Here is a 57671-nt window from a genome sequence, read left to right on the forward strand (position 1 = left end):
GTATCTAAATTGATAAGCCAAGATGAATTGAATCATTCTTCAAACTTGAAGAGTAAATTAAAAAGTTTACCCACGGGTCATCATAACCATATTCGCCTTATCGAAATTGAAAGTATTGATATTCAACCATGTAGCGGTACACATGTACGTAATACCAATGAAATCCAAAGTGTAGTGTGTACAAAAATTAAGAAAGTTAGTAAAACAAATAGACGTATTGAGATAAGTTGGGATAAAAATTTTGCTGAAAAATGAGTTCAAATTTAATCTGATAACATACTAAAAAATGGGTAAGAGTCAGATCGGGTTTGAGATACCGTCTCCCTAAGAATCCTTCAATTTGTTTTAACTAGAGCCTGTAACTACAACCTAAATTTACGCAGCCTTTTCATCCTTGAGAAGGCTTTCACTTAAACTGTATGACTATGATGACCTAACTCTTGCTTTAAATGGGCAATCGCTTCAATGCGCTTTTGAATCAACATCTCACCAATATCAGAACCTTGAACATCTGGTGGTAAGTCGGATGCTTTAATTGTCCGTACAGTTTTCACTGCACTCAACAAATAATTGGCTTGTGGATATTCACGGTTTTCTAGACCTAAGCGACCTTTAGCATCACATTCACAAGCCTGAATAAATGCTTCAACACGCTCTGGACGACGTAGTACATCCAAACGTTGTAAAAGGCGCCACACCGTACCTGCTTTTAAAGTAAAAGCTTGATGACATTTCAAATGCTCTTTGCACACAGCCAAAGCAAGTTGTTTGGTCTGAGTTGGAACTTTTAAACGATCACAGACTTCAGTGACTGGTTGAATTCCACGTTCCTCATGCATGATATGACGAGGCAATTCTTCCTTAGGCGTTAAAGCTTTGCCTAAATCGTGAACTAAAACTGCAAAACGTACATCTAAAGAATAATTGGCTTTACATGCTTGTTTTAAAGACATCAAAGTATGTATACCACAATCAATTTCAGGATGATATTCAGGGCGTTGTGGAACACCAAATAGAGCATCTATTTCAGGGAATAAGACCTTTAGTGCACCACAATCACGTAATACTTCAAAATAAACATCTGCATGATTTTCCATCAAAGCACGAGAAGTTTCTTTCCATACACGTTCAGGTGTCAATGCTTGAAGCTCACCTGATTCAGTCAATTGACGCATTAAAGCAAGAGTTTCACTTGCAATTGTAAAACCATACTGAGCATAACGAGCAGCAAAACGAGCTACACGTAATACGCGTAAAGGATCTTCTGCGAATGCTTCAGAAACATGACGAAGAATTTTATTGTTTAAATCATCTTGTCCATGATAAGGGTCAAAGACTTGTCCAGACTCATCCATTGCCATGGCATTGATGGTTAAATCTCTGCGAATTAAATCTTCATCAAGCGTTACATTTGGATCAGTGAAAAACTCAAAACCATGATAGCCATGTCCTGATTTACGTTCAGTACGGGCAAGTGCATATTCTTCTTTTGTTTTGGGATGCAAAAAAACAGGGAAATCTTTACCAACAGGTTGATAACCTTGGGCGAGAAGTTGTTCAGGGGTAGCACCTACAACAACATAATCTTTTTCGTGATAGGGATGTCCGAGTAAATGATCTCTGACGGCACCGCCTACTAAATAAACTTGCATGAAAAAACCTCTATTCTTAATGCCATCATGCAACAGAATAGAGGTTTTCTCAAGTGTTGAAGTCTAGCGATTTGCTAAACTTTAACAGTATTTATCTCAAATTGGTCCTAAGCCTAACTTTGAGCTTGTTGAATCTCTGCAACTGTTAATGCAGTCATATTGACTAAACGACGGGTTGTTGTCGTAGGGGTCAAAATATGAACTGGTTTAGCTGCACCGAGCAAGATTGGACCAATGGTCACATTATTACCCGATGTAGATTTTAATAAGTTGAATGAAATATTTGCAGCATCAAGGTTTGGCATGATTAACAAGTTTGCAGAACCTTTGAAGCGTGAGTTCGGGAATGCGAAATGACGAATATTTTCATCAAGTGCTGCATCTGCATGCATTTCACCATCAACTTCTAACTCAGGTGCAATCTCTGTTAAGATTTCAAAAACTTTACGCATTTTTTGCGCACTTGGATCATTTTGATCTGAACCAAAGCTTGAATGAGAAAGCAAAGCAACACGTGGTGTCATACCGAAACGACGTACTTCTTCAGCAGCTAAAATCGTCATCTCAGCAAGCTGTTCAGCAGTTGGATTGGTGTTGACATAAGTATCGGCAATAAACAAATTGCGATCTTCGAGCATTAATGCATTCAAAGTAAAGAAATTGTTGCGACCTTCTTTTAAACCAATTACATGTCTTACGAAATCTAAATGGATATCATAGCTTGAGTAAGTACCACACAACATACCATCTGCTAAACCATGACGAACGAGCATTGCTGCAATCAGTGTAGAACGACGACGTGATTCACGTTGTGCATATTCAGGTGTTACACCTTTACGTTGCATGATGTTGTAATAATCATCAGCAAATTTCTCGTAATCAGGATTTTTCTCTTGATCAACGATCGTGATGTTTACACCATGTTCTAAACGCAGACCTAATTTTTTGATGTTCGCTTCGATCACCGAAGTACGACCAACGAGGATTGGCATAGCCAAACCTTCATCTACTGCGATTTGAACTGCGCGTAATACACGTAAATCTTCGCCTTCAGCATATGCAATACGTTTAGGCGCAGTTTTTGCTTGCGCAAAAATTGGTTTCATCATCAATGCAGAGTTATAAACAAACTCAGATAAACGTTGACGATATGCAGAGAAATCTTCAATTGGACGGCTTGCAACACCAGAGTCCATTGCAGCTTGCGCAACCGCAGGTGCAATTTCAAGAATTAAGCGTTGGTCAAGAGGGCGTGGAATTAAATAATCACGACCAAATGATGCTGATTTTTCACCATAAGACGCTGCATCTGCTTCAACATGCGCCATACGTGCAATCGCATGTACACAAGCAATCTTCATTTCTTCATTGATGGTTGTCGCACCAACATCTAAAGCGCCACGGAAGATATAAGGGAAGCACAGTGCATTATTCACTTGGTTTGGATAGTCTGAACGACCCGTCGCCATAATGACATCATTACGAACTTCATGTGCATGTTCAGGTAAAATTTCAGGATCTGGATTCGCCAATGCAAAAATGATTGGATCATTTGCCATAACCTTAACCATTTCTTTGGTCAAGATGCCAGCAGCTGAAAGTCCAAGGAACATATCAGCACCTGCAATCACATCTGCAAGTTGATTGCCTTCGATATCTTGTACATAACGCTTCTTAGATTCATCCAAACCTTCACGGCGAGTGGTTAATAAACCACGTGAGTCTGCAACAATGATGTTTTCTTTTTTAGCGCCAATTGCACAAAGCAAATCTAAGCAAGAAAGGGCAGCCGCACCTGCACCAGAAGCAACGATTTTAATTTCGTCAATTTTTTTGCCATTCAATTGCAAAGCATTTAATAGTGCAGAGCCAACAATGATTGAAGTACCGTGTTGGTCATCATGGAACACAGGAATTTTCATGCGTTCACGAAGTTTCTGTTCAATGTAAAAACATTCAGGTGCTTTAATGTCTTCTAAATTGATACCACCAAAAGTTGGCTCTAATGCTGCAACGATATCAACAATTTTATCTGGATCGTTTTCAGCAATTTCAATATCGAATACATCAACACCAGCGAATTTTTTAAATAAAACGCCTTTTCCTTCCATTACAGGCTTTGAAGCCAATGGACCAATGTTTCCTAAGCCTAAAACAGCAGTACCATTACTGACCACAGCAACCAAGTTTCCGCGCGCAGTATAAAGTGCTGCTTTAGATGGGTCTTTTTCAATTTCCAAACATGGAGCAGCAACACCTGGCGAGTAGGCAAGTGCTAAGTCATGTTGATTGACCAGTTGTTTACTTGGTGTAACGCTAATTTTTCCTGGGGTAGGAAATTCATGGTAATAAAGAGCTTGCTGTTTTAATGATTGATCGTCCATTTGAGTCTCGATTGTTACAATGTTCCAGCGAGGCTGGTCGTTTTGGCTAAATATGAACGAATATACCACTTGTTGAGCACTATCGACAGTTAAAAAGTATATATTTCAATTCAAGTTATAGATTAAATGTCTAAAATCTTTGTTAAATCGTAATCAGTTTATGCTGCTCTAAATATTGTGTACTTTCAGCGGAAGTAAGCGGTTTAGAAAAATAAAAACCTTGTAAAATATAACAGCCATGTCTTTCTAAGAAATCAATTTGTTCTTTTGTTTCAACACCTTCAGCGACTAAAGTAATTCCAATTGCTGTACCCATCGCAATGATTGCATTCACAATCGCTTCATCTTTTTCACGTCCAATTTTAGAAATAAAGGATTTATCAATCTTTAATACATCAATAGGATAGCTGGTGAGATAAGATAAAGATGAATACCCAGTACCAAAATCATCTAAGGAAATCGAAATATGACGATCTTTTAATTGTAGCAATAGTTGGTCGACTTGCTCTGATTTATCCAATAAAGAAGATTCAGTGAGTTCAAGTTCTAACATATCCCCAGAAATATTATATTTTTTGAGTGCATAATCAATGTCTTCAACCAAATGCCCACGGTGGATTTGTTGAGCAACAATGTTGATTGACACTCTGAAGTGATCAAATCCAAGTGCTTGCCACTGATGTATCTGTTTGCAAGTTTCGTTTAAAACAATCAGACCAATGTCAGAAATTAAATTGGTTTCTTCAGCTAAAGGAATAAAGATATCAGGTGCAATATAACCAAGTGTAGGGTGTTGCCAACGCACAAGCGCTTCAAAACCGTAAATTCGATTGGTCTGAATACAGATTTTAGGCTGGTAATTTACCGATAAATGACGCTCTTTAATTGCTTTTCTAAGCTCATTCTCAAGGTTAATACCTTGACTCAGAATAGGAATTTTTGAGTTTGAATAGAATTTAACGGTATCGCCACCCAAGCGTTTTGCTTCATCCAAAGCAAACTCAGCATGTCCATCTAAGCTGTCTAAATGCAAGCCATGCTCAGGAAATAATGCGACACCAATTGAAATGGTAATGGTTTGGTCTTGCCCATTCACTTCAAATGGATGTTTAAAGGCTTGTAAAATACTTTGCGTTTGCTGATGAATTGGAATATTACCACTGCTTAAATTATAGATCACAGCAAAATCATCATTGTTTAAATATGCAGTCAGTGAAGCATTTGCACAACACAGTCTTAATCTTTGTGCGACTTTCTTTAATAACTCATCACCATGTTTCTGACTTAGAGAATCATTGAAGGCTTTAAAACGATCAATATTAATTCGTAATACAGCAAAATGTTTAAATAAATTAGAATAATCAGTCAGGTAATTGTGCAATTGTTGCTTGAAATAAAAACGGTTAGGTAAGTCCGTTAAGATATCGTAATGTTTTAAATAAGATAGTTTGCGTTCTTGTTTTTTCCGGTCTGTTAAGTCAGTAATAATACCAACATAGTTTACAACTTTGTTCTTTTCATCATGGATCACATTGATATGAATCCAAAGAACAAGTTTTTTACCAGAAGTAAATTCGATTTGTAATTCGGAATCAAACTCACCAGTTTCAATGAGTTGCTTCGTCATTTTTGTATAAGTTTTTGAAGCATATGGGTCATTATTGACAGTAATATCAAATAAATGATGGCCAATGACATCTTCTTGCTTATAGCCCAATAATTTTTCAAAAAATTGGTTGACCTCAAGGTAACATAAATTACTATCTAAGACGAAAATACCCTCAGCTACATGCTTAAAAACATTTGCAGCAAGTTTTAGTTTTTCTTGGTCAGACTTTTCTTTCTGAATATTACGGTGAATACCCACCATTCTCAGGGGTTTATTGTTGGTCTTGCGAACAATGACTCGACCAATATCTTGAATCCAACACCATTGGTCATTTTTTTTAATTCTATAAATGGCTTCAAAACGATCCGTTTTACCTTTGATATGGTTTATCAGGATAGATTTATAATGGCTAAGATCATCAGGATGAATAAACTCAGAAATATTATTGGAGTGTTTTAAATTCATCTGTCTAAATTCAACTTCGTTATTTGCTTTCGCAATTTCAAAAGTTCTTTTTTCGATATCCCAAATCCATGAATTAATTCCTGCTGTTTCATGGGCAAAATCTAAATTTGCTTGATGATTTTCTAAACGATCATTAATTTGTTTAAGATCATTTACCCTTTCTTTAACTTTTTGTTCCAGTAATTGATTATTGAGCTGTAACTCATTTTTAATTTCTTCAGTTCGATTAAACTCTTTTTTAAGTTGTGTCTGTAGTTCTTTAGACTCATTTAAATGACGTTTTGATTGCTCAATTAATATCGTGTTGTTGTTGTTTAATATTTTCAAACGATTATGCATTCTACTTGACATTAATGCACTAATAAAAATTGTTGAAAACCATAAGGTTGTGATAATGCTATAAAAGTAAAATGCATCATGGAGAAACAGTAATTGTGCACAAATCGCAGGAAGTGCAGAAGGTAAAAATATGCAAAGAAAATAGCTAAAGCGCTCCACCAAGTAAGTGAGTGCTATGACATAGGTAATGCTGAGTAATAAACCTGATAAAACAATAACCTGAGTGTGATCGAGTTCTGAATTTTCAATTTTTAGAAAGTAATAAATGATGCATATACCAATACCTAGGGTTGTGCCAATCACAAGACAAAAGAATTGAAATAGCGCATCGATTTTATCGTTATTGGTTTCAATCTGATTTTTTTTCAAATATGAAATCGATAAAATCATGGTCGTAATAATACCGATTAAAACAAAAAACCAGTTGTTTAAATAGTTTGAATAATCATTGAAATATAAGTAATAAATAAAAATATCAAAAAAACTTGCAAACAAGACCCATGCAAGAAAAATTTGCATATGATCTGCTATACTTTTGACTTGTAATGCATTCATGCTTTGCGAAAGAAGCTCATCCTGAACATCCATCATTTGCTGCTGCACCTTATTTCATTTGAATAATATCTAACTAAAAGTAATTCAAAAAAGCATAATTGTTTTGTATTTTAATTGAATAAAAAAACGAATACTTTTAATGTAAAATACTGTGTATCAATCACAATTGCAATAATTTTTTAATAAATAGGTCACTATTTTTCAATTGTGTGATTCAAAATTGATAATGCAACAACAGGTGCTGTTTCAGTCCGTAAAACGCGATTACCAATACACCAATTTTTAAAGCCATAACCATTGGCATCGACAATTTCTTGCTCTGATAATCCACCTTCGGGTCCAATTAAAAGGGCAAGATGATGAGTGATTGCTTCAAGTGGATTCATATTTTCTTTATTGGGTGCTAAAACTAAACGTGATGGTGGTAAATCAGTTTTTAACCATTCTTGCAAAGAGAGAGGGGCTCGTATTTTGGGAACAATATTCATGCCACATTGTTCACAGGCTGCAATGACAATACCTTGCCAATGATCAATCTTTTTTTGATCACGATCATATTTTAAACGCATTTCACAACGTTCAGAAGTGAGTAGTTGAATTTCTGATACGCCTAACTCAACGGCTTTTTGAATCGCATAATCCATACGATCCCCCTTGCTCATCACTTGGCCCAATACGGCCGTAAAAGCAGGAGTCCGATTATCTGGATTAAAGTCCGTGATTTTAACAGTTGCAGATTTTTTTGAAATTTCAATGAGTTCTGCAGCATATTCACCACCTTGTCCATTGAACAAAGTGGCTTTTTCACCCACTTGCGCACGTAAAACCTTAACCCAATGATGAAATACTGTTTCAGTGAGTTGGATATTCACATCGACAGTTAAATCAGTTTCGATATAAAAACGGGGCATTCAATTTTACTCAAGTTATGGGTTTGAAATTATGCTAAACCAAGGTCAAGTATAAGTTGACGGTTTGGTTCTGTATGGTTCATCGTGTAGAAGTGCAAACTTGGTGCACCACCAGCAATCAGGCGTTCACATAGTTTGACGACAACTTCATGCCCAAATGCTTTGATGCTGGCGGAATCATCGCCATAAGTAGCAAGTTGCTTACGAATCCAGCGTGGAATTTCTGCACCTGTACCATCAGCAAAACGAATTAAGTTGCTTGCATTGGTAATAGGCATGATTCCCGGAGCAACAGGGATATCAATCCCCTGTTTCTGAATACGATCTACAAAATAGAAATAGGCATCTGGATTAAAAAAGAATTGAGTAATTGCAGCATTTGCACCCGCTTTTACTTTTTCAGCGAAATGTTTAATGTCCGCATCGAAGTTTTCAGCTTGAGGATGCATTTCAGGATATGCAGCGACTTCAATTTTAAAGTGATCACCTGAATGTTCACGAATAAAACGCACAAGATCAGTGGCATAAGGTAACTCACCTAATCCAACTTGTCCTGAAGGTAAGTCACCACGGAGTGCGACAATACGGTCAATCCCTTGTGCTTTATACAAATCAAGTAATTCTGCAATACGAACTTTATCATCCCCAATACATGAAAGGTGCGGGGCTACAGGCGTACCTTTGCCGTTAAAGTCTGCAATTGCTGCAAGTGTGCGTTCACGTGTAGAACCACCTGCACCATACGTCACTGAGAAAAATTCAGGATTGAGCAATTGTAATTCTTGATGAACAATTTTAAGTTTTTCCGCACCAGCATCTGTCTTAGTTGGGAAAAACTCAAACGAAATTGGAACACGTTTGGTCATGATGAAATCCTTTTTATAGTACTATTTTTTGACCTCTCCCTGACCCTCTCCTAGAAGGAGAGGGAGCCTAGGTATCTTCTCCCTCGGGAGAAGGTAAAATGAGGAAGGGTAGATTAAAACTTAGTATTTATAAGTCTCAGATTTAAATGGACCTTCAACAGCTACACCAAGGTAATCCGCTTGTTCTGGAGTCAATTGAGTAAGTACACCACCAAAACCTGCAACCATTGCAGCAGCAACTTCTTCGTCTAATTTCTTCGGAAGTAGTTCTACGCGAATTGATGCTTGTTTTTGTGCTTCTGGTAAATCCGCAAATTTCTCAGCGAATAAATGCATTTGCCCCAAAACTTGGTTTGCAAAAGAACCATCCATAACTCGTGAAGGGTGACCTGTTGCATTACCTAAGTTCACTAAACGACCTTCAGAAAGTAAGATTAAATAATCATTTTCGTTTTCTGTACGGTACACTTGGTGGACTTGAGGTTTAACTTCAACCCACTTGTAACCACGTAAATAATTGGTATCAATTTCAGTATCGAAGTGACCAATATTACATACGACAGAACCCGCTTTTAAGGTATCTAACATCGCAGCGTCACATACGTGGTAGTTACCAGTCGTGGTTACGATCAAGTCAGTATTTTGAAGAAGATTTAAGTTGATGTCTTCTTTGTTACCTGTTTGAACACCATTTTTGTACGGAGAAACAACTTCGTATCCGTCCATGCAGGCTTGCATCGCACAGATAGGGTCGATTTCAGTGACACGAACAATCATGCCTTCTTGGCGAAGAGATTGAGCAGAACCTTTACCCACATCTCCATAACCGATGACAAGTGCACGACGACCAGATAAAAGCATATCTGTACCACGTTTGATCGCATCATTTAATGAATGACGGCAACCATATTTGTTGTCGTTTTTAGATTTAGTCACAGAGTCGTTGACGTTAATCGCAGGAACTTTTAACGTACCATCACGATGCATTTCATAAAGACGTTGAACACCTGTGGTTGTTTCTTCAGTGATACCGTGGATTTTTGCAATAACTTCTGGGTATTTTTCATGGACAAGTGCAGTTAAATCACCGCCATCATCCAAAATCATGTTGGCATCCCAAGGCGTGCCATTGACATTGATTTGTTGTTCAAGACACCACATGTATTCTTCTTCGGTTTCGCCTTTCCATGCAAAAACAGGAATACCTGAAGCAGCAATTGCAGCCGCAGCATGGTCTTGAGTAGAGAAAATGTTACATGAAGTCCAACGAACTTCTGCACCTAATTCAACCAGAGTTTCAATAAGTACAGCAGTTTGAATGGTCATATGAATACAACCAAGGATTTTAGCACCTGCAAGTGGTTTAGCAGCAGCATAGCGTTTACGTAAACCCATCAAAGCTGGCATTTCTGCTTCAGCAAGTTTGATTTCTTTACGACCGTAGTCAGCTAGGGAAATATCAGCAACTTTATAATCTGTAAATGAAGCATTAACCGCGTTCATCACGATCTCCTTTATTAATAAAAAATAATTGATCATTCAGTTCGCGGATGCCGTTGTTGATTAAAACCAGTATGAACAGAAATTTTAACCGAATCGTCGAGCCTAGCGATTTCACATTTATGTGCCTGTGAAAAAGTCGCAGCATCCCTCGACTGAGCAGTATTGTACCGATATTTTGATTTTGTTCCAATCTCGATTGTATAAAAACCTATCAATTAAGGTGAATGACGAGTTGTGTTGTCAACTCAAAAATAGAAAGAATCTGTTAAATTCTAGTTGTGGCAAGGACTTTAATGAAATGAGTGAGGATCATCCCTATTCATGAAGTTATTGGAATGAGTTTTGGAGTATATCGTTTATGAATATTGTACAAATTATTGACCAGCATACTTTTGCTCTAAAACATGCAATAGAACAAGCTTCGTTAACGCAACGTAAAAGTTTAGTGAAAGCAGTGTTTGGTTTTTATCAAAAATTACCTCATTTTTATCAGACGATTGAACAGTATTATCATATTCATATTGATAATAATCAATTGTTTAATGATATAGACCAAGAAAATTTAGCATATTATCAAGGCCAAATTAAACTCGCCAATGCTGAGATTGATGAATATTCAGATGATTATGAAGCGCTGGAAGCAATACAAGTCATTACGCTGGATGCTTTTTTGATGATGGTATCGAATCAGAATAAATCCAAAAATTTACTTGCACTATTGAGCGGTATTATTGAAGTACTCGATTATTATGAAAATTTTTCAGATGATCAGACATATTGGAACCAAGTTTTAGAACAAGAAATTATTTTTCAGAAGCAAATAATGAATGAAATTTCCGAAAATGTTATTGTTGATGAGTCAATTTATGCTCAACGTTATCAATCGATTGAATTTGCTGATTTGGACTAAATTAATGAAAATAATATACTTTATCGCTTCAATTTGTGTTGCATCCTCTGCTATTGCCAACGACTCCACAGGCTATGTCGGTACGGGTGGTATTGAATACTTAAAAAACAAAAATATTGCGATGCAAAGTGAAGACTTATTCATTAGCAAAGAGAAGATTAAAGTCGATTATCACTTTAAAAATCTAAGTCAGCGAGATATTACAGAAACAGTTTTGTTCCCACTGCCAAAAGTGCAGAATTATATTGAGTATGATTATGCAGATGTTAAAGGATTGATTGATAGTTTTAGAGTGACTGTGAATGGTAAAGCACTTAAACCGAAAACTCATGTTCGTGCATTTTTACCGAGTAATGAAAATCAATATATCAATGATGGTGATTTTCAGGCAGATGTCACAACAACATTGTTAGATTGTGGATTAACAGAACAAGAGCTCATGCAACCATGGCAGCAAGAGGATACTCATCCTCAGACCCAACAAAAAATTCGAGCATGTAAAAATCCAAAAATTCAACAATTATTGGCTATTCAGGATGAAGACGTCATTCGTTGGCAATCGCAGGTGATTTATAGTTGGCAGCAGACCTTTAAAGCCAACACCATCACTCAAGTGTCACATCAATACCAACCCTTGGTTGGCGGTTCTGTTTCACTTTATCCTGATGAATATAATCAACAATTTTGTATGAATCAAAATTTCAAGAAAGGTTTAAAAAGAGCACAATCTGAACATGCGCCATTTAGTGCATTGAGTTATATTTTAACCACAGGTGCAAATTGGGCAAAACCGATTCAGAATTTCAAACTCACGATTCAACGTGAACCGAATGAATTGGTTTCTTTTTGTTGGAAAGGTGATGTGAAAAAAATCAGTTCGACCCAATTTCAAATGGTCGAGAAAAACTTTGTTCCTCAACAGAATTTAGATGTGATTTTTGTACATTTACGTGAGAGCTAGTATATAAACATCCAGTTTTATAGATGGCGCTGGCCATTCTTATTTAAAAAATTTAAGAACAAGAGAAAGTCTTAACAAGATTGGGGGAAGATATTTAACTTGCACTAGATCAAATTTGGTTTGGCAGTTCTATATTTTTGAAGAGTTTATTTAGCAACAAGACACCTCGAAAGGTGCCTTGTTGTTGAAAGGAATTATTTTACCACTTGTACTACTGGCATTGGATATTTACCTTCCTGAATGTCCTTAGTTGGACCATACATTCTTAGAATGACATAACAGTCTTTGTTCGGAATTGGTAAGAAATTCGGATTATTCGCATTCGCTTTTTCATCTGAACTTAAGTCAATCGTATACATGCCATCTGCATCTGGTTTAAGTGTACGATCACCACGACTATGACGGTTCATTTCATTATGTGCCATGAGTCGATTGTCAGAACCATAAATTGTAAATGACCAGAATTGGCTCACTTCAGGTGCTTTGAAGTGAATTTTGTATTTCTTACCATTTGAACCATTAATATTTTTACCATCTGAACCTACATCAGTTTTTAAATAAACGGTTTCATCAGGCGGTAAGCCCCACTGACCTAAATAGGTTCCTTCTGCAAATAAATCACGCTGTGCATTTCCAAGTTGCTCGCGTGTACCTAATAATTTACCTGCATTGGACATTTTCGGCGCAAGGTCTTTAATATGTTGCATGCCTAGTTTTTCACCAACTTTGGCAGCAGCAAGTTGCTCTGGAGTAAGCGTATAGTTACATGGAGCAATTCCCATGGCTTTATATTGGCTCACCCATTTCTTATCTGCTTCTGCCATTGTGCCTTCACATAGCATAAAGTTGACACGTTGAACCCAAGAAGTATTTGCTGGATTTGGATAAGTTCTTTCTTTTTGTTTTGGTCCAGCTACACCCAAATATTCAGACAAGGTACGAATGTTCCATTGATCCATATAATTCAGTGCTTTTTTCTCATCTTCTTTGTTGGTCGCCATAATACGACCCATCATTTTCTGCAAATCAGATTCAACATAAATCACTTCATCTACACTATCTGGTACTGTGCCTTTCCATGATTTTAGTGCAAACATAAAACGTCCGCCTTTTGTACCACGGGTTCTAGCACCGAGCATAGCCGTCGTGTAATGTCCCATATCCATGGTATGCAAAATCCAATAACGGCCTGCGTCGAAATCTGGAATACTGACAATTACAGGTTCAGCACCTACATCTAACCAACCCATTAAATGCAGAGTATCGTTATTAATCGTTGGATGAGCCGTATATGTATCATCTGCAATGTGACGAATATTTTGGAAACGATTTAAGGGCGTATTGGTTTCAACCGCTGTTTCATAGAAAAATTTATATGCTTCGTCAATCGAATAACCATAAAGGTAAGCATCTTCGGCTACCTTATCTGGAATGGCTGCATTTGATAAAGTGCTTATTGTTCCAAGCATCATAAGTGGTAAAAGTACTGTTCTTTTCATAGTGTCACCTTGGTTTTATAAAGTATTATTATTGTCCATTTTTTACAAAAAACGTAGTGGCTTTTTTACTGTAAACTCTGTTTTTACAATATCAATATTGCTGTATATCTTTATGAAAATTGTTAAAATTTATTTTTAAGCCAATAGATATTTTAAGTCTCGTAATTTAGTCGAATAGTATTGCATTTCTATTGGCTTTAAAGAGGATTATTTTAGGTCATTCGCCAGCTTTAGCTTTTTCTGCCCAAAAGTCAGCTTTGGCTTCATCGATATCGACACCCAAACCATGTTCATAAATACACACTAAATCTCGCATGGCTTGTACTTCACCGAGTTCGGCAGCTTGGATAACCATCTCTACAGACTTTGCTACATCTTTTTCAACAACATCACCACGACGATAAAAATTAGATAATTCTAAAATTGCGGCAGGATGTCGATGTTTTACAGCTTGCTCTAACCAACGATGTGCATGTTCAAACCAAACTTTTGCTTCATCAGGATCGTCTTCGAGCAAATCTTTTGCATAAGCATGATAACCTTCACCAAGCCAATACATTGCTTCTACATGACCCAATTGTGCCGCTTTGAGCGCCCATTCTTCAGCCAGTTGATTGTCTTGTTCATCTTCACTTTGCATATATATTTCTGCAAGTTCAAATTGTGCATTGGAATTGCCCATGGCAGCACGGTTTAACAATTCTGCAGGGATTGAAAGAGGCTTAGACATAAACATTCCGCTAAACAAAGTGACGATTTAAAAATAAGGAAGAAGTAACTCAAAAATAAGCCAATATACAGGGTGGCTTGCTTGATTATAACTTAATTGAATAGATTTTTTGGGAATGAATCACCTTGTTCGATGTTGCTAAAACGATCTTGTTTTTTTATTGATTTTTATTGAACAGAAAAGATACATAGCCTTTGTCATTTTCTTTATATTTTATAAAGAACATGATTAGGAATTCAGCTATGTTTATTTCTGCATCTGAAGCGAAACGATTGGTTGAACATTCAAACCTCAATATTGAGTTATATAAAGTACGTTTGGCTCAATTGATCGAAGAGAATGCAAAGCAAGGCAATACCGCTGTATGTACCGTTTTACCTAAACATTTACCGTTAGAGGGTATACATGCGCTTTCTGCTGAATTAACGCATTTGGGTTATCAGGTCCGTTTTGAAGTAGATGAATCTTTTTATCGTTTTGATGTGTTTTGGAATTAATTTAAATTTATAAAGCCTGAAAGATCAGACTTTATAAACATATTTATGCATAGCTTTTCAAGGTTTATTCAGCTTTCTGATACTCATTAATGACTTCAAGCGCAGCACGAAAAGCTTCCTGAGTTGCAGGCGCACCACAATACGGTAAGCTGTGAAGTAAGACTTCTTGAATTTCTTCAACAGTCGCGCCATTGTTTAAAGCACCACGGACATGGCCTTTTAGCTCAGTTGGGCTTTTTTGTGCTGTTAAAAATGCAATGGTGATCAATGAGCGATATTTACGTGGTAAAACGCCTTCACGCTGCCATGTAGAGCCCCAAGCATGTTCATTAATCCAATCTTGTAACGGTTGTGTAAATGGAACAGTGTTGTCTTGCGCGCGTTTTACAAAACTTTCGCCCATCACTTCGGTACGAACTTTTAATCCATTTTCATAATCTTGTTGTGACATATTGTTTCTCTAAAATGATCAATATCAATGAGGATGTGCGTACAGTTTATATCTGAATTTCGCAGATTCGTAGGGGAATATAGTCTAAATTGAATTTATGCAAAAAGAAAAATGCCCAATGAATTTCATCGGGCATTTATTTGAAAATCTTTTCAACTATTTTAGGATGAGGAAATATTGTGAATAAAAGCTCAGCAAATTGAGCATTGATTTACAATAAATTCTTAACGACCATTACGTCCACGACCACGTGGAGCTTTGGTATTTGGACGTGTTGTACCATTGGTCTTACGACGTGGTTTTTCACTTTCATCCATTTGCCAGATACGTTTCGTTCCAGACTTCTTTACTGAACCATCTTTATTCTTGCGTACCATGGGTTTACCACCTGTACCCCCCGGTTTTTTCACATAAGAACGTGAACGATAAGGTTCTTCAGCAGGTACATTTTGAAAGTCAGGATACAGCAAAGGTTCAATTTCTTTGCTTTCGCCCGGTTGTAAGCCTAATCTGACAAGATCGATAGCCCCGATTTTAGTGCGAATTAAACGTAAAGTTGGAAAGCCGACAGCAGAAGTCATACGACGTACTTGACGGTTACGTCCTTCACAAATAGAAATTTCTACCCATGATGTTGGAATATTGGCACGAAAACGAACGGGTGGATCACGGTCCCATAACCATTCAGGTTGTTCAACCTTAATCGCCGTCGCAGGTAGGGTCATACCATCTTTTAGCTCGACGCCTTTGCGAAGCTGCTCTAAAGCCTCTTCAGTGATATCGCCATCGAGTTGTACCAAATAAGTCTTAAATTTCTTGTTCGCTGGATTGGTGATGTATTGGTTTAAGCCACCATGATCAGTTAAAAAGACTAAACCTTCAGAGTCCATATCAAGACGACCAGCCAAACGCAAGGTTGGGTCATCAACGAAGTCAGATATCGTCATATGTGCTTCGTCTTTTCGGAATTGGGAGAGAACGTCATAAGGCTTATTAAGAATGACAATTTTCATAAAAAATGACTTCTGTAATTACATAATATAGGAGAACATTGAGCTTTATTTAATTGAGAAATGTTGTTATTCCCCGTATAAATCTCAAAAACACTGGAATTCAATTACACTATTATGCGTTAAGAAGCGTTGAAAGTATTGTCAATTGACAATTTTTTTTGGATTTTCCAATTATAATAAAAGGGAGTGCTTGCACAATGGGTTATCAGAAGATCATCGTACCTGCAGATGGTAGCAAAATTACTGTGAATGCAGATTTGTCATTGAATGTTCCAAATCATCCAATTATTCCTTTCATTGAAGGTGATGGTATTGGTGTAGATATTACACCAGCAATGAAAGCTGTAGTCGATGCTGCGGTTCAAAAAGCATACGGTGGCAAACGTTCGATCGAATGGATGGAAGTCTATTGCGGTGAAAAAGCAGACAAAATTTATGGCAGTTATATGCCTGAGGAAACCTTTGAAGCACTTCGCGAGTTTGTTGTTTCTATTAAAGGCCCATTAACGACACCTGTGGGTGGTGGTATTCGTTCATTGAACGTTGCATTACGCCAAGAACTTGATCTTTATGTATGCGTACGCCCAGTACGTTGGTTTGAAGGTGTACCTTCGCCCGTTCAACACCCTGAACTGACGGATATGGTGATCTTCCGTGAAAACTCAGAAGATATTTATGCAGGGATTGAATGGAAGGCGGATTCTCCAGAAGCTAAAAAAGTCATCAAATTCCTAAAAGAAGAAATGGGCGTAACCAAAATCCGTTTTGAAGATAATTGTGGTATTGGTATCAAACCAGTATCTAAAGAAGGGACTCAACGTTTAGTTCGTAAAGCAATTCAATTTGCAATTGATAATGATAAGCCTAGTGTGACCTTGGTTCATAAAGGCAATATTATGAAATATACCGAAGGTGCGTTCAAAGAGTGGGGCTATGAACTTGCGATTGACCGCTTTGGTGGTGAACTGATTGATGGTGGTCCTTGGGTTAAAATTAAAAACCCTAAAACGGGTAAAGATATTATTATCAAGGATGTGATTGCCGATGCATTTTTACAACAAATTTTGATGCGACCTGCTGACTATTCTGTCATTGCAACACTTAACCTCAATGGTGACTATATTTCTGATGCACTTGCCGCAGAAGTCGGTGGGATTGGTATTGCACCTGGTGCAAATATTGGTGGTGCAATTGCTGTTTATGAAGCGACACATGGTACAGCACCTAAATATGCAGGTCAGGATAAAGTAAACCCAGGTTCAATTATTTTATCTGCTGAAATGATGTTACGTGATATGGGATGGACAGAAGCGGCTGATTTGATCATTGAAGGTATATCGGGTGCGATTGAAGCAAAAACCGTTACTTACGACTTTGAACGTTTGATGCCAGGTGCAACATTGCTTCGTTGTTCTGAGTTTGGTCAAGCCATTATTGCCAATATGGATAAATAATTTTTATATCATTCATATTCTGAAGCCCGTATTGATTGCGGGCTTTTTCATGAGTAATGATTTTTATTCAAATCTAAGTTAAATAATAAGATATTAGGATTTGGTGGTTGGTTTAAAGTGTTTAGTTTATTAGAGATAATGTCTTAAGGTGATTAAGGCTAACAAATAATTATTTTTATAATACAGTTTGGGTTGCGATTTTTATTTTACTTATCGTGCTCTGAATGATCTGGTTCAGTTTATTTATTTTAAGACCTATCTCAATATTAATAGTGGGTAAATCAGTGAGTAAACCACAGATTTAGCGATATAAGTTAAATGACAAAATCGTGTCAGAAATGGCAAAAACAGTCATATTTATCCATTTGTGGTAAGTTTTAAAATGTCTCGATATAAAAACTCTAGCGTCAATGGCTATTTTAATCATTTGTTGATATTTTAGACGCGCTTAAAAGGAGTATAACGATGAAAGCGAGTTTGATGATTTTTGTATTCTTAGGAATTACGATCACTGCGGAAGCGGGTGACGTTCATAAATGTGTCAATAAGGGTACAGTGACTTATCAATCTAGACCATGTGCAGGAAAAGTTATTCCCAATCCTCAGCAGCAATATCAAAAACAGCTTACACAAAGAACAGCAAATCAAGATGTTAAACAAAAAGCGCCTGATGTTTCTAGCCGCTATTCTCAGCAGCAACATTTGCAACGTAAGTCAGGTAATGGAACGTCAAACGAGATTCCAGATACAGTTGAAGGGAAGAAAAAAAGTATGGCGATTGCCCAAGATGCTTATAAAATGACAAAAGATCGTTAAAGTTTCAAAGCGTTATGCCAGGACTTAAGTTAGTGTTCAATAATATTCAGATGTTTCATTTAAAACCCTCATCTAGGAATTAAATATTCAAAAAGGTGGTTGCGGATCTTTATTTTAATTAGCATTACATCTGAATATTATACTTGGCTTGTACTAAACTTTAATTCTTGTACTAAACTTTAATTAAAGTTGTGAATTTGGATCGGCTTGTTTTATTTGTGCATAAATAAAAAATTGTAGTGTTCCTAAACCCAATACAACTGAAGCAAGAATAAATTGTTGATGATACGAAACGCCTAAATGCTGTAATCCACTAAAACATAGTCCACCGATCAATTGAGTTATCGCAAAAGATAATGTGGCGAAACTCCATAGTTTTTTATAGGCAAGACCGTATAGATGCATGATGGTATAAGACGTTAAAAAGACAACAGCAGGATTGAGCAAACCAGTCAAAAAGGAAGAGATGTAGGTGAGGATTGGATTAAACTGGAAAATCGCAATGAAAATAGCACCTACGTAAAGGCTATATAATATTTTCAATGCAGTGAAATGACCGAGTTTCCGTGCCAATATATAGGCACTGATTGCACCTAATGCACTACCTGAACCATATAAAATCCAATTAAAATTAATATGATAAAGATTTAAATGTAATGTATTTTTTAAATAATCAATCCAAAAGAGTGAGTGTGGTACATAAGCAAAAGCACTGGATGCATAGACAATCAGCAAGCTGAAGTACATACCATTAACTGTAGTCAATGCATGGGTATTTGACGGGAGATTGCTGAGATGACTTTGAAATATTTTGAGTAAATACATCAAAATAAGGCTAATCAATAAAGCAAAACCGAATAAAATTAGCCATGCGGATTGGGTTGAGATGCGGTCTAAATAGGGTAGGAATAATGTTGCAAGTAAAACGCCTATGCCGATTCCACTAAAACCAATAAAGTTAATCGTTAAGCGTTCTTCAGGAATGCTGCATTGGGCGACCACGCTGGGTGCAAGAATCATCAATAAACCACCACTGACACCTGAAATTACTCGCCAAAATATATACCAAGACGCTGAAAAGTCTGAAAATGCACAACTTAATAAGCTGATGCTACCTGCAAATGCTGCACTTAATATAAATTTTGACATGCTTGGGTTTTGTGGCAATTTCATTGCCCAAAAAGCACCGATTAAATAACCAAGTAAGTTTGCGCTACCGAGAATACTGGAAAATTGAGTTGACCATTCATAAGCTAGGCGTGTTGTAGGCAGCAGTGCTGTATATGAAAACCTTAAGATACCAATACCCAAACACATGCTAAGACATAGAAATAGGCTAAGTTTGACCTTATTTGAAAACATTCAATTCTCGATACTGATGATTTATGTTTCAGTGCAATGACCTTAATCAGGATTTGAAGAAATCACAAATAATTCTCGTTATTTATTTTGTGAATATTGAACAGTGAATCAACCCAAGATTATTCTAAAATATTCGCATCAACCGCATCGCCAATGGTGTAATAGTGACCGCCTGCAACATGATGTAAGCTTTTCCATTCAGCAGGTGCTTCATGGTAGTACCAATGTCCATCACGAAAGACGCGATCATCTGCATAGGCAGCAACAACCTTAGCAATAAATAAATCATGGGCTTGTTGATTGTGTGGTTCTGGAATTAATTCACAGATTAACCATGCGGCGCAGCCTTCAACAGCTGGCAAATCAAAACCTTCAAATTGAAATAATGAGGTATGGCAGTGTGTTAATTTTTCTGGATCATTGAACTGACTGATTGAGCCAAGTTGCTGTACCAACTTAAGTTGTTTTAAGGTCGGAACTTGTAAGATGAAATAACCTGATTTTTCCACTAATTTTCGTGTTTTCGTACTTTTGTCTAAGACAACCGAAACTTTAGCAGGAACAAGCTCTAGTGCGCATGCCCATGCAGCCGTCATAACATTTTCTTCATGTTCATATTGGGCTGAAACAAGCACTGTTGGCCCATGATTGAGAAGGCGATATGCTTTTGCAAGTTCTACAGATTTAATATGTGTGTTCATTCAATAACCTAGATTTTAAAATGCTATAGTCTTTATTTAGAAAAGCTTATTCAATTTAGATATGAAAGCAATAAGATTTTGTTTTTATTCTTGTTTATAAAGAGATAAAAAACATCACGTAAATCGCAAAAAATGCTAAAGACTGTTGAATAACGACCATTATGCTTATAATAACCAGATCAAAACTTTTGGAACTCAGATGAATTATCCACTTATTTTGAATATTGTTATATTCATTGCCTTAATCATATTACTCATGCAAACACGAAAAACCGACTGGAGTTTGGCGAAAAAAGTTTTTGCAGGTTTATGTCTAGGGGTGGTATTTGGTTTAGGGTTACATTTGGTTTATGGTGCCAACACTGCAATTTTAGACGAATCGATTCAATGGTTTAATATTGTTGGAAATGGTTATGTCAAATTGTTGCAAATGGTGGTTATGCCATTGGTATTGGTATCCATTTTAGGTGCAGTGATTAAACTGCATGATGCATCATCATTGGGTAAAATCAGTATTTTTAGTATAGGTACATTGCTGATCACTACTTTTATTGCGGCATTAGTCGGTGTATTTGTCACCAATTTATTTGGTCTGAGTGCTGCGGGTTTGGTACAAGGAACCCAAGAAACTGCACGACTTGAAGCAATACAAACGGATTATATTGGTAAAGTGACCGATCTAAGTGTTCCTGACTTTTTGCTATCTTTTATTCCAACCAACCCATTTACAGAATTAACGGGTGCGCATCCTACTTCAATTATTAGTGTGGTGATTTTCGCAACATTATTAGGCATGGCGGGGATTAATTTAATCAAAACTGATGTTGAGAAAGGGCAACGAATCATTATCGCAATTGAAACATTGCAAGCTTGGGTCATGAAATTGGTACGCTTGGTGATGACATTAACGCCGTATGGTGTTTTTGCTTTAATCACTAAAGTTGTTGCAAGCTCTAAAGTGGCGGATATCGTCAATCTAGGAGGCTTCCTTGTTGCATCATATCTCGGTTTAGCAATGATGTTTTTGGTACATGCACTGGTATTGCTACTGGCAGGTGTCAATCCGTTGCGCTTCTTTAAAAAGGTGTTACCAGTTCTTACATTTGCATTTACCAGCCGTTCGAGTGCAGCCAGTATTCCATTAAATATTGAAGCGCAGACTCGCCGTTTGGGTGTGCCTGAATCGATTGCAAGTTTTTCAGCTTCATTTGGTACCACCATTGGTCAAAATGGCTGTGCGGGTTTATATCCTGCGATGTTAGCGGTAATGGTTGCACCAACAGTTGGTATTAATCCGCTTGATCCCGTTTGGATTTTGACGCTGGTTTGTGTTGTTACGCTGAGTTCAATTGGTGTGGCGGGCGTAGGTGGTGGAGCAACTTTTGCTGCACTTATCGTGTTGCCGATTATGGGTTTACCTGTAACTTTGGTGGCATTGCTGATTTCAATCGAGCCATTAATTGATATGGGACGTACTGCTTTAAACGTAGATGGTTCAATGACCGCAGGTGTCGTGACCAGCCAATTGATGGGGCAAACCGATAAATCGATTTTATTAAGTGATGAAAATTTAGAATTATCAAACCGATAATTTTCAATCCATCCAAAAAATTTAATTGTGACCACATTTTCGATTATGATGTGGTCAACAAAAAGTCAGCAACTTATTCAATATTCAAACCATAAATAAGAAGCTGACTTTATTTGTTTCTTAAATTCATTTTTTAATCGGCGACTTGGTTACATTCTTTTAACTCAGCAGAGTTTTTTGTCCAAATTTTTCCCGCAGAGTTTTTATAGAAGCTAATTTTTCCTACACGTATCACTAAATTTTGACATGAGTCTATAGAAAGCTCTTTTCCCCAAGGACCAGTTAAGCGACAGGTCGTACCATCACATTTCCAAACCACATTTGGGCCATTTTCAATTGGTACAGTGACAGTACCCACATGTGATGAGCCAGCAGTCCAAGTGGTATCATCTGCTTGAGCCAAAGGAGAGAAAAGCATACAACAGCCAATGAGTAGATTTGTTATTTTCACAGATCATCTCCTATTTATTTTGGGTTAAAGGTGTTGGTTTAGTTTGATTGCTCAGCTAAATTGTCTTAAAAAAGCTTATTCAAAATAAATATTATATCGATCAATAAGGAAAATTGTTGAATTATTGTTCTGTACCCATTTAAAAACAGAGATTGTATCTGTCATCATTTTTTATTTCGCTTAGAATCAACAAAAATCAGGAGTTTTGACAATGAAAATGTACCAAGTTGATGCTTTTACACAACAATTATTTAAAGGTAATCCCGCTGCAGTGCTCGTACTGGATCAATGGCTTGATGATGAGTTGATGCAAAATATTGCTTTGGAAAATAATTTGGCTGAAACGGCTTTTGTAAAACGAATCGATGATGAAAATTACCAAATTCGTTGGTTTACCCCAAAAGTTGAAGTTGATTTCTGTGGGCATGCAACTTTGGCATCAGCTTTTGTTTTGTTTAAAGATTTTACCAAGGCTAAAAAGATACAATTTCATGTTAAAAATTTAGGTATTTTCACGATCCATCAAGCAGATGATGGCAAAATTCAAATGAATTTTCCAATTCGAAAAGCTCAAAAACTCACAGATTATCCTGAATTGCTTAATCATGTGATTGATAAACCATTTAAAGAAGTTTATGCCAACGCACAAGCGTTTATTTTAGTTTGTCATTCAGCACAAGATGTAATTGATGCAATACCTAACCTTGTTCATATTCAAATGATTGCAGATGAGCATAAAGTGAGTACGGCTATTACTGCCTACCACGAAGGTTTAGATGTGACGATTACGGCTGAATCTGATGACTATGATTATGTCGCACGTTATTTCGCACCGCATAAAGGGATTAACGAAGATCCTGTTACAGGTTCGATGCATACGGGTTTAGCGCCGTTATGGGCAGAGAAATTAAACAAAGATCAATTGGTTGGTTATCAAGCTTCAGCGCGTGGCGGGGAGCTTTTTTGTAAGATTGAATCAGAAGATCGTATTGAAATTTCAGGTTATGCAAAGTTGTATATGCAGGCTGAGATTTCACTTTAAACATATTTCAAATCCAAGCTACATCTCTAATGATTACAAAAGCCGTTGAAATAAACGGCTATTTTTTCAAAACTTTACTGTTTATTCTGTTCAGGATTTTTTAAGATGAATGACATATAAATTTTAATATTTCAAAAAATCTGGATTTTTTATGCTCATGCGGTTAAAAAAACTAACGTTATCTTTATGTTTGATTGGTATCAGTGCAACAACATTTGCACAAACCATTTTGGTTAAATCTGAACACAATATCGAAGAATATAAACTCGATAATGGTATGCGAGTTTTACTTGCCCCGAATGATAAAGAGAATAAAGTTTTTGTAAATACAGTTTATTTTACAGGCTCATTGAATGATCCAAAAGGTAAAGGTGGTTTAGCACATTTACTTGAGCATTTGGCTTTTAAAGGGACTGAAAATGTCAAAGGTGAGGAGTTCCAACGCCGTTTAGATCAATACACCTTAATGACCAATGCAAGTACAGATTATTATTCAACAAAATATACCAATATCGTTCGTCCTGAGAAAACAGCGCTCAATGAAATTATTCATTTAGAAGCAGAACGTATGGATAAATTAGTCCTCCAAGAAAAATACGTACCTTCTGAAATTAATATTGTCATGCGTGAACGTGAAGTTCGTATGGATCAACCATTTGCCGTTTTAATGGATCAAATGTGGAAAGCAGCCTATGGCAATCAGTCTTTAGGTCGTTTACCAATCGGAGATTTATCCGAATTACAATCGATTAAAATGAGTGAGTTAAATCAGTTTTATAAAGATTGGTACGCACCAAACAATGCTGTGATGGTGATTTCAGGAAAATTCGATAAAGCAGAAGTCCTCAAACAAATCGATCAAAATTTTAGTCCAATTCCTGCACGAAAATTACCTGCTCAGGCACAAGTGCCTTTATTGGATTCTGCAACAATTAAAATCCGTGATTTTAAAGTACAAAAAGGTAGTGATTTAGCCAAATTCAATATTTATATGAATGGGAAAGATGAGAAAATTCAACCCGTCTTAGCATTGGCTCCCTACCTTTATACCTTACAACCCAGTGGACACTTATATTCAAATATGGTGGAAACAGGTGTTGCCACCAATGTACAGTCTACAACATGGCTAGATAATGACTTTAATTTGGTTTTCATGGGGGCAATTTATGCACCAACGCATGATGCTAAAAAAATTGAAGATTCACTCATTCAAGGTGTAGAGCAAAATAAGAAATTTGACGAAGTTGAATTAAAACGTGTCAAAAATTTAATGAGCAATGCCAATGAAAACCTGTTGAATAATGCGACTGCTGTTGGTGGAATGCTAAGTGATTATGTGGTGTCATCGCATGGTGATTGGGCGCAATATTTCCGAGATCAACAAGCGATTCAGAAACTCACTGTTGCTGAAACCAATGCAACTCTAAAAGCATTTTTGACACCAAATCATCGTTTTAATGGTGATATTCAGCCTACACCTGAAGATCAGAAGAAAGCCTTAGAGCAAAAGCAAGCCAGTGAAAAACCTAAAACATTGGATCAGCAAGCGATTGCAGAAGAACCACTGAAAGATGTGAGTGAATATCAAGCTGAAGTACGACAGTTTGTTGAAAAGTCTAAACAACATTTAGATCAGATAGAGAAAAAGATTCAACGTGGGACACTCAAAAATGGTATGCAATATGCACTGTTCCCGACCTCGACACGTGATGATAAGACTTATGCAACGATTAATGTGAATTTTGGCACAGCCGAATCACTCATGAATAAGGCTGAGATTTTAGACTTCACTGCATATTTGTTATTACGTGCTTCTAATCAATACAGTTTGCAAGATATCGCAGATAAAAGCATCGCCGCTGGTGGATCTGCGACAGCCACGGCTTCTGAAAATGGAATGACAATTCAAATCGTAGCGAAGCAAGAGAAGTTCGAAGAGTTCTTTAAATATATTATTTCTGTGATGAAGAATCCAAAATTTGAACAATCTCAATTTGATTTGATTAAATTACAGAGTTTAGCGAGTTTAGATCGACCTTATACTGAACCTGAAACTGTTGCTGCCTTGACCATTGCGAGATTGTTGGAAACCTATCAACCTGGAGATTTGCGTTATCACTTTGAACCTGAGCTTGCCAAGAAGCAGATCAATGCTGCCAGCAATGCACAAGTGATCGATTTATATAAAAAATATTTTGCGATGGATCATGCTCAAATTTCGATTACAGGGCAGTATGATGCTAAAAAAATGCAAGCATTATTAAATCAAGCGTTTTCTCAGTGGTCGAGTAAGCAACCGTACCAACGTCTTACAACGGAATACCATGCTTATAAAGCACAAAAAGTACATGCACTTTCTGAGCAACGTGAATTTGGTAGTTATCAAGCTTTGCAGACTTTACCTGTAGGTGTCGATCATAAGGATGCAGCGGCGTTAATTGTTTTCAGTTATATTTTAGGTGACTCTCAACTTTCTTCCCGTTTAGGTCAAGAATTACGTGAGAAAAATGCCTTGGTGTATGGTTTTGGAAGTAATCTAGATTTGGATTCTTTCAATGATGCAGGTGCGTTAAGTATTGAGGCGAATTATACTGCTGGGAAGTCTGCTGAGGTTTCACAAGTCGTACATAAAGTGCTTGCTGATTTACTCAGTAAAGGTGTTACGACTCAAGAACTGGAAGCGGCCAAAGCAAGTATCATGAAACAACGTGTGACGTCTTTAGAGGATGAGCGTGTTATTCATCGTATGTTGAATAGTCAACTTGAACGTAACAAAAAAATGGAAAGCCGTGCACTACGTGATCAGGAAATTGCAAAATTAACCAAAACAGATGTGGATGCAGTAATTAAAAAATATATTAAGCCTGATCAATTGGTTGAAGTTATGTCTGATCAATATGCAAAAGCTCAAAAGTAACTTTTATCGACTGACTTAGATTTATAATATGAAGAATGAAAGCCATACTGTTGTGTGGCTTTTTTTATTTATAATTAGTGATGGTTAAAAGCGGTCGATACTACATATTTAAAACGATGAATATGGGCGAATTACCATTGGTAATGCTGAAACTAAAAACTAATTTTAATCAATGGAATTTATTCATGTATAACAATTTTAAGTAAAGCTCAAATGTTCTCGTATAGTGTAATTTAATATATTATTTGATAGCGTAAAATAATAGAAATCGTTAAATTGTATGAAAAATATACTTGTTCTCTTCTCATCTGTAGATGGTCAAACTCTAAAAATTTGTAATTATATAAAAGATTTATTGGCTGATGAAGGTTTTAATATTCAAGTTGCTTCTATTGATAGTCATCATAAAATAAACACCAATTATGATTTTATTCTTATAGGTGCGAGCATTCGTTACGGTGGTTATCGTCATTCTCTTTATAAATTTATTCAGAATAATTTATATGAGCTAGAAATGGTTAAGACTGGTTTTTTTTCAGTAAGCGCAATAGCAAGAAAAATAGGAAGAGATATTCCTGAAACAGATCATTACTTTGAAAAATTTAAAAGAAAATCTGATTGGACTCCATGTATTGCTGGAATTTTTGCAGGTTCTATCTCATATCCAAAATATAATTTTTTTGATCGTTTTATGATACAGGCTATTATGTATTTAACGAATGGACCGACTGATTCTTCGAAAGTTTTTGAGTTTACAGATTGGAGTAAAGTTCGATTATTTGCTACTCAAATATCTTATATTCTTAAACAGTAAATCTATTTGATTAAGTTGGAATAGGATGTATAACAGCAGATTTTTTAGTTTTTCTTAGACTGTGTTATATGAATTTAATACAGTTTTGTAAGTTTTTATAATTCTAATATGTGTTTTAGTTCAAGAATGCTTGTTGTCAATTCTAAGTTTCTATCCTTTACATAACTTAAACTTCCTATGTCAAATTCAAGAATGCACAATAAAAAACCGAGGCATGAACCTCGGTTTTTATTTTTTTATCGATCAGAATTACTTCTCAACGAATGCGCGTTCAATCACATAATCACCAAGCTCACCCATACGTGGTGATTCTTTAAGACCATGTTGATCCAATAGAGCAACAACATCTTTTAAGAAAGCAGGGCTACCGCATAACATTGCACGGTCAGTTTCTGGATTAAAAGGAGGTAAACCGATTTTCTTAAAAAGTTCACCAGTTTCAATTGCTGTGGTTACACGACCTTGAGTGTGGAATTCTTCACGAGTTACTGTAGGGTAGTAAATAAGTTTTTCTTTTACCCCTAACTCTTGGAAAAACTCATGGTTTGGAAGTTCATTCAAGATCAAATCTTGGTAAGCCAATTCTGAAATAAAACGAGTACCATGAACCACAATGACTTTTTCATAGCGTTCATAGGTTTCAGGGTCACGAATAATTGCTAAAAATGGCGCAAGCCCAGTACCTGAAGAAAGAAGGTACAAGTTTTTGCCAGGATTTAGATCGTCATGAACCAAAGTACCTGTTGGTTTTTTTGAAATAAGAATGTCATCACCAACTTTTACTTTCTGTAAAATCGAAGTTAAAGGACCATCTGGAACTTTAATAGAGAAAAACTCTAATTCTTCTTCGTAGTTAGCGCTAGCAATAGAATAAGCTCGCATTAAAGGCTTACCATTGACTTCAAGTCCAATCATCACAAATTGACCATTTTTAAAACGTAACGCAGTGTCACGTGTCGTTTTAAAACTGAATAATGTGTCATTCCAGTGGTGTACGTGAGTAATCTTTTCGACGTTGAAAGCAGCCATTAAAGGTCTCAATAAATTATCAAATTAAAACAGTTTACTATTCTAATCTAAAATCATTCTCGATAAACTGAATATATTTAATTGAGCTTATCAGAAAAAGTGATTATGACTGAATTGACTTTGCCAATGATTGGTTATATGCGATCACCTTATAAAGAAAAGTTTGGTATTCCACGCCAACCGAATCTTGTTCAAGTTGAATCTTATATAGAAATGCTTGCACCATATAATGACTTATTGGCATTTGAAGGTATCGAAGAATTTAGTCATTTATGGATTATTTGGCAATTCCATGACAATAAAAATCAACAAGATAAAGAAAAATTTAGACCACAGGTTCGTCCACCTCGTTTAGGTGGTAATAAGAAGATCGGTATTTTTGCGACCCGCAGTATGTATCGCCCTGCACCAATAGGATTATCCGTAGTCAAACTAAAAAGCGTTGAAAAACATGGAAGCACAATTAGGGTTTATCTTGAAGGGAGTGATTTATTGGATGGAACCCCAATTCTTGATATCAAACCTTATATCCAATATTCAGATGCAGTCATTAATGCTAAAAGTGGTTATGCTCAAAATGAGCCTACACGGAAAGTGGTGCAGTGGAATGAGCAAGCCCAATTGATCAAGCAAAAGTTACTTGAGGCAAAGAAAATTAATCCGCAATATATCAATGAGCTAGAACAAGTTTTATCTCTAGATCCACGACCCGCTTATCAACATGATGAAGCACGTGTTTATGGGATGAGGTTTGGAGCATTTAATATTCAATTTAATTGTCATCAAGATGCGATTTATATTCAAAATATTGAATAAATTATTAAAAATTAGTTTTGCAAAGTGAATCGAAGGTTATGAGATTTTGAGTTTATCAAGCAAATCCAGCATTCACACTAAATATATGATGATATTTAGTATTATTTCCAAAAGCGTTTGGCTTGAGCAAAGTTCAGCAAATCTTGCTGTGATTTTAACAGTGCTTTTTGTTTTTCAGCTGCAAGCCATCCTAGGGCAAACCACACTTCAGGTTGCGTTGGGATATAAGGCTGTAACAAGTTTTCAGCAACAATAAAATCATTATATTTCCCTAAACTCTCTTGTGCGGGTTTTAGCATTTTTAAATAGCTTTTTACCGCATTTGGATCATATAAAGATGAAACAAATTCAATGCTATAACGTAATCTTTTAAGCCGTTTTCGGGTACGATGACGCGCTTCAATCTCTAAATCTAAATAGTGTTCAGCATCAAATTGTATACTGCGATGGAGCTTTTCAAGATTTTTAGCAATACTTTTTTCGATTGATTTTGTGGATTGCGCATGCGTTTCTTGCTGTGAAAATTGAATGAGGGATAACACTAAACTCGCAAAGTTCAAGGTTTTAAAGGCATCACTAATTTTATGATTCTCATGTTGCGGTTGTGCTTTAAGTTGTAACTGAGGCGCATCAACAGCTTCAAGCTGGGGTAAGATTTCTTCATAGAGCATACTCCAATCCCGAGAAGTGCCTAAGTCTCGAAATAAATGTGTCAATTCAGTTTGCCAAGTTAAATCAATATTTTGCGACCAATTATCAAAGGTTTTTAAAGCACTGCGTAATCGTCGAATTGCTACACGAGCCTGATGGACATGTTCACTATTGAATTGTTGCGAAGCAATCGCTGTACTATTGGGCAGTAAGTGTTGTAGGCAATTATGGATTACTTTTTTTAAAGCAATTTCAGTTGAATCATTTTTATCTAAATTTAAAGGCATTTGTAGTTGAGCAGGTATTTGCTGAATATTCTGAGCAAGATGAAAGCCTTGCTGCGTTTTACTTAAAATATCTAACCATAAGCCATAACGTTTAACACGCGGTAAAATAAACGACATGAGATCTTGAATCGTACCTTGTTTAAGCTTAAATTTAACTGCATAAATTTCGATTTGATCTTTATGAACGTTTAGAAAACCACGATCAAGTTCCACCTCAATTTGGCTATTTTGAAAATTAAATAGTGTGGTTGATCTTTCCAGTTTTGTCTGAAATTGCATCAGCAATTGTTGTTCAATGTCTGCAATTAATTTTCGAACATGTTTTGGGATTTTATTATTTTGATCATCTTTGAAATCATGTGTATTGAAAATATGATTTTCATCGCAGGTAATATTATGTTTAATATGAAATTTTTTACTTGAGTGATCCGATACAATTTTAACAATCTGTGTCGATTGTTTATTTTCCAAACGTTGTTTGAGTAAAATTGCATGTTGAAATAGATCAAATTGGATATTGTCGAAATAAAGGGTTTCAATCGATTTATGTTGCACGCTTTTACGTTGCAATGCTTTGAAAATTAATTCACGCTTGTCTATTGGAATTTGAAATTTAAGCTCAATTTCTTGCATTGTTAAAATTCCATTTTTATAAATGTTTCAATTAAGTCTAACGCTATTTGCAATATGATTACGTCATTTTTATGTTGTGATTATTATTGAATATTTGTTGTTATAAGTTCCGATAATAAAAGCAAGGATATGAAGATTTTAAGTGAAAAGTCTTTCACTTGAGATTTTTCAATTAAAAATTATCAATTAAAATCATTCATATCCTAGGTAGAAAAGGTTATTTTAGGAATTTACGACTCACCAAGAATTGTTCAGTCGCATCTAATAAAGTTTGTGCATAAGCCTCTTGTTTTGCAGTAAGCCAACCTAAAGCAAACCAATCACTGGCTTCAAGTTCCGTTTGTTGTAAATACGATGCAGAAGAAGCAAGTAGCTGATATTGCTCAGACGCTTGTTGAGCATCATTTAAAGATTTCGCATATTTTTGTAGATTTTTGACATCATAAATATGGGTTAAGATTGGAAAACTAAATTTTAATTCATTGAGTCGTTGTGCCAATAATTCTAAACTTTCCAAATCCGCTAAATCGGCCTGCGTTAAAGCTTCTTGAAGGTGTTTATATTGATTTTGCAAGGTGTTTTGTGCATACCACTTTAAATCATGTTCCTGTGTTTTTTCAGATTGACCTAAACTAAACATCAATAATTCTAAATAATGTTGCACATTCTGTGTAGATTTCACCAAGTTGTTGAGTTTTTCTTGAGCATACAAAATGTCTTTATCTAAACTTTCCGCGGTTTTAGGGTTCTGCAATAAAGCGCCTAGGGTACTTTGCATGTGCTCAAAATGTTGCAGGTTTTTAAAATGGCTTTCAAAAGCAGCCAATTGATGCGCCCATTTATCCGTTTTAATCTCAGTCCAATCTTTAAAGAGAGAAAGACTTAAATGTAAATGATGTAATGCAATTTGAGCTTGATGAATATGTTCAGCTTCGGCCACTTGTGCTGAAATTGCAGAAATATTGGGTAAAAGGTGCTGCATATGATTGGCAATGAGTGCTCTTAAATTCTTATCTGCACTGTCTTTTTTATTGAGAATAATTTCTTTACTGTGTTTTGCAGGGCTTACTGTTTTATTTAATGTTAGTAAATTTCCAAATTCAGCTTTGCTACGAACGTCCAGCCAAAGTTGATATTTTTTAACCCATTCAAAACTAAAAGCCAATAACGATTGGATTGAGCCACTTTTGAGTTCAAATTCAACTTCATAGATTTCTTGTTGAGCTGTATCTGTACGAACTTCTCCAATATCCAAACAAACTTCAATTTCTGCATCTTCAAAATGAATGACACGAAATGTACGTTGGATGTCTGTTTCAAACTGAAGTTTCAAATGTTCGAATTGATCACCCAATGCATTTTTTAAAATCTGATGGGCCTCAGATTGTTCACTATAAATAGATAAATCCAGTTTTGGTGCTTCGGAAAGTTCCCCCAAATCATGATTTTCTTCAATGCGCTGTAAATGGCTTTTTGTCGCAGCTTTAAGTGTTTGTATCCAACGTGTGCCTTCTAGGCGCTGACGGAGTGCTGCGCCATTTAAAGAGAGTTTTTTGTCATCTGTATCATAATACTTTGCTTGTAATTGAATTAGCTCAGATTTTTTAGGGTCTAATGCTTTAAGTAATGCATTTCGACGAGTCTCAGGAATCTGAAATTTTAATTCAACTTCAAGCATGATCAAATCCTAGTAATATTGTTTAAATTAGAAAGTCTATGAGGATACAGCCAACGATTTGCGCAAAAACATTTGTAAAACGTAATCGTGTAAATGAATTGAACTGAATTTTAGTGAGATATTGTAGCGTAAAAATATCAATTAAAATGGGTGTTCTAATGTCGATTTGTGCTCATCTTTTTAGCTTAGCTTGATAGAAGTATTGCTTTGATTGTAAATTCAACATAAATTAGGGATAGAAGGGTAAAAATAGATCAGGATGATTGCAATGAATGCACATATTGAACCAAAAGCAGATGTAGAAATATCTAAACAATTTCAATTGCCTATAAAAAACTATTCAACGTTCTATCGTTTTTATTTAACTGAACATCGCAATATTATGAGCCGTCGACTACATGCAGTTGGAAGCAGTGTCGGGATTTATTTTTTTACTCAAGCTATTCGCCAAAAAAAGCCAAAATATTTTATTTATGGATTGGTATCGGGCTATGCATGTGCATGGGTTGGGCATTTTGTTTTTGAAAAAAACAAACCTGCAAGTTTTAAACAACCATTATATAGTTTTATTTCAGATTGGCGAATGCTATCCGATATTATTCGTGGCAATTTAAGTTTAAAAGACCGTAAATTTGATAAAATTGACAGTTAATGTCTATTTCTAACATAAACGGGTGTTAGATAGCATAACCATTAGATAAATGCTTTCACTTTTATTGAGTTTATTTTGATCTATTCAATATGATTTTTTTTAATTGTTTGAAATAACTTTATATTTAAACTCAATATTTTAAAGTAATACTCATTTTGTTTTTTTGGATTGTTTTATTGATCGTTATAATGACTATTTTGTTTATAAATTATTGGATTTAATTCTGTATATTTCATGTGATTTTTTGATATATTAATGATTAGTCCATGAATTAAAAAAACACAATGACTTATAGAGAATATTATGATGAATTGGTTGAGTTGATTTATAAAATTCCTATTCAAAATGATGGATGGGGAATTTTCCTAGCTAGACTCAATCAAGTAATGGATTCCTCAGCGATTCATGTTATTGGCATGGATTTAAAATATAACGCGTTTTCATATAGTCGTGCAATTTCATTAAATACTGAAGAAGAAAGTGCCAGTATAGAAGTCAATTATATACAAAATTATATTAAGAATGATCCACGGTGGGTTGACGTCTTAAATAAACAGCAGACAGGGTGGTATCAATGTCATCATTTTATTGATGATGCAACCATGGAATCTTCGGAAGTATATAAAAATATTTTAGAACCGAATCAAATTCGTTATAGTGCTGTACATGAATTAATTCAAGATGATCGCTTATGTGTCATTATTGGTATTAATACCTCCAAGCAACGAGCGCCTTTAAATCAAGATGAATTAGATTTTTTAGATCAATTGGTGGTGCATTTAAAAAGAATTGCGGTAATTCAACGCTATATCTTTGAATTTTCAAGTAAAGCAATTATTGGCTATTCACTGATTGATAAATTATCGCAACCGATCATTCTCATCAATTTAGACTGTAAAGTGGTTCATTTGAATACCTCGGCACAACAACTCATTCAAAAAACGAAAGTGGTGAATATATGTGATGATCAGTTGTTATTACCACAACCATTTCAACAAAAATTAGCCAGTAACCTACAAAATATTGAATGTTTATTTAGGCAAAAAAGTGATCATCTACATGACGTCATCAAAGATGGCTGTATTAAACTTGACGATGGAAATGGCGGAAAGATATATATTTTTGCGACCTTATTAATCTCAGAACATGAGTTAAAGACTTTTGGTATTCGACCAACGGTAATGTTGACCATTTATCACCCTAAATATTCACCTACGATAAATTCACATCTGCTACATACAGCATTTAATCTAACACCAGCGGAATCAAGAGTCGCTATTTTATTATTGGAAGGTTTTGTAGCAAAAGAAATTTCAATAAAAAATAATGTTTCAATCGATACTGTGAGAAAGCAAATTAAGGAGATTTTAAGGAAAACGGATACAAATCGACAATCTGATTTGGTGAAATTGTTGTTGAGTATGCCCAAATATTTTAATGAAATTTTAACCGAATAAAAATTTCAATCCCTATTTATAAGTATTTTCAATACTAAAAAATATTTAAAAGATTAAATATTGATTCTTTGAAAAATGGATATGTACATATCAATTAATTTATAAATCGCTGGCTTATATAGTTGAGTTTTAGATCTATTGATGGATTTAAGTTTCGAGAATGAGCGATTTAATTTTTGATCAGTTTTTGCTATCTGTTGCAAAGTCGCAAAAGTGAAAGGGGGAATGAGAATATTTATATCGTTAATAAGCCAGTGCATTCCAATTTTTCAGATATCAACAAAGTATAGCGGCGTTTCCAAAACAATAAATTTTATATGCCAATATGTATTTAAATAAAACACTGGTTATACTTCTACTTTGATTTATCTGAGTACGAGTAAAAGTATGCGTGGCCTTTACCTCATCACCAATGATGATCCTATCGATTTACTCCTACAAAAATTAGAAGCAGCTTTGGCAACTCATCATATTGCCATTCTCCAGTACCGTCGTAAGAACATTGTTAAAACAGAACAATTGGGTGAAGTTGAATCGATCAAACAACTTTGTGAAAAGTATCAAACACCATTTGTGATCAATGATGATTTGGAGCTTGCAGAACAGTTTGGTTTAGGTGTGCATTTGGGACAATCTGATGGTGAAATTTCGGATGCAGCTGCACGGTTGCCACAAGGCGTGATTATTGGTCGAACTTGCTTGAATTCATTAGAACTTGCAGAACAAGCCATTGCTGATGGTGCAACTTATATTGCTTTTGGTGCAATTTATGCGACATCGACTAAACCTGAAGCAGGGGATATTGGGCTGGATGTTTTAAAGCAGGCTTCTGAAAAATTTGACCTACCGATTTGTGCAATTGGTGGTTTAACTGTTGAAAATTCAAAAGTTGTGATTGATTCGGGTGCTGACCTTTGCGCCGTGATTAGTGATATATTAGCTTTACCCGTTGAAAATATTCCAGCACGTGTCGCAGCATGGGCACAACTTTTTGCAGAAACAGCATCATCTTAATTTATATTGCCGTTTTTATATCATATTGAAATTTTAGTATTTTACAGGATTGAGTAGATTTATGAGCTTATCTCCAAAGCAAGAACAATTGTTTAAACAAGCCAGTAAGCATATTCCAGGTGGTGTGAATTCACCTGTACGTGCATTTAATGGCGTGGGTGGTACGCCAGTGTTTATTGAAAAAGCCAAAGGTGCTTATTTATATGATGTCGATGGTAAACGCTATGTTGACTATGTCGGTTCTTGGGGACCCATGATTTTAGGTCATGCCCATCCTGATATTATCCAAGCAGTGCAAGATGCTGCTGTTGATGGTTTAAGTTTTGGTGCACCGACAGTACATGAAACGACATTGGCAGATATTATTTGTGAAATTATGCCTTCGATTGAAATGGTACGTATGACCAATTCAGGTACTGAAGCAACTATGACTGCAATCCGTCTCGCACGTGGCTATACGGGCCGTGACATGATTGTAAAATTTGAAGGTTGTTATCATGGGCACTCAGATTCGTTATTGGTAAAAGCGGGTTCGGGTATGTTAACTATGGGCGAACCGACTTCGAAAGGCGTGCCTGCTGATTTTGCTAAACATACAGTGACTTTACCCTATAACGACATCGAAGCTGTCAAAGCATGTTTTGCTAAATTTGGAAATGAGATTGCGGGTGTCATCGTTGAACCTGTTGCGGGCAATATGAATTTGGTTAAACCGATTCCAGGCTTCCTTGAAACAATTCGTGAACAATGTGATCAATATAAATCAGTGTTTATTATTGATGAGGTCATGACCGGTTTCCGTGTTGCATTAGGGGGGGCGCAAGCCTATTACAATGTAAAACCTGACTTAACCACTCTCGGTAAAATTATTGGGGCAGGGCTACCAGTGGGGGCTTTTGGTGGTAAGCGTGAAATTATGGAATGTATTGCACCTCTAGGTGGTGTATATCAAGCTGGAACATTGTCTGGAAATCCATTGGCCATGCGTGCAGGGATTAAGATGTTTGAAAATTTACGTCAACCTAATTTCCATCAAAATTTGTCTGAAAAATTAGATCAATTATTAAAAGGCTTACAAGCTGCTGCTGATCAAGCAGGGATTCCTTTCTTTACTCAGCAAGCAGGTGGTTTATTTGGAATTTACTTTACAGATCAAAAAGAAATCACCAGTTTTGACCATATTCTGAAATGTGATATTGATGCGTTCCGTCAATTCTTCCATGGCATGTTACAACGTGGTGTAAATCTTGCACCTTCAGCGTTTGAAGCTGGTTTTATCTCTGCTGCGCATAGTGATGAAGATATTCAATTTACGATTGAGATGGCTAAACAAGTTTTTGCTGAAATGAAGTCGATTTAATTCAATTAGCTATGATCGAAAAAGCTCGCTGTTTACTGCGAGCTTTTTTATGACGTATATTTTCAAATAAAACTACAAACGATAAAACTGTTTCGCATTGTGATGAAATACTTTTTCTAGTGCATTTTCATCATATTGCTGCACGATATCACTAAATGCATCAATGATATTGACTAAACTGGTATTGACCCGATCCATTGGAAAGTTTGAAGCAAACATGACCCGATAGGTTCCAAAACTATCGAAAGTATGGGTAATTAAAGGAGCAACAAGATCAATGATTTGCTGTTTAGAAGCCAATTGTTTTTTCTTATAAAACTGATGTCCTAAAACAGGCATAAACAATCCAGACATTTTGGTGTAGACATTGGGTAAAGTCCCAAGTTCGGCCATATAGTCTTGCCATTGATAGAAAATATTTTCTCGAGCCGTTTCAGTTAAGCCTGTATTTTGTCCTACCTTTCCAAACAGCCCAACAGGTGTGCCCAAATGATCCAAAACAATCGATGTTTCAGGAAATCTTTTGGCTAATTCGATCACATCTGGAATCTGAGTTGAATACACCCATGCATCAAAGCTGAGGTTATGTTGCGCAATTTGTTCAAAACCTTTTAGAAATTTTTTATTGGTATATAAACTTGGATCATCTGTCCAATTATGAACACCTTGATCTTCATGGAATGAAGCCATGCGACGAATACCACGTAAACGTTTTGAGGCTTTTTGATGTAATTTTAATATCTTTTTAAAATTACTATCGCAAGGATCAGCAGTAGCAACGATCCCGCCTAGCTGAACAGTATCATCATTAAAAGGTAAAGATTCTAGAAATTCAGTTTCCCCAACGACACCTTTGCCCTTATGGTTAGCCCAACTTGCTTCTACATGGACGACTTGTTCAACGTGATACTGACCAATATCATTTTTGTAATCTTGAGGTAAATACGGTTGAGTGATATGTGTGGTTAAACCAACAGTATCAATCAGATCTTTGGGTTTAACTAAACGCACCATTTTATCTAAGAGGAAAGGGTGATTTCCCAGTAGTTTAACGGCAAGTGCAGCTGCATGGGGTGTATGGTATGGATCCCATTGATGAATATGAGGATCAATAATTGGGAAATTGATATGTTGCATATAAGGTCCAAGTTGTTTTTTTTATTAGAAATACAATACATCAAATTGATAAAGTATGAATGTTATGTTTAGTAAATTTATTCACTATTAATATCTTAATTGAAAGATTTATTCATTTTAAATCGAATATAACAAAAGCCCAATTGGGCCTTTGTTATATTGCATTATTGAAATAAATTAGTGTTGATGACCATCTTTTTTATCATGTTTATGTGTATGAAACTCTTCATTTTTTCTAAAACGAAGATAGTTGTCAAACTGCTCACAATATTCATCAAAATTGTCTTCGAGCATCATTTGGAACTGTTGTAAGACATAAGACATGACTTGTTCTTTGGCTTCACGCATTTCTTCGCCATCTTTAAAGGTATTGGCAGCAACCCAAGTGTTAAAACGTGCAGTTGCAAATAACATTGCTGCACTCACTTGACCACGAAGTTGTTCTGGTTTGGGTTGCTGTCCTTTTGCAGGACGACAAAATTCGTTGGCTTGTTTAATAAACTCATCAGCACGCTCAAAAAAGACAGCATTCAAAGCTTCTTCTTCGGTAACATCAGCCGCATCGATTTTTTGAGACATGTTTTATTCCACAACTACACATTAATTTTACGCAAGTATTATAGGCAATCCCGTACTTAAACGAAACGTTTTACTTCCTCAGGATCAGCTTTTGGGAAATACGCTTCAAAATTTTCTTCATATTCATCAAGATTACTCTCAAGCATCGATTTGAATTGTTCTACATAATAATCCAAGATGACTTGACGGTCTTTTTTGAAATCATCAACGTGCTGGTAAGAACAAGCAGCATGCCACGCGCTAAAGCGAGCATTGGCATACATAAAAGAAGCACTGACTTTTCCAGGTTCAGTGGTGAGATGTGAAACTTGATGTGTTGAATCGATAAGCTGATTTGCTAAATTAATGAATTCATCTGCACGTTCAAAAAATTGCTCATCCGATTCATTATTTTCATATATTTCATCATTTTTAGACATTCGATTTCCTTTTGTGATCTTGTTTAGCTTTTGCAACTATAGCATACTTAAAATAGCCTAAGCATAGTTGAAATGATTCAGGAAAATAAGATGCAAGATGCAATTGCGGTGCAAAGTTTAAAAAGTGATATTGCATTATTAAAGCAAAATATTTGGCCGCCTGTAGATTTATCCAATGTTCAAGGTTTACCGATTTATTATGGAACAAAACAACAAGTCGATGAATATTATACGCACTGGCTTGGTTTGATTGAAAGGGCGCAAGATTTATATCAACCTTTTATGCAAGATGAAGTGTTAGATGCTGTGCAATTACCGAGTCATTTAAATTTTCCGCTGTTTTTCTTTCATGTAGACCGTATACGGATCAATAAAACCAGAGCGAAAGAATCTAAAACTTTTCGTGGCATTGCTTCATTGTTAGAAAAATGTGGGCAATTTGATGCCGAACAAGTTGCTAAAATGACACACTGGTTGAATAGTGATGATACAGCAGCATTGGTCGCACATCGGGAATTTATCGATTTAAGAACCTATGTATTTCAACATGGCCAAAGTGAATATACACGTACCCGTTTTTATGTGAATGGTATCGTGTTAAGTACAGAAAAAGATTTCGAAATTGTTGATGCAAGAGAGAAGCCACGTAAGCAACGCAATGATAGTTATCGTGATCCTTTAGCTGATAATGGCGTATGGAAGATTTTTGGAAAGTATAAATAAGAACAGATTGATCTTAAGATTTTAAGAGGAACACTTATATAGCTTGATATAAGTGTTTATAAATCTATAAATTATTTTGCAGCATCAATTGCTTGACTTGCGACTTTATTGAATAGATTACATTCAGACTTTAATGCTTTGAGAAAAATGCCTTGCATTTTCGCGTTTATACTTTCTTTGCCAAATAAAGTTATTGCTTGTTGATAATTTTGCTCATACTGTTTTGTTTTATTTGCATAAGAATTATATACACCGTTGTTATAATATTCGGCATAGTAATAATTCGCGCCAATTTTAACCACAGCTTCTATAGGCATATTTGATTGAATTTTTTTTGATAAATACAATGGATATTTATTCAACGTTTTTTGCGTATATCCCAAAGGAAAAGATTTTTTTAGATCAAAGTTGGCTGAAGAGTTGCTCATATCAATATTGGCAAATGCAACATTATTTGAAGAAGTTGTGGATTTTAAGCAAGTTGCTCCAGCTGGAAACGTTTTACCGTGGAGTTTTTTTACATAATAGGCAGGATATGTTCCAACAATTTCAGTCAATGTTGAATCTAAACCAGTAAAATGATTAAACGGATGCACAAATTCACTGATTGATTTTTCAGACAAATCAATCTCTTCATATTTATCAGTGCGTATTAGTTCCTGACTTGCATTGCTTGAGAATGGAGTATAAGTCCACATTATAGATTTTTTTGATGTGGGGGTGATTTTCGAGAAGGTTGTTAGTTGATATCCAAAGTTTGGTTCATCTGTAATTGAAGCTTGATATAAACCATCATTTGCCAAAACTGTATATAGGTATTCAGTTAGGTCTAAATTGTTACTACCATCTGTTGCATATTCTGCTTTGATATAAAGATTATTATCTTTAAGACTATATTTAACTTTTGAGAATAAATTTACATCTTTTGTCGTATATCCTACCCCATAAGCATACCACTCAGTGTCAGTTATTACGGTATAGTTATTCAGTATATTGGAATCAAAAAGCGTCTCTGTAGCATATGTTTTTGAAAATATAAATGGTAAGACAATGATAAAAATTATTTTATTCTTCATAAGTTATCCAAAATTATGAAAACTGGTATCTTAAGTATATAAAATATCTCACTATCATCATATTTAAATAAACTCTTTTTACAAGCTATTTCTAATCGGGGAGGATGGGTATCAAAGGTTTGTTCTCGATGCGGAGTATTTAGAATGATCCTGTTACGATTAAATTGGGGAACGATAATTAAATTAAGATTTCTTTTTCTTTCAAATTTTTATTTAAAAACTTAGGCTTTGAATTCAAGATGTTAATTTTCGTTATTGAAGTAAAGTAATTAAAAAAGCGACCTATTTAGATCAAAACAGGTCGCTTTTTTATTCTCTAATGAATCAATAAATTAGCTTCATTCTATACTTAAAAGCAAATTTAAAGATAAAATTACTGAATGTTATAGCATTGCTTTAATTTTAAATAATCATAATAGATACTGTTTGGTTTATAACGAGCATAATCACACGCTATTTTAAAACTGGTCTCTTTTTCATTGTAAAGCATTTTAACCAATGTCAGGCCTTGCTTATTTTGATAAATATCCCACTGTAAATTGGCTGCCATTGGTGAAATGATTTCACCACGCCATGGGCTATTTGCATATGTATAGGTTTGATTGAATGGCAAAGGTTGCATCATTGCTTTTAATTCTAAACTGGTTGCTAAAGGAATTATAATTTCAGCATGGGCGAATCTTAAAACAGCGACATGATTTTGCGTTTTATTCAGTACAGCATCAACTTGTTTAAATAAATCTTGTTTTAAACCTTGCGCCATATTGGTTGTATAGCCCTGAGCTGTACTAAAGCTCGGCCCTTTGCTGTAGAAATCATTAGCATCATTATATTCGGCATAAAATTGAGCTGCGCTAGTGGGCATATATGCAGTAAAACGAGTTTGTCCGAGCTCTTCTTTTAAACCACCAGAAATTGAATACAACTCATATAAATATGCAGCTGCATCAACAGGACTACTGATTTTATTTTTTCCTTTACCTGTTTCAGTGATGGTTGCACCATTGGGTGCTATAACACTATAGCTTCCGTTATTGGCAAAAACATAATTGGTTTGACCAATTTTTTGAATAAAATCAGTTTTAAATAATGGGGTTAATACATCCAGTGCAACTTTTTGTGCATTTTTGTTGGTGTTTAATTCATTCAATTTTTGCGCTAGATCTGGATTATGTTCTTCATAATCTTGATAGGCTAAACTCGCATCATATACTTTTTGATCTAGCTCGGAAGTGATAGAGGCTAAATCATCTTGAGCATTTAAACTATGAAAATATAAAAGAAAACGGTTTACACCGCCATCAGCCAAGCTAGGGCTCACGGTACTTTTTAAGTGGGTATAACTTGCAGGGGTGATTTGCGCTGTCAAATTAGGTTGTTTTTGAATCAATTCATTGGTAAAGAATTTAGCGCTGTCTACTGCACGATCTACACCAGAGCTTGAAACTTTGATGGTTTTTCCATCTGTCACAGCCTGATTGAATAACTTCGGTAAACGCTGTAATAGTCGATCTGCAATTCCACGATGTTCCTGAATACCAACGGCACTTTCATTGCCATAACCAAACTGGCGAATACCTTCTACACCGTAACCAAGTAAAATATTGGCTTTCATCATAGCTTCAATATCTGGCCCTAACTTTTCTCCAAGCGGTGTGAGTGCGTTGTCTTGTTTTGCTTTTAACCATAAATGATAGAGTGCTAAGTCATATTTCATACTTGAAAGCCCTCGAGAACCATGTCGAGCAACAAGTTGGGTAAATACAGGCTGAAAATCTGTAGGTACCGCGGTGTAATCTGCAATTTTCTGCTGTGGCAGATAAGGTTGCTTAGTTTGCAGAAAGGGAATCGATGCCGTGTCTGTCGGTGGCGTCACTGTTGTTTGAGTATTTTGCTCATTACACGCGCTTAAAAACATACATGTGCTGAGAAAGAGTGTTGAATAGATCAATTTTGAATATTTCATTGTTAAATGAGTAGTTTAGAAAATATGCATAACCCTATAGGTGGCATATGACGTTTTGATGACCTCATCCAAGCAATCTTTTTACTGGGCAGTTTTTAGATATTTCACTGTGTATTACCTGATCTTTTTTAAGTTGCTTGAATCTGATAATATTTTTAAATATCAATAACTTTTTAATATTTACGATGTTTTGCTCTGTGAGCATTGAATAATAATACAGCGGTTTTCTTGTTTAGTGAATGATTTAATTCTGACTTCAGAACGTGATAAGTTACATAATTTTTATAGACGACTGGTCTATTATTATTTATATTTAAATGATGAAACGATCAAACAAAAGTGAAGCCACACGACAACATATCTTAGATACCAGTTTTGAATTGGTATTACGTAAAGGATTCGTCGGCGTTGGCTTACAAGAGATTTTAAAAGCCTGTGGCGTTCCGAAAGGTTCGTTTTACTATTATTTTGAGTCAAAAGAAGCGTTTGGCTGTGCGTTGTTAGCGCAATATATACATGACTATAAAGCGAAAATTGAGCAAATTTGGTTACAGACAGACGGCAGTGCCTATGCACGTTTGATGGCACTTTGGCAGGCATGGATAGAAGATCCCGTTCATGGAGGGTGGGCAGAAAATTGCCTGATTGTGAAGTTGGCAGCAGAAGTTTCTGATTTATCGGAAGATATGCGAAAAATTTTAAATTTCGGTGTGACTAAATTGACTGAGCGTGTAGCGAGTTTATTACACGAAGGCCAGCAAGAAGGTTCAATTCCAAAACACATTGATCCAAATAAAATGGCACAAGTGATGTATCAGCTTTGGTTAGGCGCTGCATTATTGGCCAAACTCGCTCAAGATAAAGCACCGCTTCATTTGGCTTTAGAGACCACACAAAATCTATTAGATCCAATTAAAGGATAATCTATGCAAAGTATTATTCACCGTAGTTTTGGCGAACCTGTTGATGTCTTGGAATTGGCGGAAATGCCACAGCCTGAGCCGAAAGCAGGGCAAGTGCGTATTAAAACAATTTTATCTCCCATGCATAACCATGATGTCTGGACAGTACGTGGCAGCTATGGCTATAAGCCTGAGTTACCAGCAATCGGCGGTAGTGAAGCTGTCGGTATCATTGATGCATTAGGTGAGGGAGTGACAGGTATCGCAGTTGGACAACGTGTTGCTGTTGCTGGCGTACATGGTAGCTGGGCCGAATACTTTATTGCCCCTGCACAAGCCGTTGTTCCCTTGAACGATGCGATTCCTGATGAGTTAGCCGCACAGCTGATTGGTATGCCAATCAGTGCTTTAATGCTACTTGATTTTGCCGATATTCGAGCTGGGCAATGGATGATCCAAAATACAGCCAATGGTGCAGTCGGTAAAACTGTTGCGATGATTGCTCAAGCACGTGGCATTCATGTGATTAACTTAGTTCGCCGTCAAGAAGCAATCAGTGAAATGCAAGCACTAGGCATTCAACATGTTGTTGCAACTGATAATCCTGATTGGCAACAACAAGTTAAAGCCATTCATGCTGACCAGCCATTGTTAGTGGGGGTAGATTCGATTGGTGGGAAAGCCAGTGGAGAATTATTAAATTTATTGGCTGAAAATGCATTACTGGTTTCGTTTGGTAGCATGACTGGAGAAATGATGCAAATCTCTTCAGGTGACTTGATTTTTAAACAAGCGACAGTGAAAGGTTTTTGGGCAAGTGTGGTGAATAAGCAAATGCCTGCGGAACGTAAAAAAGCGTTAATTATCGAGTTGTTAACACTCGCAACGCAGAACAAGCTTGTGTTGCCTGTTGAAGGGGTTTTTGAGTTTTCAGATATTTCTACAGCTGCAGCAAAAGCAACGCAAGGTGCGAGACAGGGTAAAGTTTTATTAAAGCCATAAAACTTTATTTATTAAGTCAAACAGTCAGCCGAGAGGCTGACTTGAAATAAAAACCGAATATAGCAACTTGAGCATAGAAAAGGAAAAATAAAGATGATTGGGCAAATATTGGTTGGATTGATTGCAATACTGCATGTTTACATTTTGATTTTAGAAATGTTTTTATGGGATAAACCCTATGGTTTGAAAGCTTTTGGGAATACGCCTGAAAAAGCGCAACTGACCAAAGTGATGGCACAAAATCAGGGGTTATATAATGGTTTTTTAGCAGCAGGTTTATTGTGGTCTTTACTCGTACCTGAAACCTATGCAATAGCACTGGCTAATTTCTTTTTGGGCTGTGTATTGGTAGCAGGAATTTACGGTGGCTTAACTGCAAGCAAGAAAATTATTTATATTCAAGCTGTTCCTGCACTATTGGCATTATTGGCAGTCAATTTACTCTAAGTGTTTTATTGAGTATGGCAGTGGTGAGTTTTTACTTACCACTTTCAATAATGATTAACTATTGTGTAGGTCAATTATTTTGTAGTTGCATTCGGATTTACAGAGATATTAGGTTTGAAATTATCTGCTTGATAAATCAATTGACCTTCTTTATACGTCGCTAAAATTTTAATATTTTTTATTTGCTGTGATGGTACTTTGAGTGGATCAAGATCTAAAACAACAAAATCTGCGAGTTTGCCTTTTTCCAATGTCCCTTTATCTTTCTCCTCAAAATATTGATATGCCGCCCAATCGGTCACAGATTTCAGCGCAATATAAGGGCTAACCCGTTGCTCTTGACCTAAAACCTCACCCGTTCGTGTGGTACGATTGACTGTTGCATCAATCACCATCATATTTTTAGGTGGGATAACAGGTGCATCATGATGTTCAGTAAAAATTAAATTCCTTTTTAATGCAGATCCAGTAGGGGAAATACGATTGGCACGTTCTGCACCTAGAGTTTCATGTTTATGCCAATCGCCCCAATAATAAGTATGCAAAGAGAAAAACGAAGGAATTAAACCTAAATGTTGCGCACGATCGAGTTGATCTTCTCGCATGGTTTGCGCATGAATGATGACATTACGATGATCTTCTTGGCCAAACTTTTGATTTGCCACTTCAATTGTCTCTAAATATTGGTCGATTGCAGCGTCACCATTGGCATGCGCAAGGATTTGCCAATGGTGTTGATAAGCGAGATTGATGGCATTTTGAACCGTGGATTGCTCAGGATAAGCAGGGTAGCCACGGTAGTTGTTATTTTGTCCTTCAGGCGGGATCAAATACGGTTTTGTGAGCCATGCGGTCTTACCTTGTGGTGAGCCATCAAGGCTGATTTTGACCCCGCCAATTCGAAAATGTTTTTGATATTGCCGACTTGAGCCATATTTAAGCATATATGCTTTTTCATTGATGAGATCTGGATAAACCACCACATCAATATTCAATTGACCAATTTCAGCAAAACTACGCCATAACTCTGCTGTACCTGCATCTGCACGGCCTTCTTGTACTGTGGTATAGCCATTCTTAATATAGGTATTCAACGCCGTTTTCGCCATATTTTGCATCATTTCAGGTGGGACTTTGCTAAAAGCTGTTGCCATCGCTGAAAATACAGCAGCTTCTTCTAATACACCATCAGGCTCTTGAGAACCCGCTTTACGACGAATAATCCCTCCTGTTGGATTAGCCGTGTGCTTATCTATGTTTAGCAATTCAAGCGCTTTATGATTGACTGAGGCCAAATGCCCTGATTGATGCAAAATAATAATCGGTTGGGTAATGGATACTTTATCTAGATCATCTGCAGTCGGATGGCGTTTTTCTTTTAGTTGAGCATCATCATAACCATTTCCAATAATCCAGCCTTGTGTGGCCTGTACAAATGCCCGATTTTGTTGTTGCCATTCTGATAAAGCATTGAGCAAAGAGGGAATATCAGAGATATCACCATCGGGCTCAGGATATAAGTTAGCAACCGTTTGTTGTAGTCCAACACTATTGAGATGACTATGTGCATCGATAAAGCCAGGGAGTAGGGTGTAATGCTTTAAATCAATCTCTTGGCTATTATGGGGCGCTCGTTGTTTGGCTTGTTTTAAATCACCTGCAAATGTAATGCGTCCATCTTTAACCAGTAATGCTTCAACATAATGCGGCGTCATGCCCTGCATGGTTAATATTGAACCACCTCGGATTAAGATATTTTCTGAAGCTTGTGTAATTTGAGTATTTTCTTGAGAAGTTTGCTGTGATTGAACAGTTGTATATTGAGGTAGCGTTGTGCAACTGGTGATGAAGACACAACTCGTGATCGATAGTATGGGGAAAGCTGTTGGGATAAGTTCAGAAAGGCGTAGCAACATTTTTATCCCCCATATTTAAATTATAAAAGTTTTAAATTATAAAAAGCGATTCAGGAAAATATATTGAGTGTCAAATCAGTAGATTGAAAATTTAACTTAGCAGAGATGGTTATTTTTGTATAGGAATAAATTAAACATTCAGTTATTGGTGTTTATCGACATCGATTTTTCAATGACGCTTAGAATTACATTGTGCACCAGAATGCAGAGAGATTGTCTCAGACCTATGTATCTAACTAGACATTAAAAAAGCCACTTAAAAGTGGCTTCGTTAAATGCATGCGGTGAATTTACGAGTTTGGACCGTCAACGCGTTCAATGCTGACGCGTCCCGTTCCTGAATTTGTAATACCTAAACGCTTTGCAGCGCCGTATGAAAGATCAAGTACACGATTACCATGGAATGGACCACGATCGTTTACTTTTACAACCACACTCTTACCATTGTCTTTATTCGTCACGCGAATATAACAGTTCAATGGAAGACTACGGTGCGCAGCCGTCAATTCATTCATATCGAATGTTTCACCACTTGCAGTCTTACGACCGTGGAATTGACGACCATACCAAGACGCAACACCAGTTTGGCTAAATTTGCGAACTGTATTAGAAGCGACTTCGTTTAATTTATCAATTACTGAAGGCTCATCTTCAGGAACTTGAATCTTAGCTGCAATAGTTTCACGGCGAATTTTATCACCAGAACGCTCAGTAATTGACAAACTGTTCAAATTTGAAAAATGTGAATTAAAATTCGTTGAGTCTTTGCTGACTATGCGAGAAGCCAAGCTTGAACTGTCCGAATCATTGTTTAAATATGATGACTGAACCATTTCAGAGTTGACTTGCGTCATACTCAAACCCATGGTCAGGGCAATCATATATTTTAGTGAAGCATGCATCGTTTAACTCCTTGGAACCTCAATTTAACTTTCTAAGTCGCTGAAAATTAACCATAGAGGTCTGTAAATTCACTTGTGCAACTGCATTTAACGAAGAGGATAATATTCAAGCGGTAACAAATGTGTCTAGCATTATTTGGAAAATAGTTACAAAAAGGACAAATTCTTACAGAAATTGAATAAAAAATAACCAATAATGTAACAATTTATTTAAATGGTAGAAAATGTGATCACATTAATAAAATAATTCATTGACTTTTCCTGTTTTTATAAAATTGTAAGCCTTATCGGCTCACAATCTCAGTGCCTAATAACCATAATGCTGTGGCATACATACGACTTTTATTATAGGTCGTAATCACTTGAAAATTAGGATAAGTGATGTAATAAATTGGACCATAACTATCTTGCAATTGAATGACATTGACTAAATCCAAGTCATCTATTTTGACAATAGGATTGAGTGGTGCAATACCTAAATTTTTAATCGAGCCATAAGGGACAGGCTGAGTTAAATCTTTAGCAATAATTGCATCTGGGGTATGACCTGTATAACGCGCTAAGAATCCAATAGGTTGATTTCTTTGCCAACCATGTTGTGCTAAATAGTTTGCAATTGAACCGATGGCGTCTACTGCTGAATTTCGCAGATCAACATGTCCATTTTCATCATAGTCCACGCCAAATTTTGAAATATTACTTGGCATAAACTGAGGGTAACCAACAGCACCTGCATATGAACCGACAATTGAGTTGGTTGGTACATCATCTTTATATGACCAAGCAATTAAAGCACCGAGCTCATCTTGGAAATATTGTGCACGGCGTGGATAACCAAAGCCCAGAGTCGCAAGTGCGTCACGGGTAATAAATGAGCCCTTATTTGAGCCGTAGCCTGTTTCTACCCCTAAAATCCCCAGAATGATCGCTTGAGGGACGCCAAATTGCTGTTCAGCGCGATTTAGAGTGTCTGCATACTGGTTTTTAAAACGGATACCACGTTGAATGGTGCCTTCAGATAGAAAGTTGGTTTTATATTCATACCAAGGTTTACTTTCTCCTGGTCGATTCATAATGTTAATAATATTGGGAAGATTTCTTGAACCATTCATTGCCCAATCGACTTGCTCACTACTTAAACCATAAGTTTGCATGGTTTTTACTTTAAAATTGTTATAGTCAGGATGGCTGGCAAACTCGTTGGCTTGGCAAAAACTGGTAATCGAAAATGCAGCTGCACAAAAAGACAGGTTTCTTACTTTTTGCAAAAGCCCAAAATTAAACATAGGTTATATTTCCTAATTATTTATGATGAAATTAACGATGTGTATGAATTGACATTACAATACCAAAAGTGGCCATTAAAGTAATAATTGCAGTCCCTCCATAACTCATAAAGGGTAATGGCACACCAACTATAGGTAAAATACCACTGACCATGCCTGCATTTACAAATACATAAACAAAAAACGACAATCCAAAAGCACCAGCAACCAAACGACCAAAATTATGGAAACAGTTTAAGCTGATTTGGAATGTTCTGAAGATAATTGCAAAATAGATCACAATCAATAAGATAATACCAATTAACCCGAATTCTTCTGAAAATGCAGCAATAATAAAGTCAGTATGACCTTCAGGTAAAAAATGTAAGTGGGATTGTGTACCTAATAAATAGCCTTTGCCCATAAAACCACCAGAGCCAATCGCTGTTTCTGACTGAATGATATTCCAACCCGTACCCAAAGCATCTGCAGCAGGATTGATTAAGGTTAAGACACGTTGCCTTTGATAGTCATGTAGTAAAAATTGCCAAGCGATGGGGATGACTGCCGCCGCAGCAGCAATCGCAGCTAAAATTATTTTCCAAGGCAGACCGCTAAGAAATAGCACAAAAATCCCACTGGCGAGAATAAGTAATGACGTGCCAAGGTCGGGTTGTTCAGCGATGAGAATAAAAGGAATACCAATTAAGAGCAAAGACAGAAAAACCTGTTTAAAATTTGGCGGAAGCCGATGACGTGATAAAAACCAAGCAATCATTAAAGGCATAGCAATTTTCATAAATTCACTGGGTTGCACACTACCTGCACCTGGAATATCAATCCAGCGTTGAGCGCCCATACGAACTTCACCAAAAAGTTTAACGGCCACTAAGCACATGACACTAAACAGATAGAAATAGAGTGCAAAAGCTTGATAGACCTTTGGTGGAATTTGTGCCATTCCAAACATGACCAAGAGACCCAAACTAAAGCTCATGGCTTGTTTTGCGACAAGTCCGGTATTTTCAGCAGATGCGCTATATAAAACGGTTAAACCAAGCAAAGCATTTAAAATTAAAAACAAGGTCAACCATGGGTCAATATGTATTTTTTGCCATCGAGAAGGGAGCATTGCTGTGCTTAATCCATCACGGGGAGCGTGACGTAAAAACTTATACTGCGAACTTGGAGCCATTGGACTATTTTAGTGCATGAAACGGTTTGCGAATGCTAACATAAGCCTTATATAAGTTAACTTTTGTCTATATTCGTCATGTTGTTTAAAAGATAGAAAAGAAGGGAATTTGTGGTTAAAAAATAAGCCAAAAATGATCAATATTAAAATTAAATTAAGAAACAAAATCTTGAACATTGTGAATGTAAGATTTTATAGCGCAAAGTGGTTTTCGCTTTTAAAAAATAGACTTTTTATTTATTTGAATTTAAAGATAATATTCTAAATTTATTGTTGAGACTATTCTCAAAACAAAAAAAATACCCTTGAATTCAAGAGTATTTTTCCATTAAAAAATTCAATTAACTTGGAATGATCAATTAAAAAATAATGTACTGTGATATTCAGCCAGTGCTTTGATTTCATCTTTATTCAAGCTTGGAATCAATTTATCAACAGCAATATGTACAGCTTTAGTTACTGTCGCAGCGCCGATGTCTGAAGCTTTACGTTTAATCATCCCTAAATCTAATGTTTTATTAAATTCACGCATGAAATGGTTAATGGATGCATCAGCGAATTGTTTGTATTGTTCAGACAAAACACCACGATCGATATCACCATTTTCTAGAATTTCAGCAAAGCTATGCTTCATATTGGTGACTAGATTTGCATTCAAGTTTGCTCCAACACGTGGTTGGCCTTGCGGGTCTTTAAATAAGCTACGTTCAGAAAAATTGATCGACTGACGAACGACTTCATTGTCTGCTTTACTTAACAGTTGTTTAAGCAACACAGCCACAGTCGACTTTACATAACCTGCTAGTTTTTCAGCAGTGTCACGTCGATCACTGGGTGGAAAGCGGCGAACGAGCCCAATCAGTATTGCATCAATGATTTCATCATTAATTAATAAAGCAGTTTGATCACGTAATGGGTAAAGTGGTTCGTTAGAATTTTTTTTCTCGATACCAGTCTGAATATTCCTTAAAAGTTCTTCAGATGGTACAAAACCAAAAAAAGGCATGTTTTCAACCTCAATGTTATTGTCTAGCCAATCGAATTGGGCTTGGCATCCATGTTTCATCCGATACACGGCATGGATTAATATCCAATCCTCCACGACGTGTATATGTTGCATATACCATCAGTTTTTCTGGTTTTAAATTTTGCCAAATATCGGCAAAGATTTGCTCCACACATTGCTCGTGGAAACCATTATGCTGACGATAAGAGATAATATAAGCTAAAACACTGCGATAACAAGGTTTTTTGCCCTGATAACGGATGAAAACAGTTCCCCAGTCGGGTTGTCCAGTGACAGGGCAATTGCTTCTTAATAAATGTGAATAGAGTTGTACTTCAACGCTTTCAGCCAACGCACTTTCATCCAAAGCTAAAAGCGATGCATCTGGATGATTGAGCAAACGATCAGGTTGTTGATCATCAATACAAATACCTTGTGGTTTTGCAATATCAAGCTCATCAACTTGGAATAAGCGAAGTGTCACATCGGCTTGAGCAGCTTGAGACAAGTCCTTTTCAACCGTTGCAATAAAGGCATCTTGGGATTCAAAAGCTGTAAAGTTCATACTATTAAAGTAGAGTTTTAAAGACTTTGATTCAATCAGGTTTGGAGAGCTTGCAGGTAGGGTGATTCGGCCAATCGCAACTTGTGGAATGCCTTTAAGATTCAGCCAAGAAATTTCAAAAACATGCCACCAATCCTTTCCTTTATAGATGCCATCAATATCGGCATATTGTTCACGTGCAGGTGCACGTGAAATAGGAAAAAGAATTTCAGGTTGGTATGTAGTAGGGTAATCGGTTTCTTTACCCAATAGAGAGAGTTCAACAGACATTATTCACGCATTCCTGAACCACGAGAAAGTAAATAGTAGGCAATCGCATAGAGTACGCCACAGCAAAGTGTTACGACAACTAATGAAAGTGAAACATTCACATCGCTATGACCTAAAATTCCAAAACGGAATGCATTGACCATATATACAATCGGGTTAATTAAAGAGAGATTTTGCCAAAAAGGGCTTAAAGCACTAATAGAGTAAAATACACCACCTAAATAGGTGAGGGGGGTTAAAACAAATGTTGGGATGATTGAAATATCATCAAATGATTTTGCATAGACAGCGTTAATGAAACCACCCAAAGAAAAGAGTAGTGATGTAATAATCACGGTATATATTGTGACGAAAACGTTGTGGATGGCTAAGTCAGTGAAGAACAGACTCATGGCTGTGACAATTGCACCGACTAGAACACCACGACAAACACCACCAATGACATAGCCCCATAGCACCATATGCAATGGAACAGGACTCATGATCAGTTCTTCGATACTTTTTTGAAATTTTGCACTAAAGAAACTTGATGACACGTTTGCATAACTATTGGTGATCACAGCCATCATAATCAGACCAGGCACGATGAACTGCATATAACTAAATCCACCCATTTGCCCAATACGAGAACCCACTAAATTTCCAAAAATCACAAAGTATAAACTCATGGTGATTGCAGGCGGTAATAAGGTTTGTGGCCAAATTCGCATAAAGCGACGTATTTCTTTATAAACTAAGGTGTAAAGTGCGACTCGAAGTTGGCTAAAGTTCATTATTGCGCTCCTTCAAGATTTTTTTCGACCATTTTGACGAATAACTCTTCAAGACGATTCGATTTATTACGCATACTACGTACACGAATACCTTGTGCTTCTAATAGCTGAAATAGATCATTTAACGAATGTGCTTTATCCATTGTTACTTCTAAAGTCATTGGATCAATCAAGTTAAATTTCACACCGATGATATCAACATGAAGTGGTTCAATCGGGTGTTCTAAATCAAAAATAAAGGATTCTTCATTTAACTGATTAAGAAATGCTTTCATCGAGGTGTCTTCTTTGATTACACCACGGTCAATGATGGCAATTTGACGACACAACATTTCTGCTTCTTCTAGGTAATGTGTGGTTAAAATGATTGAAGTGCCTTTTTCATTCATTTCAGTCAAAAAGTCCCACATTGAACGACGCAATTCAATGTCTACACCAGCAGTTGGTTCATCTAGAATTAAAAGTTTTGGTTCATGCATCATGGCACGAGCAATCATTAAGCGGCGTTTCATACCACCTGAAAGCATACGTCCTTGAGTGTTACGCTTTTCCCATAAACCTAATTTTTCTAAATATTCTTCAGCACGTTTTTCCGCAATCTTTTTGGGAATACCGTAATAACCTGCTTGGGTAACTAAAATATCAAAGGTTTTTTCAAATTGACCAAAGTTGAACTCTTGAGGAACAACACCTAAACATTGTTTTGCAAGGGAAGGGTGAGTATCGAGATTATTGTCGAAAATTTCGACTGTACCTGATGTTTTATGTGTCAAAGAGCTGATAATACTAATCGTTGTAGATTTACCTGCACCATTTGGCCCTAAAAGTGCATAAAACTCGCCCTCAGGAACCGTTAAATTGATTCCTTTAAGTGCCTGAAATCCATTTCGATAAGTTTTCGATAAATCTCTTAACGCCAAAGCATCAGTCATGAAATTCTCACATGGTTTGAAGAGTGCGTATTGTGAGCGATATAGAAGAATAAACCAAGCGTATTACAAGGAATTATCTGTTGCAAATTTGGAACGTTGCTCAAAGCATAAGCATCAATTCAATCAGTTGTTTTATAAATGCTTTACCGCGCTTAAATTTTTGGTATGATGTCCCAACTCAAATTAAGCGCCCATAGCTTAACTGGATAGAGTACAGGTTTCCGAAGCCTGTGGAGTGGGTTCGAGTCCCGCTGGGCGTACCATTATTTAAATAAAATCAATAGCTTAAATTTATTTAAAAACCATTTTTATTTATAACTTCTAAACACTTTTGATTTTTTCTGATTGTTTGATCTAAAGTTGATTTGACTGATATTTAAAATAACGTACAAGAAATTATTTTCATTTATATTCAATATCAATGTTTTAAGTTTTCTGCGAGTTAAAAATCAACCTACTTTCAGTTGATTGAAACTATATGTACAACCTTTTTACTTCTATCTATGCTTTGCAATGAATATCAGACTTTATCCTTTTGAGATTTAAGCATTCTTTTATGCTGATACATTTTTTTGTCTGCTTCATGCATTGCAGTTAAGAGGCCATAAGCAGGGTTACGCATTGCAACACCAATTGCGGCACTAATATTTTCTTCTGCAAATGCTTGCAGAATACGATTTGCTAAGCCTGTAGCATTAATAAGATTATTTTCAATACTTAAAACAGAAAACTCATCACCACCTAAACGTGCGACAACATCATTGCTACGTACACATTTAGAGAGAGTAGCGGCTGTCTTTTGAATAAGTTCGTCTCCAGCATCGTGGCCTAAGCTGTCATTTATCATTTTCAAATTATTTAGATCAATCATGATAATGGCAGCAGGGTGTCCATAAAATTTACAACGATCTTCTTCTATAGCAAGTAATTTGTCCCAACCTCTGCGATTAAATAATCCTGTCAATGAATCTGATAATGCTTCTTCTTTGAAGCGTTCACTTTGTCGGATATGTTCAATCTCACGTAATTCACCCTGCAAAATATAGCTTAACATTTGACCTAATAAATTAATTAAGCCTTCTTCTTCTACTAATTTGTCTGGTTGAGGTTGAGGATCAATTGCACAAAGTGTACCAAATAAAGAACCATCCTCTTTCATCAGAGGTTGACCAATATAGGCTTTAATATCAGCTTGTTTATTGATTTCTGCATTCGCATATACAGGAATATCTTCAGACCTAGGGGCAATACGTGGCCCTTTTCCTTGTACCATTTGTGAGCAAAATGAATCAGCCCATTTAAATACACGACCAGATTCAATTTGGTAACCTTGGTCTTTAGACTGAAGTACGATCCAATCTTCACCTTCAGTTCGCGTTACCATCCAGAGTTTAAAACCAAATCGTTTGTTTAAAAATGTGAGAACTGCACAACTAGCTTGTTCGAAGTTTTTAAATTTAAAGTCATCCATTTAGTTTGCCTGCCATACTCATGTTTTCTTAATATTGAGACAAATTTAAAACCACATTGATTATAACTTGTGTAATAAAAAGACTTTGGATCATTCTATTGTTTAATTTCTTACATAATATCAATTTATTTTTAAAATATAAAACATTTTTAAAGTAACTAAGCATAGATTTATATATTAATGAAAGAATTGTTTCTTAACCAATAAAATAATGTAGATCATCTAAATGAATAAATAATAAAAATTAATGTGTTGTTTGATCTTATCGCGATGAAGGGGTATTCGATTTTGTTACCTTATATTGGCTAAAGTGCCAGTGTTTGATGTTTTGGTTATTTTTAGACTCCTTTTAGAGTAAATAGTGAAATAGTTAATTAATGTTCTTCTTTATATTGATCGTTTGGCATTTTTGCTTTTATATTGTTTATTAATATACATTGGTATATTTAATTGATACGCAATACTAATTTGTTAAGTTTTATTTAATAAATTTAAAATGAAGAATGTTTACTTGTTTTTAATTTAAACAAATGTTGGGTTTTAGGCAATGAAGTGGCTTTGCTTTAAGCAATTTATCAAGAATAAATAAAAATCTACTTAATTTTTTATAATTAATATTTCAACTCTTTTTAGTTTTTGATGCGTAGTTAACATAGAACTTAAAGTATAAATTCAATGGCAGCGTAGGTTGAAATCAAAGCAAATTTGAAGTGATTGATTATAAAATAACTTGCTGATAGATTGATATTTTAAAACACTCTTTCCTTTTGGGGGTACTATGCTCATTCAAATTGCAAATACCGTAATCAATACGGATCAAATTCGTTTAATTGAAGTAGATGAAAATGGAGAGTTTGTTCGGATCTTTCTTGGTGGAGACTTGGTAAGAAGATTTGAATTTCCAAATCATGATAGCCAAGCCAGATTCTTAAATAAAATTGGATTAAAGGAATTTTTTACTTAAAACTAGAAATATTTAAACCCACTTTGAGTGGGTTTTTTATATAAAAAGGAAAAGCGTAACTGGGTTTAACCCCATCTTTATTATTTTCTCACTCATCTATACATTGATAAATTATTTATATCCAATAAATCAGTATGGAAATCAGAAGCCTTATTAGAAAAGTGAGCTTAAAGTATGTAGATCATCTTACTGTTGATCAACATATTTTCTCTACTCAACGAAATGATAGTAATGGTTCATTTTTGTACTGGCTGCTTATCCTCATTAATAGAAGAACAAATACTTATGAAGGAATATTTTCTGTGTATAAAGGGGAGGATTTAGAACTCAGGTAATATTGGTATTAGATCAGACTGTTATTCATCAAGACTACTATTCATCAAGATTATTAAGACCTAGATATAAGGCTGAGTGATCAAGTTTTAGGGTTAAGAAAAGTGATTGTCAAATCTTTTATGGGGGAATTCAGTGAGTAAATATAAACTAAAAATAAAGGTTAAAATGATATTGGTGAGCGCAAGAGCTAAAAATTTTATAACAGAGATTTATGAAAATTCATTGAATGTGAGTGATTGCTGTGACTTTAGGTTTATATCATTTTTCAAAACGTTTATTTAAAAGTTGCAAGCAAAGCTCTTGTTTTCAGATTCAGAAAATCACGTAATCAAATTTTTGGGGTTAAAAGATATGTTATTTAATGAAAAATAAATCACTCTAAATAAAGAAAAATTTTATAAAAGTAGAGTTTATATTTTAAATTAAGTCATTCACTCTCAAATTGATTTTGTATTGCGACATTATTATCTACCTATTGTTAAATTAATCAATATAATAATTGCTATATAAAAGTTGAATAATGTAAAAGCATCTTGCGCATAAAATTAAATCGCAATATATTAAAACTACAGTAGGTCGTTAAGACGCTACAAAGTAGTTGGACAGATCAATGACAGCTTATTGAATTTGCAACAGATGTTCAAATAAGAAATAAGCACTAGCTTTCCAACATTAAAAAACTCGCAGAAATGCGAGTTTTTTCATTTGTTACATTCAACGAAGCAATAATGTAAATTAGTTCAAATTAGTATCAA

49 protein-coding genes, 1 tRNA gene and 1 pseudogene are annotated in these 57671 nt (G+C 35.8%); 21 read left to right on the forward strand and 30 right to left on the reverse strand.

Translation table 11 applies throughout. From position 1 onward, the window contains the following. Positions 1-255, forward strand: a pseudogene (locus D7V20_RS07130) (hypothetical protein); the annotation flags it as partial. Between the two features lie 155 nt (positions 256-410). Here the strand turns inward: D7V20_RS07130 and D7V20_RS07135 are convergent. The 6 genes from D7V20_RS07135 to ahcY form a co-directional block, all read right to left on the reverse strand. Further along, positions 411-1652 (reverse strand): multifunctional CCA addition/repair protein, encoded by a 1242-nt coding sequence (locus D7V20_RS07135; protein ID WP_120383624.1) that lies wholly within the window; start codon positions 1650-1652, stop codon positions 411-413. A gap of 113 nt (positions 1653-1765) precedes the next feature. Then, positions 1766-4036, reverse strand: coding sequence for an NADP-dependent malic enzyme (locus tag D7V20_RS07140; protein WP_120383625.1), 2271 nt, complete (start codon positions 4034-4036; stop codon positions 1766-1768). A 142-nt stretch (positions 4037-4178) separates the two neighbouring features. Then, on the reverse strand, positions 4179-7040 hold the full coding sequence (locus tag D7V20_RS07145) for an EAL domain-containing protein (protein ID WP_120383697.1): 2862 nt from the start codon (positions 7038-7040) through the stop codon (positions 4179-4181). Positions 7041-7198: 158 nt separating this feature from the next. Then, on the reverse strand, positions 7199-7915 hold the full coding sequence (locus D7V20_RS07150) for a 16S rRNA (uracil(1498)-N(3))-methyltransferase (protein ID WP_120383626.1): 717 nt from the start codon (positions 7913-7915) through the stop codon (positions 7199-7201). Between the two features lie 29 nt (positions 7916-7944). Beyond that, entirely contained in the window at positions 7945-8781 is an 837-nt protein-coding gene (metF, locus tag D7V20_RS07155) for a methylenetetrahydrofolate reductase [NAD(P)H] (protein WP_120383627.1), read from the reverse strand. Between the two features lie 120 nt (positions 8782-8901). Further along, positions 8902-10284: an adenosylhomocysteinase gene (gene ahcY, locus D7V20_RS07160; RefSeq protein ID WP_120383628.1), complete on the reverse strand. Its 1383-nt coding sequence runs from the start codon at positions 10282-10284 to the stop codon at positions 8902-8904. Between the two features lie 358 nt (positions 10285-10642). Here ahcY and D7V20_RS07165 point away from each other — a divergent pair, with 358 nt between their 5' ends. Beyond that, positions 10643-11194: a hypothetical protein gene (locus tag D7V20_RS07165; RefSeq protein ID WP_120383629.1), complete on the forward strand. Its 552-nt coding sequence runs from the start codon at positions 10643-10645 to the stop codon at positions 11192-11194. Positions 11195-11198: 4 nt separating this feature from the next. Then, complete coding sequence (locus D7V20_RS07170) at positions 11199-12155, forward strand: DUF4424 family protein (protein ID WP_120383630.1); 957 nt, start codon at positions 11199-11201, stop codon at positions 12153-12155. Positions 12156-12349: 194 nt separating this feature from the next. Here D7V20_RS07170 and D7V20_RS07175 read toward each other — a convergent pair whose 3' ends face one another. Both D7V20_RS07175 and D7V20_RS07180 read right to left on the reverse strand, forming a co-directional pair. Then, the gene (locus D7V20_RS07175; RefSeq protein ID WP_120383631.1) at positions 12350-13654 is read right to left on the reverse strand and encodes a DUF1254 domain-containing protein; all 1305 of its coding nucleotides are present in this window, start codon (positions 13652-13654) and stop codon (positions 12350-12352) included. A gap of 217 nt (positions 13655-13871) precedes the next feature. After that, positions 13872-14384: a tetratricopeptide repeat protein gene (locus D7V20_RS07180; protein ID WP_120383632.1), complete on the reverse strand. Its 513-nt coding sequence runs from the start codon at positions 14382-14384 to the stop codon at positions 13872-13874. Between the two features lie 242 nt (positions 14385-14626). Here D7V20_RS07180 and D7V20_RS07185 point away from each other — a divergent pair, with 242 nt between their 5' ends. Beyond that, the gene (locus tag D7V20_RS07185) at positions 14627-14881 is read left to right on the forward strand and encodes a hypothetical protein (protein ID WP_120383633.1); all 255 of its coding nucleotides are present in this window, start codon (positions 14627-14629) and stop codon (positions 14879-14881) included. A 64-nt stretch (positions 14882-14945) separates the two neighbouring features. On the opposite strand, the gene D7V20_RS07190 is transcribed toward D7V20_RS07185, so the two are convergent. Together D7V20_RS07190 and D7V20_RS07195 are read right to left on the reverse strand one after the other, a co-directional pair. Then, positions 14946-15332, reverse strand: a complete 387-nt coding sequence (locus tag D7V20_RS07190; RefSeq protein ID WP_068975262.1) for a carboxymuconolactone decarboxylase family protein — start codon at positions 15330-15332, stop codon at positions 14946-14948. 224 nt (positions 15333-15556) lie between these two features. Further along, positions 15557-16345 carry a pseudouridine synthase gene (locus D7V20_RS07195; protein ID WP_120383634.1) on the reverse strand — a complete coding sequence of 263 codons (789 nt, stop codon included), beginning with the start codon at positions 16343-16345 and terminating at the stop codon, positions 15557-15559. Positions 16346-16542: 197 nt separating this feature from the next. Between D7V20_RS07195 and icd the strand changes: the two genes are divergently transcribed. Together icd and D7V20_RS07205 are read left to right on the forward strand one after the other, a co-directional pair. Next, positions 16543-17799 (forward strand): NADP-dependent isocitrate dehydrogenase, encoded by a 1257-nt coding sequence (gene icd / locus D7V20_RS07200; protein ID WP_120383635.1) that lies wholly within the window; start codon positions 16543-16545, stop codon positions 17797-17799. A 465-nt stretch (positions 17800-18264) separates the two neighbouring features. Beyond that, positions 18265-18615 (forward strand): DUF4124 domain-containing protein, encoded by a 351-nt coding sequence (locus D7V20_RS07205; protein ID WP_120383636.1) that lies wholly within the window; start codon positions 18265-18267, stop codon positions 18613-18615. Between the two features lie 183 nt (positions 18616-18798). Here the strand turns inward: D7V20_RS07205 and D7V20_RS07210 are convergent, their stop codons facing one another. Beyond that, positions 18799-19977, reverse strand: coding sequence for a YbfB/YjiJ family MFS transporter (locus D7V20_RS07210; protein ID WP_120383637.1), 1179 nt, complete (start codon positions 19975-19977; stop codon positions 18799-18801). Between the two features lie 119 nt (positions 19978-20096). Further along, on the reverse strand, positions 20097-20678 hold the full coding sequence (locus tag D7V20_RS07215; protein WP_120383638.1) for a flavin reductase family protein: 582 nt from the start codon (positions 20676-20678) through the stop codon (positions 20097-20099). A 199-nt stretch (positions 20679-20877) separates the two neighbouring features. On the opposite strand from D7V20_RS07215, the gene D7V20_RS07220 reads away from it, so the two are divergent. Next, positions 20878-22269 carry an L-cystine transporter gene (locus D7V20_RS07220; protein WP_120383639.1) on the forward strand — a complete coding sequence of 464 codons (1392 nt, stop codon included), beginning with the start codon at positions 20878-20880 and terminating at the stop codon, positions 22267-22269. Between the two features lie 133 nt (positions 22270-22402). On the opposite strand, the gene D7V20_RS07225 is transcribed toward D7V20_RS07220, so the two are convergent. After that, a complete protein-coding gene (locus tag D7V20_RS07225) occupies positions 22403-22687 on the reverse strand; it encodes a hypothetical protein (protein WP_089604696.1) in 285 nt (94 codons plus the stop codon). A gap of 244 nt (positions 22688-22931) precedes the next feature. Here D7V20_RS07225 and D7V20_RS07230 point away from each other — a divergent pair, with 244 nt between their 5' ends. The 3 genes from D7V20_RS07230 (at position 22932) to hemG (ending at position 27493) form a co-directional block, all read left to right on the forward strand. After that, positions 22932-23762, forward strand: a complete 831-nt coding sequence (locus D7V20_RS07230; protein ID WP_120383640.1) for a PhzF family phenazine biosynthesis protein — start codon at positions 22932-22934, stop codon at positions 23760-23762. A gap of 151 nt (positions 23763-23913) precedes the next feature. After that, the gene (locus D7V20_RS07235; protein WP_120383641.1) at positions 23914-26679 is read left to right on the forward strand and encodes a M16 family metallopeptidase; all 2766 of its coding nucleotides are present in this window, start codon (positions 23914-23916) and stop codon (positions 26677-26679) included. Between the two features lie 280 nt (positions 26680-26959). Next, positions 26960-27493, forward strand: coding sequence for a menaquinone-dependent protoporphyrinogen IX dehydrogenase (gene hemG, locus D7V20_RS07240; RefSeq protein WP_120383642.1), 534 nt, complete (start codon positions 26960-26962; stop codon positions 27491-27493). Between the two features lie 249 nt (positions 27494-27742). On the opposite strand, the gene D7V20_RS07245 is transcribed toward hemG, so the two are convergent. Then, on the reverse strand, positions 27743-28522 hold the full coding sequence (locus D7V20_RS07245) for a ferredoxin--NADP reductase (RefSeq protein WP_120383643.1): 780 nt from the start codon (positions 28520-28522) through the stop codon (positions 27743-27745). 105 nt (positions 28523-28627) lie between these two features. On the opposite strand from D7V20_RS07245, the gene tsaA reads away from it, so the two are divergent. Then, entirely contained in the window at positions 28628-29338 is a 711-nt protein-coding gene (gene tsaA, locus D7V20_RS07250) for a tRNA (N6-threonylcarbamoyladenosine(37)-N6)-methyltransferase TrmO (protein ID WP_171407775.1), read from the forward strand. Between the two features lie 101 nt (positions 29339-29439). Here tsaA and D7V20_RS07255 read toward each other — a convergent pair whose 3' ends face one another. Both D7V20_RS07255 and D7V20_RS07260 read right to left on the reverse strand, forming a co-directional pair. Next, entirely contained in the window at positions 29440-30909 is a 1470-nt protein-coding gene (locus D7V20_RS07255; protein ID WP_120383645.1) for a CYTH and CHAD domain-containing protein, read from the reverse strand. Positions 30910-31126: 217 nt separating this feature from the next. After that, positions 31127-32587 (reverse strand): CYTH domain-containing protein, encoded by a 1461-nt coding sequence (locus D7V20_RS07260; RefSeq protein WP_120383646.1) that lies wholly within the window; start codon positions 32585-32587, stop codon positions 31127-31129. A gap of 268 nt (positions 32588-32855) precedes the next feature. Here D7V20_RS07260 and D7V20_RS07265 point away from each other — a divergent pair, with 268 nt between their 5' ends. The 4 genes from D7V20_RS07265 (at position 32856) to hemL (ending at position 37070) form a co-directional block, all read left to right on the forward strand. Further along, the gene (locus D7V20_RS07265; RefSeq protein ID WP_120383698.1) at positions 32856-33239 is read left to right on the forward strand and encodes a DUF962 domain-containing protein; all 384 of its coding nucleotides are present in this window, start codon (positions 32856-32858) and stop codon (positions 33237-33239) included. A 284-nt stretch (positions 33240-33523) separates the two neighbouring features. Then, positions 33524-34696, forward strand: coding sequence for a helix-turn-helix transcriptional regulator (locus D7V20_RS07270; protein ID WP_120383647.1), 1173 nt, complete (start codon positions 33524-33526; stop codon positions 34694-34696). A gap of 387 nt (positions 34697-35083) precedes the next feature. Further along, positions 35084-35710, forward strand: coding sequence for a thiamine phosphate synthase (thiE, locus tag D7V20_RS07275; RefSeq protein ID WP_120383648.1), 627 nt, complete (start codon positions 35084-35086; stop codon positions 35708-35710). 61 nt (positions 35711-35771) lie between these two features. After that, complete coding sequence (hemL, locus tag D7V20_RS07280; protein WP_120383649.1) at positions 35772-37070, forward strand: glutamate-1-semialdehyde 2,1-aminomutase; 1299 nt, start codon at positions 35772-35774, stop codon at positions 37068-37070. 72 nt (positions 37071-37142) lie between these two features. Here hemL and D7V20_RS07285 read toward each other — a convergent pair whose 3' ends face one another. The 3 genes from D7V20_RS07285 to D7V20_RS07295 all read right to left on the reverse strand — a co-directional run bounded on the left by D7V20_RS07285 (position 37143) and on the right by D7V20_RS07295 (position 39205). After that, a complete protein-coding gene (locus D7V20_RS07285) occupies positions 37143-38207 on the reverse strand; it encodes an amidohydrolase family protein (RefSeq protein ID WP_120383650.1) in 1065 nt (354 codons plus the stop codon). A 177-nt stretch (positions 38208-38384) separates the two neighbouring features. Continuing rightward, a complete protein-coding gene (locus D7V20_RS07290) occupies positions 38385-38786 on the reverse strand; it encodes a DUF3144 domain-containing protein (protein WP_120383651.1) in 402 nt (133 codons plus the stop codon). A gap of 56 nt (positions 38787-38842) precedes the next feature. Next, on the reverse strand, positions 38843-39205 hold the full coding sequence (locus D7V20_RS07295) for a DUF3144 domain-containing protein (protein ID WP_120383652.1): 363 nt from the start codon (positions 39203-39205) through the stop codon (positions 38843-38845). A 90-nt stretch (positions 39206-39295) separates the two neighbouring features. On the opposite strand from D7V20_RS07295, the gene D7V20_RS07300 reads away from it, so the two are divergent. After that, complete coding sequence (locus D7V20_RS07300; protein ID WP_120383653.1) at positions 39296-39928, forward strand: hypothetical protein; 633 nt, start codon at positions 39296-39298, stop codon at positions 39926-39928. Positions 39929-39999: 71 nt separating this feature from the next. Here the strand turns inward: D7V20_RS07300 and D7V20_RS07305 are convergent, their stop codons facing one another. Then, on the reverse strand, positions 40000-41004 hold the full coding sequence (locus D7V20_RS07305) for a hypothetical protein (protein ID WP_120383654.1): 1005 nt from the start codon (positions 41002-41004) through the stop codon (positions 40000-40002). A 373-nt stretch (positions 41005-41377) separates the two neighbouring features. Next, positions 41378-42970, reverse strand: coding sequence for a histidine-type phosphatase (locus D7V20_RS07310; protein WP_120383655.1), 1593 nt, complete (start codon positions 42968-42970; stop codon positions 41378-41380). Positions 42971-43290: 320 nt separating this feature from the next. Here D7V20_RS07310 and D7V20_RS07315 point away from each other — a divergent pair, with 320 nt between their 5' ends. The 3 genes from D7V20_RS07315 (at position 43291) to D7V20_RS07325 (ending at position 45321) form a co-directional block, all read left to right on the forward strand. Continuing rightward, entirely contained in the window at positions 43291-43893 is a 603-nt protein-coding gene (locus D7V20_RS07315) for a TetR/AcrR family transcriptional regulator (protein WP_120383699.1), read from the forward strand. Between the two features lie 3 nt (positions 43894-43896). Then, on the forward strand, positions 43897-44874 hold the full coding sequence (locus D7V20_RS07320) for a zinc-binding dehydrogenase (RefSeq protein ID WP_120383656.1): 978 nt from the start codon (positions 43897-43899) through the stop codon (positions 44872-44874). Positions 44875-44967: 93 nt separating this feature from the next. Then, positions 44968-45321 (forward strand): DUF1304 domain-containing protein, encoded by a 354-nt coding sequence (locus tag D7V20_RS07325; RefSeq protein ID WP_120383657.1) that lies wholly within the window; start codon positions 44968-44970, stop codon positions 45319-45321. A gap of 74 nt (positions 45322-45395) precedes the next feature. Here the strand turns inward: D7V20_RS07325 and D7V20_RS07330 are convergent, their stop codons facing one another. The 8 genes from D7V20_RS07330 to D7V20_RS07365 all read right to left on the reverse strand — a co-directional run bounded on the left by D7V20_RS07330 (position 45396) and on the right by D7V20_RS07365 (position 54145). Further along, positions 45396-47237, reverse strand: coding sequence for an amidohydrolase (locus D7V20_RS07330; RefSeq protein ID WP_120383658.1), 1842 nt, complete (start codon positions 47235-47237; stop codon positions 45396-45398). Between the two features lie 290 nt (positions 47238-47527). Next, positions 47528-48139 carry a septal ring lytic transglycosylase RlpA family protein gene (locus D7V20_RS07335; RefSeq protein WP_120383659.1) on the reverse strand — a complete coding sequence of 204 codons (612 nt, stop codon included), beginning with the start codon at positions 48137-48139 and terminating at the stop codon, positions 47528-47530. A 284-nt stretch (positions 48140-48423) separates the two neighbouring features. Continuing rightward, positions 48424-49425: a lytic murein transglycosylase B gene (gene mltB / locus D7V20_RS07340; protein WP_120383660.1), complete on the reverse strand. Its 1002-nt coding sequence runs from the start codon at positions 49423-49425 to the stop codon at positions 48424-48426. A 31-nt stretch (positions 49426-49456) separates the two neighbouring features. Next, on the reverse strand, positions 49457-50599 hold the full coding sequence (gene rodA, locus D7V20_RS07345; RefSeq protein WP_120383661.1) for a rod shape-determining protein RodA: 1143 nt from the start codon (positions 50597-50599) through the stop codon (positions 49457-49459). A gap of 355 nt (positions 50600-50954) precedes the next feature. Continuing rightward, positions 50955-51605 (reverse strand): hypothetical protein, encoded by a 651-nt coding sequence (locus tag D7V20_RS07350; protein ID WP_120383662.1) that lies wholly within the window; start codon positions 51603-51605, stop codon positions 50955-50957. Positions 51606-51621: 16 nt separating this feature from the next. Then, positions 51622-52440, reverse strand: coding sequence for an NADPH-dependent 7-cyano-7-deazaguanine reductase QueF (queF, locus tag D7V20_RS07355; protein ID WP_120383663.1), 819 nt, complete (start codon positions 52438-52440; stop codon positions 51622-51624). Next, a complete protein-coding gene (locus D7V20_RS07360) occupies positions 52440-53213 on the reverse strand; it encodes an ABC transporter permease (RefSeq protein WP_120383664.1) in 774 nt (257 codons plus the stop codon). The genes queF and D7V20_RS07360 overlap by 1 nt, the downstream gene beginning before the upstream one ends. Continuing rightward, entirely contained in the window at positions 53213-54145 is a 933-nt protein-coding gene (locus D7V20_RS07365; protein WP_120383665.1) for an ABC transporter ATP-binding protein, read from the reverse strand. The genes D7V20_RS07360 and D7V20_RS07365 overlap by 1 nt, the downstream gene beginning before the upstream one ends. A 187-nt stretch (positions 54146-54332) precedes the next feature. Between D7V20_RS07365 and D7V20_RS07370 the strand changes: the two genes are divergently transcribed. Beyond that, positions 54333-54408: transfer RNA gene (locus tag D7V20_RS07370), tRNA-Arg, on the forward strand. A gap of 257 nt (positions 54409-54665) precedes the next feature. Here the strand turns inward: D7V20_RS07370 and D7V20_RS07375 are convergent. Then, entirely contained in the window at positions 54666-55616 is a 951-nt protein-coding gene (locus D7V20_RS07375; protein WP_120383666.1) for a sensor domain-containing diguanylate cyclase, read from the reverse strand. Positions 55617-56394: 778 nt separating this feature from the next. On the opposite strand from D7V20_RS07375, the gene D7V20_RS07380 reads away from it, so the two are divergent. Further along, positions 56395-56580, forward strand: a complete 186-nt coding sequence (locus tag D7V20_RS07380; protein WP_089604752.1) for a hypothetical protein — start codon at positions 56395-56397, stop codon at positions 56578-56580. The last annotated feature ends 1091 nt before the right edge of the window (positions 56581-57671 follow it).

Source organism: Acinetobacter rongchengensis, from assembly GCF_003611475.1.
In the GTDB taxonomy this organism is placed as follows: Bacteria; Pseudomonadota; Gammaproteobacteria; order Pseudomonadales; family Moraxellaceae; genus Acinetobacter; species Acinetobacter rongchengensis.

What these genes read in the sequence shown, in the direction of transcription:
- thiE (WP_120383648.1), top strand. Translation starts at nt 35,084, where the DNA reads ATGCGTGGCCTTTACCTCATCACCAATGATGATCCTATCGATTTACTC.
- hemL (WP_120383649.1), top strand. Translation starts at nt 35,772, where the DNA reads ATGAGCTTATCTCCAAAGCAAGAACAATTGTTTAAACAAGCCAGTAAG.
- mltB (WP_120383660.1), bottom strand. Translation starts at nt 49,425, where the DNA reads ATGTTTAATTTTGGGCTTTTGCAAAAAGTAAGAAACCTGTCTTTTTGT.
- D7V20_RS07350 (WP_120383662.1), bottom strand. Translation starts at nt 51,605, where the DNA reads ATGCCTTTTTTTGGTTTTGTACCATCTGAAGAACTTTTAAGGAATATT.
- D7V20_RS07285 (WP_120383650.1), bottom strand. Translation starts at nt 38,207, where the DNA reads ATGCAACATATCAATTTCCCAATTATTGATCCTCATATTCATCAATGG.
- tsaA (WP_171407775.1), top strand. Translation starts at nt 28,628, where the DNA reads ATGACTGAATTGACTTTGCCAATGATTGGTTATATGCGATCACCTTAT.
- D7V20_RS07245 (WP_120383643.1), bottom strand. Translation starts at nt 28,522, where the DNA reads ATGGCTGCTTTCAACGTCGAAAAGATTACTCACGTACACCACTGGAAT.
- D7V20_RS07375 (WP_120383666.1), bottom strand. Translation starts at nt 55,616, where the DNA reads ATGGATGACTTTAAATTTAAAAACTTCGAACAAGCTAGTTGTGCAGTT.
- hemG (WP_120383642.1), top strand. Translation starts at nt 26,960, where the DNA reads ATGAAAAATATACTTGTTCTCTTCTCATCTGTAGATGGTCAAACTCTA.
- D7V20_RS07195 (WP_120383634.1), bottom strand. Translation starts at nt 16,345, where the DNA reads ATGAAAATTGTCATTCTTAATAAGCCTTATGACGTTCTCTCCCAATTC.
- D7V20_RS07360 (WP_120383664.1), bottom strand. Translation starts at nt 53,213, where the DNA reads ATGAACTTTAGCCAACTTCGAGTCGCACTTTACACCTTAGTTTATAAA.
- D7V20_RS07230 (WP_120383640.1), top strand. Translation starts at nt 22,932, where the DNA reads ATGAAAATGTACCAAGTTGATGCTTTTACACAACAATTATTTAAAGGT.
- D7V20_RS07190 (WP_068975262.1), bottom strand. Translation starts at nt 15,332, where the DNA reads ATGTCACAACAAGATTATGAAAATGGATTAAAAGTTCGTACCGAAGTG.
- metF (WP_120383627.1), bottom strand. Translation starts at nt 8,781, where the DNA reads ATGACCAAACGTGTTCCAATTTCGTTTGAGTTTTTCCCAACTAAGACA.
- D7V20_RS07165 (WP_120383629.1), top strand. Translation starts at nt 10,643, where the DNA reads ATGAATATTGTACAAATTATTGACCAGCATACTTTTGCTCTAAAACAT.
- D7V20_RS07270 (WP_120383647.1), top strand. Translation starts at nt 33,524, where the DNA reads ATGACTTATAGAGAATATTATGATGAATTGGTTGAGTTGATTTATAAA.
- D7V20_RS07315 (WP_120383699.1), top strand. Translation starts at nt 43,291, where the DNA reads ATGAAACGATCAAACAAAAGTGAAGCCACACGACAACATATCTTAGAT.
- D7V20_RS07295 (WP_120383652.1), bottom strand. Translation starts at nt 39,205, where the DNA reads ATGTCTAAAAATGATGAAATATATGAAAATAATGAATCGGATGAGCAA.
- D7V20_RS07185 (WP_120383633.1), top strand. Translation starts at nt 14,627, where the DNA reads ATGTTTATTTCTGCATCTGAAGCGAAACGATTGGTTGAACATTCAAAC.
- D7V20_RS07305 (WP_120383654.1), bottom strand. Translation starts at nt 41,004, where the DNA reads ATGAAGAATAAAATAATTTTTATCATTGTCTTACCATTTATATTTTCA.
- D7V20_RS07145 (WP_120383697.1), bottom strand. Translation starts at nt 7,040, where the DNA reads ATGATGGATGTTCAGGATGAGCTTCTTTCGCAAAGCATGAATGCATTA.
- D7V20_RS07170 (WP_120383630.1), top strand. Translation starts at nt 11,199, where the DNA reads ATGAAAATAATATACTTTATCGCTTCAATTTGTGTTGCATCCTCTGCT.
- rodA (WP_120383661.1), bottom strand. Translation starts at nt 50,599, where the DNA reads ATGGCTCCAAGTTCGCAGTATAAGTTTTTACGTCACGCTCCCCGTGAT.
- D7V20_RS07335 (WP_120383659.1), bottom strand. Translation starts at nt 48,139, where the DNA reads ATGCATGCTTCACTAAAATATATGATTGCCCTGACCATGGGTTTGAGT.
- D7V20_RS07380 (WP_089604752.1), top strand. Translation starts at nt 56,395, where the DNA reads ATGCTCATTCAAATTGCAAATACCGTAATCAATACGGATCAAATTCGT.
- D7V20_RS07175 (WP_120383631.1), bottom strand. Translation starts at nt 13,654, where the DNA reads ATGAAAAGAACAGTACTTTTACCACTTATGATGCTTGGAACAATAAGC.
- D7V20_RS07215 (WP_120383638.1), bottom strand. Translation starts at nt 20,678, where the DNA reads ATGAACACACATATTAAATCTGTAGAACTTGCAAAAGCATATCGCCTT.
- D7V20_RS07225 (WP_089604696.1), bottom strand. Translation starts at nt 22,687, where the DNA reads ATGCTTTTCTCTCCTTTGGCTCAAGCAGATGATACCACTTGGACTGCT.
- D7V20_RS07290 (WP_120383651.1), bottom strand. Translation starts at nt 38,786, where the DNA reads ATGTCTCAAAAAATCGATGCGGCTGATGTTACCGAAGAAGAAGCTTTG.
- D7V20_RS07140 (WP_120383625.1), bottom strand. Translation starts at nt 4,036, where the DNA reads ATGGACGATCAATCATTAAAACAGCAAGCTCTTTATTACCATGAATTT.
- D7V20_RS07365 (WP_120383665.1), bottom strand. Translation starts at nt 54,145, where the DNA reads ATGACTGATGCTTTGGCGTTAAGAGATTTATCGAAAACTTATCGAAAT.
- D7V20_RS07260 (WP_120383646.1), bottom strand. Translation starts at nt 32,587, where the DNA reads ATGCTTGAAGTTGAATTAAAATTTCAGATTCCTGAGACTCGTCGAAAT.
- D7V20_RS07205 (WP_120383636.1), top strand. Translation starts at nt 18,265, where the DNA reads ATGAAAGCGAGTTTGATGATTTTTGTATTCTTAGGAATTACGATCACT.
- D7V20_RS07325 (WP_120383657.1), top strand. Translation starts at nt 44,968, where the DNA reads ATGATTGGGCAAATATTGGTTGGATTGATTGCAATACTGCATGTTTAC.
- D7V20_RS07210 (WP_120383637.1), bottom strand. Translation starts at nt 19,977, where the DNA reads ATGTTTTCAAATAAGGTCAAACTTAGCCTATTTCTATGTCTTAGCATG.
- D7V20_RS07255 (WP_120383645.1), bottom strand. Translation starts at nt 30,909, where the DNA reads ATGCAAGAAATTGAGCTTAAATTTCAAATTCCAATAGACAAGCGTGAA.
- D7V20_RS07180 (WP_120383632.1), bottom strand. Translation starts at nt 14,384, where the DNA reads ATGTCTAAGCCTCTTTCAATCCCTGCAGAATTGTTAAACCGTGCTGCC.
- D7V20_RS07300 (WP_120383653.1), top strand. Translation starts at nt 39,296, where the DNA reads ATGCAAGATGCAATTGCGGTGCAAAGTTTAAAAAGTGATATTGCATTA.
- D7V20_RS07310 (WP_120383655.1), bottom strand. Translation starts at nt 42,970, where the DNA reads ATGAAATATTCAAAATTGATCTATTCAACACTCTTTCTCAGCACATGT.
- D7V20_RS07320 (WP_120383656.1), top strand. Translation starts at nt 43,897, where the DNA reads ATGCAAAGTATTATTCACCGTAGTTTTGGCGAACCTGTTGATGTCTTG.
- queF (WP_120383663.1), bottom strand. Translation starts at nt 52,440, where the DNA reads ATGTCTGTTGAACTCTCTCTATTGGGTAAAGAAACCGATTACCCTACT.
- icd (WP_120383635.1), top strand. Translation starts at nt 16,543, where the DNA reads ATGGGTTATCAGAAGATCATCGTACCTGCAGATGGTAGCAAAATTACT.
- D7V20_RS07150 (WP_120383626.1), bottom strand. Translation starts at nt 7,915, where the DNA reads ATGCCCCGTTTTTATATCGAAACTGATTTAACTGTCGATGTGAATATC.
- D7V20_RS07135 (WP_120383624.1), bottom strand. Translation starts at nt 1,652, where the DNA reads ATGCAAGTTTATTTAGTAGGCGGTGCCGTCAGAGATCATTTACTCGGA.
- D7V20_RS07330 (WP_120383658.1), bottom strand. Translation starts at nt 47,237, where the DNA reads ATGTTGCTACGCCTTTCTGAACTTATCCCAACAGCTTTCCCCATACTA.
- D7V20_RS07220 (WP_120383639.1), top strand. Translation starts at nt 20,878, where the DNA reads ATGAATTATCCACTTATTTTGAATATTGTTATATTCATTGCCTTAATC.
- D7V20_RS07265 (WP_120383698.1), top strand. Translation starts at nt 32,856, where the DNA reads ATGAATGCACATATTGAACCAAAAGCAGATGTAGAAATATCTAAACAA.
- D7V20_RS07235 (WP_120383641.1), top strand. Translation starts at nt 23,914, where the DNA reads ATGCTCATGCGGTTAAAAAAACTAACGTTATCTTTATGTTTGATTGGT.
- ahcY (WP_120383628.1), bottom strand. Translation starts at nt 10,284, where the DNA reads ATGAACGCGGTTAATGCTTCATTTACAGATTATAAAGTTGCTGATATT.